Source organism: Peribacillus huizhouensis (assembly GCF_014138605.1).
Taxonomy (GTDB): Bacteria; Bacillota; Bacilli; order Bacillales; family DSM-1321; genus Peribacillus; species Peribacillus huizhouensis.
Window position 1 is genome coordinate 230,686 of record NZ_JACJHX010000001.1, and the last position, 57,671, is coordinate 288,356.

Annotated in this window: 57 protein-coding genes and 1 other annotated feature (2 of these 58 only partly in view); of the genes, 5 read left to right on the forward strand and 52 right to left on the reverse strand. The window is 36.5% G+C overall.

The genetic code is table 11. The features are described from left to right. The 32 genes from HNP81_RS01050 to HNP81_RS01205 form a co-directional block, all read right to left on the reverse strand. Positions 1-359, reverse strand: the 5' end (the start) of a protein-coding gene (locus tag HNP81_RS01050) for an RluA family pseudouridine synthase (RefSeq protein WP_182501294.1). 556 nt of this gene lie to the left of the window's left edge; only the first 359 of its 915 coding nucleotides appear in the window; its start codon is at positions 357-359; the stop codon falls past the left edge of the window. Next, positions 352-825, reverse strand: a complete 474-nt coding sequence (gene lspA / locus HNP81_RS01055) for a signal peptidase II (RefSeq protein WP_182501295.1) — start codon at positions 823-825, stop codon at positions 352-354. The genes HNP81_RS01050 and lspA overlap by 8 nt, the downstream gene beginning before the upstream one ends. A gap of 163 nt (positions 826-988) precedes the next feature. Beyond that, positions 989-3,754 carry an isoleucine--tRNA ligase gene (gene ileS / locus HNP81_RS01060; RefSeq protein ID WP_182501296.1) on the reverse strand — a complete coding sequence of 922 codons (2,766 nt, stop codon included), beginning with the start codon at positions 3,752-3,754 and terminating at the stop codon, positions 989-991. A 182-nt stretch (positions 3,755-3,936) separates the two neighbouring features. Further along, positions 3,937-4,172, reverse strand: a binding site (T-box leader). A gap of 61 nt (positions 4,173-4,233) precedes the next feature. Beyond that, entirely contained in the window at positions 4,234-4,734 is a 501-nt protein-coding gene (locus HNP81_RS01065; protein ID WP_028392926.1) for a DivIVA domain-containing protein, read from the reverse strand. 55 nt (positions 4,735-4,789) lie between these two features. Further along, a complete protein-coding gene (locus HNP81_RS01070) occupies positions 4,790-5,563 on the reverse strand; it encodes a YlmH family RNA-binding protein (protein WP_028392927.1) in 774 nt (257 codons plus the stop codon). Positions 5,564-5,587: 24 nt separating this feature from the next. Then, the gene (locus HNP81_RS01075; protein ID WP_028392928.1) at positions 5,588-5,848 is read right to left on the reverse strand and encodes a YggT family protein; all 261 of its coding nucleotides are present in this window, start codon (positions 5,846-5,848) and stop codon (positions 5,588-5,590) included. A gap of 6 nt (positions 5,849-5,854) precedes the next feature. Continuing rightward, positions 5,855-6,310 (reverse strand): cell division protein SepF, encoded by a 456-nt coding sequence (locus HNP81_RS01080; RefSeq protein ID WP_028392929.1) that lies wholly within the window; start codon positions 6,308-6,310, stop codon positions 5,855-5,857. 15 nt (positions 6,311-6,325) lie between these two features. Next, positions 6,326-7,003 carry a YggS family pyridoxal phosphate-dependent enzyme gene (locus HNP81_RS01085; RefSeq protein WP_028392930.1) on the reverse strand — a complete coding sequence of 226 codons (678 nt, stop codon included), beginning with the start codon at positions 7,001-7,003 and terminating at the stop codon, positions 6,326-6,328. An 8-nt stretch (positions 7,004-7,011) separates the two neighbouring features. Then, on the reverse strand, positions 7,012-7,833 hold the full coding sequence (gene pgeF / locus HNP81_RS01090) for a peptidoglycan editing factor PgeF (protein ID WP_182501297.1): 822 nt from the start codon (positions 7,831-7,833) through the stop codon (positions 7,012-7,014). A gap of 74 nt (positions 7,834-7,907) precedes the next feature. Continuing rightward, complete coding sequence (locus tag HNP81_RS01095) at positions 7,908-8,168, reverse strand: YlmC/YmxH family sporulation protein (RefSeq protein ID WP_028392932.1); 261 nt, start codon at positions 8,166-8,168, stop codon at positions 7,908-7,910. Positions 8,169-8,728: 560 nt separating this feature from the next. Continuing rightward, positions 8,729-9,508, reverse strand: coding sequence for an RNA polymerase sporulation sigma factor SigG (gene sigG, locus HNP81_RS01100; RefSeq protein ID WP_028392933.1), 780 nt, complete (start codon positions 9,506-9,508; stop codon positions 8,729-8,731). 142 nt (positions 9,509-9,650) lie between these two features. Further along, complete coding sequence (sigE, locus tag HNP81_RS01105) at positions 9,651-10,370, reverse strand: RNA polymerase sporulation sigma factor SigE (RefSeq protein WP_028392934.1); 720 nt, start codon at positions 10,368-10,370, stop codon at positions 9,651-9,653. A 51-nt stretch (positions 10,371-10,421) separates the two neighbouring features. Then, the gene (gene spoIIGA, locus HNP81_RS01110) at positions 10,422-11,348 is read right to left on the reverse strand and encodes a sigma-E processing peptidase SpoIIGA (protein ID WP_028392935.1); all 927 of its coding nucleotides are present in this window, start codon (positions 11,346-11,348) and stop codon (positions 10,422-10,424) included. A gap of 774 nt (positions 11,349-12,122) precedes the next feature. Continuing rightward, entirely contained in the window at positions 12,123-13,286 is a 1,164-nt protein-coding gene (gene ftsZ, locus HNP81_RS01115) for a cell division protein FtsZ (RefSeq protein ID WP_182501298.1), read from the reverse strand. A 41-nt stretch (positions 13,287-13,327) separates the two neighbouring features. Further along, positions 13,328-14,620 carry a cell division protein FtsA gene (gene ftsA, locus HNP81_RS01120; protein WP_182501299.1) on the reverse strand — a complete coding sequence of 431 codons (1,293 nt, stop codon included), beginning with the start codon at positions 14,618-14,620 and terminating at the stop codon, positions 13,328-13,330. Positions 14,621-14,883: 263 nt separating this feature from the next. Next, positions 14,884-15,246, reverse strand: coding sequence for a small basic family protein (locus tag HNP81_RS01125; protein ID WP_028392938.1), 363 nt, complete (start codon positions 15,244-15,246; stop codon positions 14,884-14,886). A gap of 14 nt (positions 15,247-15,260) precedes the next feature. Further along, complete coding sequence (locus HNP81_RS01130; protein ID WP_182501300.1) at positions 15,261-15,974, reverse strand: DUF881 domain-containing protein; 714 nt, start codon at positions 15,972-15,974, stop codon at positions 15,261-15,263. Between the two features lie 33 nt (positions 15,975-16,007). Further along, positions 16,008-16,706, reverse strand: coding sequence for a DUF881 domain-containing protein (locus HNP81_RS01135; protein ID WP_028392940.1), 699 nt, complete (start codon positions 16,704-16,706; stop codon positions 16,008-16,010). Further along, complete coding sequence (locus HNP81_RS01140; RefSeq protein WP_028392941.1) at positions 16,703-17,494, reverse strand: cell division protein FtsQ/DivIB; 792 nt, start codon at positions 17,492-17,494, stop codon at positions 16,703-16,705. Before HNP81_RS01140 ends, HNP81_RS01135 begins: the two co-directional genes overlap by 4 nt. A 148-nt stretch (positions 17,495-17,642) precedes the next feature. Beyond that, positions 17,643-18,551: a UDP-N-acetylmuramate dehydrogenase gene (gene murB / locus HNP81_RS01145; RefSeq protein ID WP_028392942.1), complete on the reverse strand. Its 909-nt coding sequence runs from the start codon at positions 18,549-18,551 to the stop codon at positions 17,643-17,645. Positions 18,552-19,477: 926 nt separating this feature from the next. After that, positions 19,478-20,581: a stage V sporulation protein E gene (gene spoVE, locus HNP81_RS01150; protein ID WP_028392944.1), complete on the reverse strand. Its 1,104-nt coding sequence runs from the start codon at positions 20,579-20,581 to the stop codon at positions 19,478-19,480. A gap of 355 nt (positions 20,582-20,936) precedes the next feature. Continuing rightward, positions 20,937-22,289 carry a UDP-N-acetylmuramoyl-L-alanine--D-glutamate ligase gene (gene murD / locus HNP81_RS01155; protein ID WP_182501301.1) on the reverse strand — a complete coding sequence of 451 codons (1,353 nt, stop codon included), beginning with the start codon at positions 22,287-22,289 and terminating at the stop codon, positions 20,937-20,939. After that, positions 22,290-23,267 (reverse strand): phospho-N-acetylmuramoyl-pentapeptide-transferase, encoded by a 978-nt coding sequence (mraY, locus tag HNP81_RS01160; protein WP_182501302.1) that lies wholly within the window; start codon positions 23,265-23,267, stop codon positions 22,290-22,292. Positions 23,268-24,052: 785 nt separating this feature from the next. Continuing rightward, positions 24,053-25,519 carry a UDP-N-acetylmuramoyl-L-alanyl-D-glutamate--2,6-diaminopimelate ligase gene (locus HNP81_RS01165; RefSeq protein ID WP_182501303.1) on the reverse strand — a complete coding sequence of 489 codons (1,467 nt, stop codon included), beginning with the start codon at positions 25,517-25,519 and terminating at the stop codon, positions 24,053-24,055. A 171-nt stretch (positions 25,520-25,690) separates the two neighbouring features. Further along, entirely contained in the window at positions 25,691-27,616 is a 1,926-nt protein-coding gene (locus HNP81_RS01170; protein ID WP_028392949.1) for a stage V sporulation protein D, read from the reverse strand. A gap of 241 nt (positions 27,617-27,857) precedes the next feature. Further along, positions 27,858-30,056 carry a penicillin-binding protein gene (locus HNP81_RS01175; RefSeq protein WP_182501304.1) on the reverse strand — a complete coding sequence of 733 codons (2,199 nt, stop codon included), beginning with the start codon at positions 30,054-30,056 and terminating at the stop codon, positions 27,858-27,860. Then, positions 30,056-30,409, reverse strand: a complete 354-nt coding sequence (gene ftsL / locus HNP81_RS01180) for a cell division protein FtsL (protein WP_182501305.1) — start codon at positions 30,407-30,409, stop codon at positions 30,056-30,058. Before ftsL ends, HNP81_RS01175 begins: the two co-directional genes overlap by 1 nt. 14 nt (positions 30,410-30,423) lie before the next feature. Continuing rightward, the gene (gene rsmH / locus HNP81_RS01185) at positions 30,424-31,356 is read right to left on the reverse strand and encodes a 16S rRNA (cytosine(1402)-N(4))-methyltransferase RsmH (protein ID WP_028392952.1); all 933 of its coding nucleotides are present in this window, start codon (positions 31,354-31,356) and stop codon (positions 30,424-30,426) included. A 42-nt stretch (positions 31,357-31,398) separates the two neighbouring features. Then, complete coding sequence (mraZ, locus tag HNP81_RS01190) at positions 31,399-31,830, reverse strand: division/cell wall cluster transcriptional repressor MraZ (protein WP_182501306.1); 432 nt, start codon at positions 31,828-31,830, stop codon at positions 31,399-31,401. 464 nt (positions 31,831-32,294) lie between these two features. After that, on the reverse strand, positions 32,295-33,923 hold the full coding sequence (bshC, locus tag HNP81_RS01195) for a bacillithiol biosynthesis cysteine-adding enzyme BshC (protein ID WP_182501307.1): 1,629 nt from the start codon (positions 33,921-33,923) through the stop codon (positions 32,295-32,297). Between the two features lie 122 nt (positions 33,924-34,045). Beyond that, the gene (locus HNP81_RS01200) at positions 34,046-34,432 is read right to left on the reverse strand and encodes a DUF3397 domain-containing protein (protein ID WP_028392955.1); all 387 of its coding nucleotides are present in this window, start codon (positions 34,430-34,432) and stop codon (positions 34,046-34,048) included. 13 nt (positions 34,433-34,445) lie between these two features. Next, positions 34,446-35,318, reverse strand: a complete 873-nt coding sequence (locus HNP81_RS01205; protein WP_182501308.1) for a 2-dehydropantoate 2-reductase — start codon at positions 35,316-35,318, stop codon at positions 34,446-34,448. Positions 35,319-35,831: 513 nt separating this feature from the next. On the opposite strand from HNP81_RS01205, the gene HNP81_RS01210 reads away from it, so the two are divergent. Beyond that, complete coding sequence (locus tag HNP81_RS01210; protein ID WP_028392957.1) at positions 35,832-36,299, forward strand: N-acetyltransferase; 468 nt, start codon at positions 35,832-35,834, stop codon at positions 36,297-36,299. Positions 36,300-36,746: 447 nt separating this feature from the next. On the opposite strand, the gene HNP81_RS01215 is transcribed toward HNP81_RS01210, so the two are convergent. The 3 genes from HNP81_RS01215 to HNP81_RS01225 all read right to left on the reverse strand — a co-directional run bounded on the left by HNP81_RS01215 (position 36,747) and on the right by HNP81_RS01225 (position 38,805). Then, positions 36,747-37,364, reverse strand: coding sequence for an RsfA family transcriptional regulator (locus HNP81_RS01215; protein WP_028392958.1), 618 nt, complete (start codon positions 37,362-37,364; stop codon positions 36,747-36,749). A 675-nt stretch (positions 37,365-38,039) separates the two neighbouring features. Beyond that, the gene (gene rpmF, locus HNP81_RS01220; RefSeq protein ID WP_028392959.1) at positions 38,040-38,213 is read right to left on the reverse strand and encodes a 50S ribosomal protein L32; all 174 of its coding nucleotides are present in this window, start codon (positions 38,211-38,213) and stop codon (positions 38,040-38,042) included. 70 nt (positions 38,214-38,283) lie between these two features. Next, positions 38,284-38,805, reverse strand: coding sequence for a YceD family protein (locus HNP81_RS01225; protein ID WP_028392960.1), 522 nt, complete (start codon positions 38,803-38,805; stop codon positions 38,284-38,286). A gap of 379 nt (positions 38,806-39,184) precedes the next feature. Here HNP81_RS01225 and HNP81_RS01230 point away from each other — a divergent pair, with 379 nt between their 5' ends. Continuing rightward, the gene (locus HNP81_RS01230; RefSeq protein WP_182501309.1) at positions 39,185-40,396 is read left to right on the forward strand and encodes a nucleotidyltransferase; all 1,212 of its coding nucleotides are present in this window, start codon (positions 39,185-39,187) and stop codon (positions 40,394-40,396) included. 241 nt (positions 40,397-40,637) lie between these two features. On the opposite strand, the gene HNP81_RS01235 is transcribed toward HNP81_RS01230, so the two are convergent. Together HNP81_RS01235 and HNP81_RS01240 are read right to left on the reverse strand one after the other, a co-directional pair. Beyond that, positions 40,638-41,660: a SepM family pheromone-processing serine protease gene (locus HNP81_RS01235; RefSeq protein ID WP_182501310.1), complete on the reverse strand. Its 1,023-nt coding sequence runs from the start codon at positions 41,658-41,660 to the stop codon at positions 40,638-40,640. Beyond that, a complete protein-coding gene (locus tag HNP81_RS01240; protein WP_028392963.1) occupies positions 41,650-42,447 on the reverse strand; it encodes a patatin-like phospholipase family protein in 798 nt (265 codons plus the stop codon). The genes HNP81_RS01235 and HNP81_RS01240 overlap by 11 nt, the downstream gene beginning before the upstream one ends. A gap of 203 nt (positions 42,448-42,650) precedes the next feature. Between HNP81_RS01240 and spoVV the strand changes: the two genes are divergently transcribed. Continuing rightward, positions 42,651-43,868 (forward strand): dipicolinic acid transporter SpoVV, encoded by a 1,218-nt coding sequence (gene spoVV / locus HNP81_RS01245; protein ID WP_028392964.1) that lies wholly within the window; start codon positions 42,651-42,653, stop codon positions 43,866-43,868. 159 nt (positions 43,869-44,027) lie between these two features. On the opposite strand, the gene coaD is transcribed toward spoVV, so the two are convergent. Together coaD and rsmD are read right to left on the reverse strand one after the other, a co-directional pair. Then, positions 44,028-44,513, reverse strand: coding sequence for a pantetheine-phosphate adenylyltransferase (coaD, locus tag HNP81_RS01250; RefSeq protein ID WP_182501311.1), 486 nt, complete (start codon positions 44,511-44,513; stop codon positions 44,028-44,030). Beyond that, on the reverse strand, positions 44,514-45,092 hold the full coding sequence (gene rsmD / locus HNP81_RS01255; protein ID WP_028392966.1) for a 16S rRNA (guanine(966)-N(2))-methyltransferase RsmD: 579 nt from the start codon (positions 45,090-45,092) through the stop codon (positions 44,514-44,516). A 529-nt stretch (positions 45,093-45,621) separates the two neighbouring features. Here rsmD and HNP81_RS01260 point away from each other — a divergent pair. Next, complete coding sequence (locus HNP81_RS01260) at positions 45,622-46,011, forward strand: DUF7147 family protein (RefSeq protein WP_182501312.1); 390 nt, start codon at positions 45,622-45,624, stop codon at positions 46,009-46,011. Positions 46,012-46,105: 94 nt separating this feature from the next. On the opposite strand, the gene HNP81_RS01265 is transcribed toward HNP81_RS01260, so the two are convergent. The 6 genes from HNP81_RS01265 to HNP81_RS01290 all read right to left on the reverse strand — a co-directional run bounded on the left by HNP81_RS01265 (position 46,106) and on the right by HNP81_RS01290 (position 49,787). After that, positions 46,106-46,381, reverse strand: coding sequence for a YlbG family protein (locus tag HNP81_RS01265; RefSeq protein WP_028392968.1), 276 nt, complete (start codon positions 46,379-46,381; stop codon positions 46,106-46,108). 475 nt (positions 46,382-46,856) lie between these two features. After that, positions 46,857-47,303: a YlbF/YmcA family competence regulator gene (locus HNP81_RS01270; protein ID WP_028392969.1), complete on the reverse strand. Its 447-nt coding sequence runs from the start codon at positions 47,301-47,303 to the stop codon at positions 46,857-46,859. Between the two features lie 104 nt (positions 47,304-47,407). Then, positions 47,408-47,791, reverse strand: a complete 384-nt coding sequence (locus HNP81_RS01275) for a hypothetical protein (RefSeq protein WP_051405051.1) — start codon at positions 47,789-47,791, stop codon at positions 47,408-47,410. Positions 47,792-47,861: 70 nt separating this feature from the next. Further along, positions 47,862-48,104, reverse strand: a complete 243-nt coding sequence (locus tag HNP81_RS01280; RefSeq protein ID WP_028392970.1) for a YlbE-like family protein — start codon at positions 48,102-48,104, stop codon at positions 47,862-47,864. A gap of 19 nt (positions 48,105-48,123) precedes the next feature. Beyond that, the gene (ylbD, locus tag HNP81_RS01285; RefSeq protein WP_028392971.1) at positions 48,124-48,531 is read right to left on the reverse strand and encodes a spore coat protein YlbD; all 408 of its coding nucleotides are present in this window, start codon (positions 48,529-48,531) and stop codon (positions 48,124-48,126) included. A gap of 386 nt (positions 48,532-48,917) precedes the next feature. Beyond that, on the reverse strand, positions 48,918-49,787 hold the full coding sequence (locus tag HNP81_RS01290; protein WP_246399200.1) for a CAP domain-containing protein: 870 nt from the start codon (positions 49,785-49,787) through the stop codon (positions 48,918-48,920). 627 nt (positions 49,788-50,414) lie between these two features. On the opposite strand from HNP81_RS01290, the gene HNP81_RS01295 reads away from it, so the two are divergent. After that, positions 50,415-50,777: a YugN family protein gene (locus tag HNP81_RS01295; protein ID WP_028392973.1), complete on the forward strand. Its 363-nt coding sequence runs from the start codon at positions 50,415-50,417 to the stop codon at positions 50,775-50,777. A 144-nt stretch (positions 50,778-50,921) separates the two neighbouring features. Here HNP81_RS01295 and HNP81_RS01300 read toward each other — a convergent pair whose 3' ends face one another. From HNP81_RS01300 to cyoE, 7 genes are all read right to left on the reverse strand, one after another. After that, on the reverse strand, positions 50,922-51,383 hold the full coding sequence (locus HNP81_RS01300; protein ID WP_028392974.1) for a DUF420 domain-containing protein: 462 nt from the start codon (positions 51,381-51,383) through the stop codon (positions 50,922-50,924). Between the two features lie 328 nt (positions 51,384-51,711). Beyond that, the gene (ctaG, locus tag HNP81_RS01305) at positions 51,712-52,614 is read right to left on the reverse strand and encodes a cytochrome c oxidase assembly factor CtaG (RefSeq protein WP_182501313.1); all 903 of its coding nucleotides are present in this window, start codon (positions 52,612-52,614) and stop codon (positions 51,712-51,714) included. A 352-nt stretch (positions 52,615-52,966) separates the two neighbouring features. Then, the gene (gene ctaF, locus HNP81_RS01310) at positions 52,967-53,302 is read right to left on the reverse strand and encodes a cytochrome c oxidase subunit IVB (RefSeq protein ID WP_182501314.1); all 336 of its coding nucleotides are present in this window, start codon (positions 53,300-53,302) and stop codon (positions 52,967-52,969) included. A gap of 3 nt (positions 53,303-53,305) precedes the next feature. Beyond that, the gene (locus HNP81_RS01315; protein WP_028392977.1) at positions 53,306-53,932 is read right to left on the reverse strand and encodes a cytochrome (ubi)quinol oxidase subunit III; all 627 of its coding nucleotides are present in this window, start codon (positions 53,930-53,932) and stop codon (positions 53,306-53,308) included. Next, positions 53,932-55,803, reverse strand: coding sequence for a cytochrome c oxidase subunit I (gene ctaD, locus HNP81_RS01320; protein WP_182501315.1), 1,872 nt, complete (start codon positions 55,801-55,803; stop codon positions 53,932-53,934). The genes HNP81_RS01315 and ctaD overlap by 1 nt, the downstream gene beginning before the upstream one ends. Before the next feature lie 25 nt (positions 55,804-55,828). Then, positions 55,829-56,908, reverse strand: coding sequence for a cytochrome c oxidase subunit II (coxB, locus tag HNP81_RS01325; protein ID WP_182501316.1), 1,080 nt, complete (start codon positions 56,906-56,908; stop codon positions 55,829-55,831). Positions 56,909-57,139: 231 nt separating this feature from the next. After that, positions 57,140-57,671, reverse strand: the 3' portion of a protein-coding gene (cyoE, locus tag HNP81_RS01330; protein WP_028392980.1) for a heme o synthase. It continues 413 nt past the right edge of the window; 532 of the gene's 945 nt are visible here — the last part of the coding sequence; the start codon falls outside the window, past its right edge; the stop codon is at positions 57,140-57,142.

Genomic DNA, 57,671 nt, shown 5'->3' on the forward strand with positions numbered 1-57,671 from the left:
GTACAGTGGGCCATTAAGCCATTAACAAGTGTGCCAGAAGTATGACCAGGAGCCGGGTGAACGACCATACCACGAGGTTTGTTCACTACAAGAACATCACTATCTTCATAAAAGACCTCTAAGTTCATTTCTTCTGCAACTACATCCAATTCTTCAAGTTCAGGGATCTTAACGATGACTTCATCGCCTTCTTGGCATTTGTAATTCGTTTTTACAGCAACACCATTCACAAGAACATGGCCCTCTTTAATCCATTGCTGAACTTGATTTCGAGACCATTCCTCGTTCAAAGTTGCTAACGCCTTGTCAATTCGTGCTTTACTTTCTGATGATTCAATGATGTATGAAAAATTAGTCATTCTGTCTCTCCTTCTTTTCTTGTCGCTCTGCTAAAAACATATAAATTACGAGTAAAGCAACACCAATACAAAGTGCTGAATCGGCAACATTAAATACAGGGAAGCTATAATTAAAAATATACGTATGAACGAAGTCCACTACTTCTTTTCTGATAACTCGGTCAATAAAATTACCAATCGCTCCACCTAGCATTAAGCCAAGCGCTACGCCTAAAAGTTTACTTTCTTTGCTTAATTTCTGGATGTAGTACATGATTCCGATAATAACAACTACAGTAATCAAGTAAAAGAACCACATTTGACCTTGAAGAATCCCCCAGGCAGCACCACGATTTCGATGTGAAGTGATATATAGATAATTTTCAATAATTTCGATGCTTTCCCCGTACTCCATTTTTTTCACAACAAACCACTTCGTTAGCTGGTCAGCCGCAATAACCAACAGGGCAATTATATAATAGAACATATTCAATCCCCCAACCTAATCGCAATCTTTTCTAATGAATTGTAGCACAATCTTTATTCATTGCATAATTAAGATTGTTAAATAATCCGAATTTTAAAAGGTCTGTCCCCACATTATAATGTAGGAAACAGACCTGATGACACATCCTTATTAGATGGCTATTTTAGTTTGTATAATGTTCCGACATAACTGTAGCACAGCGAGGGCAAAGAGTTGGATGTGTTTCAACTGTCCCTACTTCTTCTGAAACATTCCAGCAGCGTTCACAAGTTTCACCTTCGGCTTTATCAACTACAATTACAGCTTTGTCTAATTTGATTGCTTCTTTTGGAGCATCTTCCACTGTTCCACCTACTGCAAACTTAGAAACAATGAATAGTTGTTCAAGATTTTCTTCGATGCTATTTAACAAAGTCTGTTCTTTTTCATCTACAAAAACAGTTACTTTTGCATTCAAAGATTTGCCAATCACTTTTTGATTTCTAGCTTCTTCTAACGCTTTAAGTACATCGTCACGAAGATTTAAGAAGGCATTCCATTTTTCTTCGATTGTGTTCGTGTCAGTCACAGAATATTCTTCAGGCATCACTGTTAACTGTACACTCTCTTCAGAAACACCAGGAATGAATGCCCAAACTTCATCCGCTGTATGAGAGAGGATTGGTGATACAAGCTTAGTCAAACTTAATAATGCTTCGTATAAGAATGTTTGGATAGCTCTACGATCATGACTGTCAGGCGCCTCACAATATAAAATATCCTTCGCATAATCCAAATAGAAAGCACTTAAATCAAGTGTACAGAAATTATTAACAAGGTGATAAATAGATGCAAATTCATAATTTTCATAGGCTGATTTTGTTTGTTTGATTAATTTATTCAATTTAATCATCATAAACTGATCGACTTCACGAAGATTTTCATAGGCAACTTTATCCGTCTCTGGATTAAATCCTTCCAAATTCCCTAAAAGGAAACGGAATGTATTTCGAATCTTACGATATACATCTGCTACTTGTTTCAAAATTGGGTCAGATACACGGACATCCGATTGATAGTCTACAGAAGCAACCCATAAACGAAGGATATCTGCTCCAAGTTGATTCATTACTTTCGCTGGGATTACGACGTTTCCAATTGACTTACTCATTTTGCGACCTTCACCATCAAGGGCAAAACCATGACTTAACACGCCTTTATACGGTGCTTTCCCAGTTACTGCTACTGCAGTTGAAAGCGATGAGTTAAACCAACCGCGATATTGGTCTGATCCTTCTAAATATAAGTCAGCAGGGCGTTGTAGATCTTCACGCTCTTCCAAAACGGCCTGATGTGATGATCCTGAATCGAACCAAACATCCATAATATCTGTTTCTTTTGTAAAGAGACCATTTGGACTACCAACATGTGAAAATCCTTCCGGAAGCAAGTCTTTCGCTTCACGTTCAAACCAAACATTTGATCCATGCTCACGGAATAAATCAGATACATGATTGATCGTCTCATCTGTGATAATTTCCTGGCCATCTTCTGCATAAAACACAGGAATTGGAACTCCCCAAGCCCGTTGACGAGAAATACACCAGTCTCCACGGTCACGGACCATATTATACAGACGAGTTTCTCCCCAAGCTGGAACCCATTTTGTTTCTTCAATTGCTGTCAATAGTTCACTTCGGAAATCTTTAATTGATGCAAACCACTGAGCTGTTGCACGGAAGATTGTCGGTTTTTTCGTCCGCCAGTCATGTGGATATGAGTGGGTAATGAAGTTCAACTTTAATAACGCGCCGACTTCTTGTAGCTTATCAGTAATCGGTTTATTGGCCTCATCATAAAAAAGACCCGCAAACTCACCTGCTTCATTTGTCATAACCCCTTTTTCATCAACAGGGCACAAAACATCAAGGCCGTATTTTTGACCAACAATAAAGTCATCTTCTCCGTGTCCAGGCGCAGTATGGACACAACCAGTACCTGCATCTGTCGTTACATGTTCACCGAGCATAACTAGAGATTGACGGTCATATAAAGGATGCTTCGCTAAAACATGTTCCAGCTCATTTCCTTTTACTGTTTTTACAACAGTTGGATTTTCCCAAGCAATAGTCGCAGAAACTGTCTCAAGAAGCGCTTGTGCAACTACATAGCGTGTTCCATCCACTTCTACAACAACATATGTCAAATCAGGGTGAACGGAAATACCAAGGTTTGCTGGAATAGTCCAAGGTGTTGTTGTCCAGATTACAATTTTCGTACCATTTTCAAGAACGTTTTTACCATCCACTACATCAAATGCAACATAAATCGATGCAGAACGTTTATCTTGGTATTCAATTTCAGCTTCAGCAAGTGCAGATTCACTTGATGGAGACCAATAAACTGGTTTTTTCCCTTTATAGATATATCCTTTTTTCGCCATATCACCGAATACTTTAATTTGCTGTGCTTCATATTCAGGCTTAAGAGTAATATATGGATTTTCCCAATCACCGCGAACACCTAAACGTTTAAATTGTTCACGTTGGCCATCAATTTGTTGATAAGCGTATTCTTCACAAAGCTTACGGAATTCTGCGACACTCATTTCTTTCCGTTTCACACCTTTTTTTGTTAGTGCCGTTTCGATTGGGAGACCATGTGTATCCCAACCAGGTACGTAAGGTGCATGAAAACCATTCATTGATTTAAATCGAACAATGAAGTCCTTCAAGATTTTATTCAAAGCATGCCCCATATGAATATCTCCATTTGCGTATGGAGGGCCATCATGAAGGATGAATAGCGGTCGGCCTTTCGTTTTTTCTTGCACCTTTTGATAAATATTCATTTCTTCCCATGCTGATTGAATTTCTGGTTCTCTTTTCGGTAAATTTCCTCTCATCGGGAATTCTGTCTTGGGCATCAATAAAGTATCTTTGTATTCCATAATTCTTCCTCCATCCAATTAGAAAAGCTTAAAGCAACTTGACTAGTTCTACTTCTTTGTTCCTCCCCATTACCTCAATATTTAATTTACTATCACAATTGTGGTGGGGTTTTCAGCCTTTTATAGAGGTAGTAAAACTTCATATCGTTTTTAAGCAACAAAAAAAGTCTTCTCATCCCTAAAATAGGGACGAGAAGACTTTTTCCCGCGGTACCACCCTGGCTAGATAAAGCATTAGATATCTTTATCCTCTCAAGCATTCGTAACGCGAATGAACGCCTCGTTTACTGCCTTTTACGGGTTCGACTCGGAACTCCAGGGTGATATTCAATACGTTCACTTATACCAGACTTTCACCATCTCCGGTTCGCTTAAATAAGTGTATGAATGCATTTACTATCCCTATCATCGTTTCATATCAATATTAGGTTGATTGTAAGAAATTATATGCGAAACAAGTGTGAAAAGTCAAGGCGATATTATGAATCTTTGTCTGCAAATTCGGTTGCATCGACTTCATATTCCATTAGATTATCCCAGTCATCTGCACTCAACAAATCTAGCTGTGCTTCCACGAGCATCTTGAATCTTGTCCTAAATACTTTGGATTGTTTCTTCAATTCTTCAATTTCCAAAGCAAGTTTTCTTGCTTTACTTAGAGAATCATTAACAATCCGATCAGCGTTCTTCTCAGCTTCTTTAATAATCAATTTTGCTTCTTTTTGGGCATTACGCTTTACTTCTTCCGCAGCCTCTTGAGCAATGATGATTGATTTATTCAATGTTTCCTCAATATTATTAAAGTGGCCAAGACGATCATCTACTTCATTCAGTTTCTGTTCAAGTTCTTTCTTTTCCCGGAGTATCAGCTCATAATCCTTAATAATCTGATCAAGAAATTCATTTACTTCATCCTCATCATATCCACGGAAGCCTTTACTGAACTCCTTATTATGTATATCAATCGGGGTTAATGGCATGATGCACCTCCATGTATTCTCTATGTCTTAAATGATGTTCTTGCTAATTTATTCATTATTTATGCCTGCCGATACTTATTCGCCATTTTTCTTTTTTCGTTTTACCATCTATCGACAAAATTTTGGCTCTACCAAACCCTCTTACAGATAAAGTGTCACCTTCTCGACATTCCATTGAACCATGCTCAGTACTTTTAAAATTGACTTTTACTTTACCAGCAGCTAGTAGAGTTTGGGCTTTTTGTCTTGAAAGATTAGTAACAGCAGCTAGTAGAACATCCAGTCTAAGTGATGAAACGGTATGGCTCTGCTCTTCCCAATGCTCTTTTATTATAATAATCTCTGTTAAAGAAAGCTTTTTAATTGAAACAGAAACATTGCCCATTTTTTCTAAGTTTGCAGTAAGATAATCCTCAATTTCTGCTGCCGCTATAAATTGAACATTCTGTCCATCTATTAAAATGTCACCAAATTTCTCACGCTTCAAACCAAGCGACATGAGCGTACCAAGGACATGCCTATGTTCCAACGAAATAAATTTCTTTGGGTATGAAATTTCGAATAAAATCAATTGGTAGTCCGCTTTCTCTGGTACATAATAATCGGGATAAATGAGGGCACGTTTACGTTCTACCGCTTCACTTCCTCCAAAAAATTGCAGTAAAGCGGCATCATCATTTCCAACCAAAGCAAGTAAAATTTGTTGTTCACGCGGATTAAGGAAATCAGTTAATCTGGGACAATAATTCTGCTTTACCGCCTCGACCCAACCACGTGCATGATCAATAAACTCTTTTTCTTCCGGCCTGAAATGCTGGTAAATATTCATGAAATGCTACTCCCTTAAATACCTTTAAATCCACAAGAAAATCTGACTGATCCCATAACCTGCAAACTGCAAAGCAAGAATTGCAACAATTGGTGAAAAGTCAATCATTCCAAGAGGTGGAACAAATCTTCTAAACGGTTCTAAATATGGCTCACTGATCCTAGCTAAAAACTGCCCAATCGATGTTTCTCTAGCATTGGGAAACCATGACATTAAAATATAGGCAACTAGTGCATATGAATAAAATTTAATCACCGTTAATATAATCCCAACTAACATTGTCATTTCGCTCTACCACCTCGCTTCTTCGTACTCCTCGTCCAAAGCGAACCCAGTAATATTTCCGGAAACGTCCACATTATCCGGAGTACATAAGAATATATCTGTACCAATTTTTTGTATGTCCCCACTGATTGCATAAACCGTCCCACTTAAGAAATCGACAATTCGTTTAGCTTGGTCATGCTGTATTCGTTGCAAGTTTACTACAACTGCACGGCGATTTTTTAAATGGTCTGCTACTTCTTGGGCTTCTGAGTATGCACGCGGTTCTAATAATACTACTTTAGAAGATTTTTGAACACTTTGCAAACTTACTACATTCTTATTTTCATTCTGTGAGGTTTGGAAGCTTTTCGATGATTTCATTGGTTTCGTTTCCTTCACCTCTTCCTCGACCAATTCTTCTCTGTATTCATATTCATCATCCAATGCAAAATATGATTTAAATTTTGATACAAATGACATGAATCGTGTACCTCCTTAGGATTCCCCACCGACTAATGCAGTTCCTATGCGAATCATCGTTGCACCTTCTTCAATTGCAATTGTGAAATCATTCGACATTCCCATTGATAACTCCATACATGGTGCATGTGTCATGTTGGCAGATTGAACTTCTTTTTGTAACTCCTTCAATTTTTTAAAGCAAGTCCGAAGTTCATTTTCATCTTCCGTAAGAGGAGCCATTGTCATTAATCCAGCAATTTGAATATTTGAAAAAGATTCTAAACTACGAATAAATGATAACGTCTCTAAAGGAGTAATACCATGCTTTGATTCTTCCCCAGAAACATTTACTTGCACTAGACATTTTATAGGCTTAGCCGCCCGCTTCTGAATTTCTTCGGCCAACGAAATCCGATCAAGGGAATGAATATATTCCACTTTATCTATGATATTTTTGACCTTCCTAGTTTGCAGGCTGCCAATATAATGCCAGATTGGCTTGTCCCCTAATACAGCATATTTATTTATAAGCCCTTCATCTCGATTTTCACCGAGATGATGAAGCCCAGCTTCTATCGCTTCATTGGCACGCTCTACTGAAACGTACTTTGTCACAGCTACTACCGTAATTTCTTCACGGCTTCTGCCACTTTTCTGACATGCAGCATTTATTTTTTCATCAATAATCGTTTTGTTATCTGCTACTCTCAATGTTCCTTTTATTCCTCCTTCCAGCCGATAAAACTCATAAGACGTCCTGTTTTTCCTTGATCACGCCTATGAGAGAAAAATGTATCATTTTCACAGCTGGTACATAGTGTAGAAATTTCAATTTGTTCTCGAGGAACACCGGCCTTTACTAAAATTTCAGTATTGACCTGTTTCAGATTTAGCTTATATTGTCCATCGCTAATTAAATTATATGGCTTTTCGTCATAATCTTCCACCAATTTTTGCACAAACTTGACAATTTTATTATCGACAACATAACATTCGCCACAAATAGCTGGACCAATTGCTACATGAATGTCTGTAGACTTAATACCAGCTTGATTCCATGACTCAATCATAGAAGCTGCGATCCCAGAAACTGTTCCTCTCCAACCTGCATGAGCGATCCCGACCATGCCATACTTTGGTGCGATGTAATAAAGGGGTACACAGTCCGCATAACAAAGGGTGAGGAGAATTTGTTTCTCTGTAGTAAAAAGTCCGTCCGTTGCTTTAAGGCTGGTAAGATAATCTTTCGAGCCCTTTCCACAGTCTGACGGGAAAACCTTCTCAACCTTTGTCTCATGCGTCTGTTCAGCGCAAACCCAATCTGTTAAAGGAAATGAAAGCTTTTTTGCTAAGTTTTGACGATTCGCGATAACATCCTCGGTGTTATCACCCACATGAAAGCCGATATTCAGTGAAGCATAGTCCCCCTTGCTAACTCCACCATTTTTTGTTGTGAACCCTGCAATTAGCCCTGGAAACTTATTCATCCAGCCTTCGAGACAATAAAATTCTTCTTCACGCAATAAAAATGGTTCTGTCATAATCCCTACCTCTTGTTTTTTATTAAGTGTATCATATTCCCTTTTATTTTCACTATGAAAAGCACAATTACTTGCTAATCATCAAGACTTTCTTTAAATGCAAATGAATGTTCAACGAGAATCACATCTTCGCCAACTTTTTTTATTTTTTTCCAAGGGATAATAATCTCTTCATCTTTTCCAAAAATCCCAAGCATCCGGCTCCCATTCGATACAATAATCGCTTCAATGGAACCTGCTTGAGGATTAATAATAAGATCCACCATATTCCCCAATCTTTTTCCATCTCCAATATTGACAATATCCTTTATTTGAAATTCAGATATTCTGACCAAACTGATCAGCTCCTCTACATTATTCAAATTTATTATCCGTTTTACATAACGAGTGCCTCTGTCTAATCATGAAAGGGTATGTGCAGATTTCCTCTTATTTAAACTCAGAAATTAATAAAATAACAAGTTTAACGAATTTTTTTATTAATTGGCTCTATTAAACCCTGTTGATTAAAACGAAAGTCGTTTCGTTCGCTTTCCAAGGGCAGTCCAATAGCCTCCTCGGTGCTGTGCGTCTGTGGGGGCTCCCTTTGACTCTGTTTTCTGCAGGTCTCACGCCTTCCGCTCCAATCAACATCATGCCAAAATCAATAATGAGCTTTAACATAGCCGAATAAAGGATTCTTCCTATAGTAGTATTACATGATATACTGCGATAAAGTATAACTTCAATCAGGGAGTTTTATCAAAATGTTGTTTCTTAATTCTATGTATATGTTTAAAATGAAACCACATATGCTTGATTTTAATTCTTTCTTGGTTTATATATTAACGCAAAAAAACTCCATATTCCTGACCTTGCCAAGAAATGGAGTCTGTTACCATCCATACAATATCCTTTATTGTTGGATATTCTTATTCATTTGCCGGATTGCTGCTTTCTCAAGTCTAGAAACTTGCGCTTGTGAAATGCCAATTTCCTCAGCCACTTCCATTTGGGTTTTCCCTTGAAAAAATCGCTTTCGGAGAATCATCTTCTCCCGTTCATTTAAACGACGCATTCCTTCATTCAGCGCAATTTCATCAATCCATTGACTGTCTTTATTTTTTTCATCACTTAATTGATCTAAGACGTAAATCGGATCTCCACCATCATTATAAATAGGCTCGAATAATGAAACAGGATCCTGAATTGCGTCAAGTGCAAAGACAATTTCTTCATGAGAAACATCTAATTCTTTTGCAATTTCTTCAGCTGTTGGTTCACGTAATGTTCTACTCATTAGCTTTTCTTTTACCTGTAATGCTTTATAGGCGATATCTCGTAGCGAACGAGAAACCCTGATTGGATTATTATCACGTAAATATCTTCTAATTTCTCCGATAATCATCGGAACAGCATATGTCGAAAATTTAACATTTTGACCCAAATCGAAATTATCAATCGATTTCATTAAACCAATGCAGCCTACCTGAAATAGATCATCCACAAATTCACCCCGGTTATTGAAGCGCTGAATTACGCTCAACACGAGCCGAAGATTGCCGTTTACTAGTTTTTCTCTCGCTGATGAATCGCCACCTTGCATTTCTTTAAAAAGAATCCGCATTTCTTCATTTTTTAATACCGGTAGTTTTGATGTATCAACACCGCAAATCTCAACCTTGTTACGAGACAAAATTTTTCCCTCCTCACAGGAGCTGCCTTTCAAAATTAAGTATCTCCCGGAGTTTGAAAAATATGCACAGTGAAGAAACGTAAAAAACACCGATTAAAGATCAAACCATTGTAAATAGCTACCTACCTTTAGAAAAAAATTTTTACACCATTTTATTAAATTCCTTTCTAAGTCTTTTAATAATTCTTTTTTCTAATCTGGAAATATAAGATTGCGAAATCCCTAACATATCCGCTACATCTTTTTGCGTTTTTTCTTCCTGTCCAGCTAATCCAAACCGGAGCTCCATGATTTGCTTTTCTCGATCAGAAAGCTGAGTGAGGGCTTTTGTTAACAATTTTCTGTCCACATTAGCTTCTAGGTCTTTCGTTATAATATCTTCCTCTGTTCCAAGTACATCGGAAAGCAATAATTCATTACCATCCCAATCAATATTAAGAGGCTCATCAAAACTCACTTCAGAACGAATCTTATTATTTCTTCGCAGATACATGAGAATTTCATTTTCGATACATCTAGATGCGTATGTAGCCAATTTAATTTTTTTCTCTGGATTAAATGTATTAACTGCTTTGATTAATCCTATTGTACCGATACTGATTAAATCCTCAATATTAATACCTGTATTCTCAAATTTTCTCGCAATATAAACAACAAGTCGTAAGTTTCTCTCAATTAGCATAGCACGAGCTGTTTCGTCACCTTTTGGTAACTTATTTATTAAAACTTCCTCTTCTTCTTTAGAAAGTGGTGGCGGTAGTGCCTCACTTCCTCCAATGTAAAAGATTTCATCAGTTTTCAACCCAAGCTTAAATAGTAATTTATACCAGTAATAAGTGAGACGTAGAATAGTTTTTTTCAACTGAATTCTCCCTTCTATTTTCTAGAAATGTGAGTATATTTTATCTATCGCTTATGAAACAGCTTGAACTGGAATTCCCGTTACCATTTTCGGATGGACAATGCATTCGAATTTACCATCCGCTGATAACGTTTGATAAGTAAAAGATACTAGTCCAGTTTTCACCCGAAAAATATCTTTATTTTGAATAATTTCAATCCAATCTGATTTAATGGCAGTCAACAATTGGTGATCATTTCCAACTACTTTACTTGGAATAATTCGCAACCGATCTTCCCACGTATATTGTGTGTCCCCCATTTCATTAAGTAGAATATCTGGATTTTTAAACAGAGCTGCCATATCTTGCGGAATCATATTTTCTCGGCCATTTAGCGATAAAATCATGACTGGAGAACGTGAAATTGGATCGTACAGATTATTTCCACTATCAATAAAACCTTCTACTGAACAAATAAAATTATCAATTTTCACCGTAACTTTAACCTGTTGTTGATGGTTAATCTTTGTCATTTCTATCGTATCTAAAGTTCTTCTAGAAAATTGCCATGCGAGCGGGAATCCAACAATAACAAATATCCAACTGACTGGATCCCCGAACTGATTAATCCCTTTGTACATTGTGTGTTGTCCAGATAGAATGTTCGTTTCAAACAAGTAATGGAGTCCGAGTAAAATACCACCAGACAAGAACGTAACGAAATATAACGTAGCCAAACTTTTTATAAAAACATAGAACCTTCCAAAACCATAAACTGTTAAAATCATTAAGACGGAGAATAATAGTTTAACCAACACTTTATCAGCGAACATATGATAAGAAGTAAATGATAAGACAATGATAAGAGAACCAAGGAATCCCCCTACAAGAACTCTCCAAAAAGGTACTTTTCTCTTTAACAAAATCGCAGTCCAGTAAAGTAAAAGACAATCAAAAATCCAATTCAATAGCCAAATAACATCCAAATAGAGCGTCAAATATACACCACCCTTTTAGAAATGCGAATTCACAGATATCATTACTTTCTGTAAAAGCAATGAAGAGTAAAATAATAGTAATCATTCTACAGAATAGCTTGCACATCTTCTGTTAGCAAAAAGTATATCGTACCTCGCATCAGAAAGTGTGTCACATTATGACTGGATATTTTGGGACTTTTTGTAGAAAAAATAATGTGGATTTTCTTCATCCTCCATCTACTTTTCCCTTAACATATTATAGATGGGGCTATTATCCTGTTAAGTTAGAATAAAGGGAAGTGCTCATACTGCTGATCTAAAATAGATGCAGTAGCAAAACAAGTAAAATGTTAGTTACTATCGAGTGGAGAGTAGATACAAATGAATAGCAGACGAAGTGTACAACTTCCCTTAGTCTCCTTTTATCAAAAAATTTAGTTGAAATGGGGAAATGAGTAACGAAGTTCCTAGATTCCTAATACTTTAGTCATATTTGAATATATATTATCAGTTTTTTCGATATTCATGATAGTGAATTAAGACTAACTAGGTGTAAGTTAAGTGAAATGAAAAGCAGACAAAAAAGAGGATGTCCCATCGCAACAAGGTTAAACCTCACACTATTTATGTACAGTTTATTTGACGTGGATATATCACATAAACTGTGTTAATTGTGTGAGGTAGAGCCTTTAATGAGAAATCCTCTCTTTAATACTGGAGAAAAAAGTCTTATTGACAAAGAAATTTGTCAAAATAAAACTTTTATTCTATGAAATTTTATAATTAAACAAATTAACGACGTTTGTTACGGTTACGTAAAAAGGTCGGTATATCCAATGTATCTTCTGCCTGATTAGAGTTACGAACAGGCTGCTGTTGCTGCTGTTCGACATGTTCTTCCCTTTTCACTTCTCGTTTTACCCCAGTAGCTGGAGTTTGCGATGCTGGACGTGCTTGCCCAAAAGAAGGTCTTGACGCTGACGATGCAGGTTTAATCTCTTCTGAATCACTAAAGCCAGTAGCAATAACCGTTACAACAATTTCATCTTTAAAGTTCTCGTTAATAACTGAACCAAAAATCATATTTACCTCTTGATCAGAGGCACTTGCAACGATATCGGCTGCTTCCTGAACTTCGAACAAACTTAAATTCGTTCCACCAGTAATATTCATAAGTACACCTTGTGCACCATCAATAGAAGTTTCAAGAAGTGGACTTGAGATCGCTTTTTTCGCCGCTTCGGTCGCACGATTCTCTCCTGAAGAAATACCAATTCCCATGAGCGCAGAACCCTTATTAGACATGATCGTCTTGACATCTGCAAAGTCCAAGTTAATAAGTCCAGGTACCGCGATCAAATCAGAGATCCCTTGAACACCTTGCCTAAGGACATTATCAGCTTCACGGAATGCTTCAAGCATTGGCGTACTCTTATCAACGATTTCAAGTAATCGATCATTTGGGATGACGATTAACGTATCAACTGATTCCTTCATGGCACCGATACCGCCTTGAGCTTGTGTTGAACGTTTACGTCCTTCAAATGTGAACGGTCGAGTCACAACTCCTACAGTCAACGCCCCTAAATCCTTTGCAATTTGAGCGATAACTGGAGCTGCACCTGTTCCAGTACCGCCGCCCATTCCAGCCGTTACAAATACCATGTCGGCGCCTTTTAACGCTTCTTCAATTTGTTCCTTGCTTTCTTCAGCTGCTTTTTTACCTACTTCTGGATTCGCCCCTGCACCTAATCCACGAGTAAGTTTACCACCAATTTGCATTTTGATTTCTGCTTTTGATAGATTGAGAGCTTGAGCATCTGTATTAACAGAAATAAACTCTACCCCCTGGACCCCGTGCTCAATCATACGGTTTACGGCATTGTTACCGCCCCCGCCTACACCGATGACTTTTATAGTAGCTAATGTTTCTAGATTAGAATCAAACTCCAACATGATAATCCTCCTAATTTGACGATATTCCAATAATTTCCTGTCTATTCAAAAAAGTAACCAAGGATCTTTTTGAATTTAGATTCACCTTTTTCGGCCCGAGGCTTCTCCACTCGTTCTTTCGGTTGAGGTTGCTGCATTTTTTGACTCTGTTCTCGGTTTTCGTAAGCTGAACCTGCAGCTACAGGAGCTTCATTATTTTTTTGTATTCTTGTCTTTTTACAAGCATGTTTAATTAATCCAACAGCTGTTGTATATTGAGGTTCCCGAACACCTATATAATTCGGTTCCGCTGTTCTCACTCGGTTTTGGAAAATATATTGAGCAAGTTCTAATACTCCCGGCATCTTCACAACGCCGCCAGTCAATACAAAACCTCCTGCAAGATCGCTCTCGCCAATTCTATTTAATTCGTTTTGAACAAGTTCGAATATCTCTGTCATCCTTGCTTCAATTATGTCAGCTAACATTAACTGATTGCAAGGTTGTTGCTGATCACTCCCGATTATTGGTATGTTGAACACATCTTCTTCTGATGCATCATCATAAAAGGCATGTCCATGTTTAATCTTGATCTTCTCCGCATCATCTGTTGTTGTCCGTAATACGATAGAAAGATCCTTAGTAATCGTTTCTCCACCAATTGGTATCACACACGTATGTTTCAAGTACCCTTGTTCGAAAACAGCAAGTGTTGTTGAACCACCACCAATATCTAGAAGCGCTACTCCAAGTTCTTTTTCATCTTTTGAAAGCACAAGAGAGCCCGCAGCGAGTGGCTGAAGGGCAATGTCTGTAATTTCCAAACCTGCTCTTTCTACACATCGTAATGAATTATGTAAAATCGTACGCAAACCTGTGATTAATATCCCTCTCATTTCCAATCGAACACCAATCATGCCTCTTGGATCGCTTATCTCATCAAGCTCGTCCACTTTATAATGAACTGGAATAATATCAACAATCTCCCTGTCAGAAGGAATCGTAATCAATTCGGCTGCCTCTCTAACCCTTACAACATCTTGTATGGTTATCTCCTTATTATCACTTGAAACTGCGACAACGCCATGGCACGGTTGTAGCATTACATGATTGCCGCTTATGCCGACTATTACCTTATTGATCTCCATTCCAATCATTCGTTCTGCCTGTTCAACGGCCCGCTGAATCGATTGAACTGTTTCATCTATATCTACGATTGACCCTTTTTTTAATCCTTCTGATTTCACATTTCCTACACCGATTATGTTTAATGTATCATTAACCATTTCCCCAATGATTACTTTAACACTGGATGTACCGATGTCGAGACTTACGTATATTTCATTGTTGTTCATTCCATGGCACCTCCTTCAAGTTTTAACATCTTTCTAAAATCCAAATTAAGTAATACAAATGTTCTTTTTATCCTTCATAACCATATTGTTGTGATATAGCTACCAAAGAATCCAATTTACTTTGGATAAGCATTGTCTAATTTTCAAAGCAGAATCATACATGTATTAAAAACTAATATTCCACATGTCAGGTCATCTGTTTCATAAACGATACACTTCTTAACAATATTCGTCATGTATACCATATTTCCTTTAAAAACACACTAATTTTTTTCTGCTTTTTCTTTGAAAAGGGACCATTTTGTTAAAATTATGCGTCGGATAACTGCTATATTTTGAAACAATCTAACACCAAATGCAAAAACTGCAGCTAAATATAAGTCTACACCAAGATGTACGCCTAGAAAAGCTAAACTTGCAGCTAAGATGATATTAAAGAAAAATCCAGTTACAAAGACCTTTTCATCGTAGATATTTTGTAAATGGGCTCTTATTCCACCCACTAAAGTATCTAATGCTGCAAGAATTGCTATCGATAAATAGTTCGCATATTCAGAAGAAATTTTGATATCCGTTAAAAGGCCTAAAGCGATGCCTATTAAAAGGCCAAAAATAGGAAGCCACATAGTCATTAGTCCTCCTATTCATCAATGGGTTCCATATATTGAATTTTTAATGAGTTTTGATAAGGCGGTAGCGTTACTATGTCTAATGGATTAGTAATCGTAACCTCATAATTATCCACATAAAAATTATCAATTGTCTCAGAAACCTGAATTCTTTCTTTGAGTTTTTGAGCATTTTCAGCAAGTACCCTAATTTCAATAGAATCCCTTGATATACTCTTGCCATCGATCTTTGTTTGTCCATTAATATCTCGAATAACAGATGTAGTAATTATCCTCTGCCCATTTACTGCAATCTCTTTTGCGTCATATTGGTATAATTCATTTAGCAGCCGCTTTAAAAGATCAGGAGAAACATTCTGAACGTTCTCACCTAATAGGATATTCTCCTCAATCGGTTTAATGGTTATAATAATTCCTTTTCCACTCACCGAAGTCATACCTGCATTACTTCTAAGCTCTTCCAATGTTTCACTAAGTACTTGCTCCTTACTTTGGCTTATAGTTGTTTCATATTGGGCAAGTTTCTCTTCTAAATTTCTAATTTCTTTAACCAATTCAGTTTGGACTTTCTGCTCCTTTAGTATACCGCTTCTAAGTTCATAGGAATCACGAGTATCCTTTACTTGTTTGATGGATGGCTCTTTAATCGTATTAAACTGAATGGCTACCATGAATCCAACGATCACCGCAATTAAAGTAAAGGCAATTTTGTTCCTTTTTTTCAAAAAACGTCACCTAGCTTTCATACGGTGATTTTTTTAACTACTAAATATTGGTTCCATTTCCACTTCATTTTGCTTCAATATTGTAAATATAATATTTTCATTCACTAATTGATCTTTGACTCCACCAGCTAAGTTAAGTGAAGCCTCCAAAACATTAGTGTTGCCAATGGCTGTAATCACAAAAGGTGCGGGATACTGCTGTCCGTCCACAGTAATTACAGGACCATTGCAAACTATATACGAATCATGATTCAATCTTTGTCCATTAACAGCCACTGCCTCTGCACCAGAGATATACAATTCATTAATGACCTTAAATACATGTTGTTCATGCACTAGGTAATCATTTATGTTATCGTCCACTTTTGCTGCTGTACCATCTGAAAGTGTCACAGAAAGACCTGGTCCTCTCACTTTAATCTTTCCTAGAAACATCCGATATTTCTCGGCTTCTTCAGCAAGCTTAAACAAGGATTCTTTTTCTTGTGATAGATCTTTTTCAATATTTGTTACTTGTGCTTGCTTTTTCCGTAATTCCTCACTAAGTTTCCTGTTTACTTTCTCTTGTTCAATCAGTTGTTTTCTAAGCTCATATTCTCGATCCCATGTTTGATTTACAATGGCTGCTTCTCTCTGTTTTTGCTTTGTTAAGTTATAGGAAAAGGCAACCATAAATCCTAAAATAAGACTTACGATGGAGAGGATGACTTTTCTACCTTTAATGATTTTCATTGTGCTAACCCCTCATCATTCTCTTCCTTTAGATTTGGTGTATCATATGCTCTAAAGTAAGAGCCTACCTCAAGATTAATGACCCCTTTTACTTTTGGGTCTAATTGAGCAACAATTGAAGGGTAGTGTATCATTTTCTTGGATAAAGTTCTGCTAGTAGCACTCACTTCAAAACCATCATTCATAAACATCGTTATATGATAGAGGTCCGTTTTGGTAGGTTCCTTACGAATTTCAGAAATCGAGTTACGGATTTCTTCAGGTAATGCTTTCAATTCATCCAATAATAGGTTTAGAGCATCCCCTTCAGTAAAATCAATCAGTACTGGAGCGAAAACTGGGATTTCGCCCCGTTTTAGCTCGGTCAGGATCTTACCGTTTTCCATAATAGGATAGAATCGATTATTTTTTGAAAGGTATGCGATTCGTTCAAATTCGGTTATCGTAATCAACACTGAATTTGGAAATTGTGTTGTAACTGTAACAGATTCAATTTCCTCTTGACTTTCTTTCATTTTATTTATCAATTCTCTTTTGTTTACTTTCCAAATGTTCGTGTCATTTGTTAATCCACTTAAAGAAACAATTTGATCTGATGATAAATATTGGTTCCCTCTTACTTTGATTTCTTTAATATGGCTTAATGGGGAAAGAAAATATAGTACACAAGCAATTAGGATAAAAAAGAAAGATAGCAATAGAATCAATCTTCTATTCGCTTTTCTTTTTCTAAGATTTTTTAATTTTGGGATGCGATCTTCAATGGAAACTACTTTTCCTTTTTCCATCCCCCTCACCTCTTCCTGAAAACAAATGGACTATGCTTGTAATCCGCCTGTTGCCAATCGGCAGGAACAAGATCTCATAATAATGCTAATGAGACTATTTCAGGATATCTTTATAGCACATGATTAAGCATGTTTTTTATTTCAGAAGTTATCTTCGACCAACTATTTCGACTTCTGTTTCAAGCTTAATCGCAAATTTTTCATATACAGTTTCTTTTACATGCTGAATTAGAGCTAACACATTTTCTGCTGTACCTTCTCCTGTATTAACAATAAAATTCCCATGCATTTCAGAAATTTTTGCTCCACCAATTGCATAACCTTTTAATCCAGCGTCCTGAACAAGTTGACCAGCGTATTGTGGCAGGGGATTACGGAATATACTTCCAGCACATGGCTTATCATATGGTTGAGTTTCTTTTCTATAATTTTTATTGTTCTGCATTGCTGCAACAATTTCCTCCCGATTACCTGGATTTAATTGAAAAACAGCTGCTAAAACAATACCTGGTCGTTTTTTTTGTAGGATCGACGTTCGATAGGAGAATTCCATTTCTTCTGCTGATAACCATTCTAGTGTTCCATCAGCAAATAGAATATATGCCTTTTTTAATATTTTTGAAATATCTGATCCATGGGCACCGGCGTTCATATACACAGCACCACCAACTGAACCTGGTATTCCACTCGCGAACTCCAATCCTGAAAGTCCTTTTCTACTAAATTGTACAGATAGACTTACAAGTGAAAATCCTGCCCCTGCTGTGATTTCAGTACCTTCTATTTCTAACCCATCTAAACCTCTACCTAATTTAATAACAGCACCTTTTATGCCTTGATCTGAAACAAGCAAATTTGATCCACGCCCAATTGCTCGCCATTCGATATCAAACTCTTTAATGATTTTCATCGTTTTTTCTAAATTTTCAAGAGATGATGGCTCAATGAAAATATCTGCAGGACCGCCAACTTTCATTGTTGTATGGTTTGCAAGCGGCTCATTTTCACGAACCTTCCCTATTTCCATTTGTTGTAATTTCTCTATAACTTCTTTCATCATAATCCTCCCTCACATGCAGTTTTTTCATTGTATGCTATATCGTTTGAACGGTTCGTTTTTGAATAATCCGATCGCCCCTCTATAAAGTGAAACTTGAAACAGTTAGGGTTTATTCGCCCCACTGATTAGTCCCGTTTTAGAGTCTTACATCTGTGTGACCCACATCCTGTGGTTGCAAACTTACCTTTGAAAACCACAAAGGTAAGTATCACTTTATCTCACCAATCGGGCATTTACGGACAGTTACTTCCACTCGCTTCTTTAAATCCTTTAAGCCTTGTAGTTGGAAGTTCAGTCCCGTTAATGCAGGATAACTTCTAATAAGACATCGTATATTATATGTAAAGAGACGGTAGACATCAATTATCTTTAACACCAAATTTTTTCTAAGATATAGAAAACAAAGCACCATCAGCTTTTACCCTCTTATACTATAGTCTAAACACCCTTTCATTACCACAATAAACACTAGATTTTATATAAGAAACAAACTAGTAATATTTTAAATATTTAATTATTTTACAAATGCTTCTCTCGTTGCATCTCCAAAGACCTATAAATAATTTTTATTACTTATATAATCGGTTCTTATTACATAAATTAAAATATATTCAATAGTGATTGATAGGTAATTAGAATCATTTTATTGGATAATAATTTGCTATTTATCTTATTTAGCTTCAAACAAGAATGATTCACAACTTTTTCTCGATAACATGATTCAAAATAGGAATTGCCCATAGAAAGAGTTTCCTCATTCTTGAGCAATTCCTATTTACTTTGACATATTTCTAAATTTGAAAGTGCTATTGTTATTATCCAGCATTAACTGTCAGTAAAAGCCCGATTTGTTCAACTAACAATCCGTGGGGGGATGAAGTTTACGTTATTGGTATTATTTACTTTAGGCCATGCTATGATTTTTAATACCTTGAATATCGACTTATATTCAATAGTACTCCGATCGCTATGAGCATCAGAGTTAAAGAAGATCCGCCATAACTTAAAAACGGAAGAGTTATTCCTGTTACGGGCATTAGCCCTGTTACAACTCCGATATTAATCATTACCTGAATTGCTACCATGGCAATAATTCCAACTGCAACAAGACTCCCATATAAGTCAGGAGCTCCTAATGCAATCCGAACCCCTCTCCACAATAGCAATGAAAATAATAAAATCACCAAAGTTCCACCAATAAACCCAAGTTCTTCTGAAATAATAGCAAAAATAAAATCCGTTTGCGGTTCAGGCAAATAGAAAAATTTTTGCCGACTTTGACCAAGTCCAAGCCCAAACAACCCACCTGGACCGATTGCATAAAAAGACTGAATCATTTGAAAGCCACTATTTTGCGGGTCTGCCCACGGATCTAGAAAGGAGGTAATTCGCTTTATCCGATATGGTGCTGAAGCAATAAGAGCCACAAAGCCAGCTACACCGAGTAATCCAAGCCAAATAAAATGCATCACTCTTGCCCCTGAAATAAAAATCATCACTACACAAGTCCCTACCATAACAGTTCCTGTCCCAAGATCTGGCTGTAACATAATTAAACCAAAAGCTAAAAACACAATACCCAATGAAGGAGTTAGTCCTTTCTTAAAGGAGGTAATGAACTTCTGCCGTTCTGATAAAAATTTCGCTAAAAAAGCAATCATAGCTAACTTCATAAACTCTGATGGCTGAATGGAAAATGCGCCAACACCAATCCAGCTTTGTGAACCATTTCGCTCTACACCTATTCCAGGAATTAATACAGCAAGTAACAAGACAAAACAAAAGATAATTATCACCTTTGCCCACGTTCGCCATGTCCAATAATCTACATTCATGATGAAGAACATTGCGAATACTCCCACTCCAGCGAATAGAAGCTGGCGCTTAGCAAAGTAGAACGAGTCTCCCTCAAATTTGTAAGCAGCCCATATTGCACTAGCACTATATACCATGATTAAACCAATCGCCAATAGACATAAAGTAACAATAATTAATATAAAATCCGGATTTGATTTTTTCAACGGCACTGTCATACACCTCTAGTACGTATTAGAGCCTGTACGAGCCTTCTATTCTTATCATGCTAATGAAATTAACATAATAAGCAAAAAAAGTGATAAGTAGGTTTACCCATTAGTAACGGCAAGTTTCCCCCTTAGAAAACTGCTTGTAAAAGCCGAGCCGGTTCGGTAAAAATTAGCAATCATATAAAAGCGCGTCAATCATATCTAGCTTCGATTACTGAACTACCATCCATAGGGGATAATCTTAACTGTTAATAATAGAGTACTACTTTATCACTTTTTTTAAAGATGTCATTCGAACAAGAGAAGTAGAATTTATCCTCCATTATGCAAGCTCAGTGTTTCAAGAAAGAAGCTCTTATTTCAGTTTATGCACTGCCTCCATAAACATGTCTCCTCTTACTTCGAAACTTTTGTACTGATCCCAACTTGCACATGCAGGTGAAAGTAGGATGCAATCTCCTTCTTCAGAAACTTCATACGCTGCAGGTACGGCTTTCTCTACATTATCGACATGTTTTACAATAGATATTCCTGCTTCTCTGGCAACACGCTCAATTTTCGATGCAGTTTCACCAAATGTAATGACAGCTTTAACATGTTTCAAATATGGTTTTAGTTCATCGAATTCATTACCTCGATCAAGTCCTCCCGCAAGCAGGATAACTGGAACTTCGAAAGATGATAATGCCATTGATGCAGCTAAAATATTCGTAGCCTTAGAATCATTATAAAACATTCTTCCTTCAATGGTTGCTACATATTGAGTTCTATGGGTAACCCCCTGGAAGGTGGCAAGAACACGCTGAATTGCTTCATTCTTGACCTTTTTAAGTTTTGCAGTTGCTACGGCCGCGAGTACATTTTCTAAATTATGCTTTCCGGGCAAGCGAATATCCAAAATATTAACTACTCGCTCACCACGGAAATATACAGCATTGTCTTCGATATACGCTCCATTTTCATACTTGCTTGTAATCGAAAATGGAACAAGCTCTGCCAACGAATTCTTTGCCATATTCACCGTTTCTTCTTGGTTCGCATTATAGATAAAATAATCACTGTCGATTTGGTTTTTCATTATCGCCGCTTTCGCGTCAATATATTCCTGTTTTGAAGCATGGTAATCAAGGTGAGCATCATAAATATTTGTTACAACCGCGATCTCTGGCTTAAACATATCAATCCCCATCAATTGGAAAGATGATAATTCAATAACAATCGTTTCATCAGCTGTTGCAGTTTCCGCCACTCCAGAAGCAACCGTTCCAATATTTCCTGCGATCAACGGCAACTTTCCACCTTCTTTGAGTATTTCATAGATAAGCGTTGTAGTCGTTGTTTTGCCATTTGTTCCAGTTATCGCAACAAACGGTGCTTCGCTAATCTGATAGGCTAATTCAACTTCTGTGATGACTGGAATGCCTCTTTCAATCGCCCCTTTAACCAGTGGATTTCGATAAGGAATTCCTGGATTTTTCACTATAAGTTCAAAGCCTTCATCAAGTAATTCTATCGGATGACTTCCACACACAACTTTGATTCCTTGTTCCAGTAAGCCTTGCGCTTCTGGATTCTCTGATAATGGTTTCATATCATTGACTGTTACAAAAGCACCTAGTTTATGTAAAAGGGATGCTGCTGTTACTCCACTTTTTGCTAATCCCAACACTAATATCTTTTTCCTTAAATAACTAGTAGTCTCTTTCACTTATAACCACACCTCTAAATAGATTCCTAAAATCGCCAATAATAAGCCCACCGACCAAAATGTGACGACGACTCGCCATTCAGACCAACCGACCAACTCATAATGGTGATGCAAAGGACTCATTTTAAAAATTCGTTTTCCTGTCGTTTTAAAAGATGCGACCTGTAACATTACCGATAATGTTTCAATGACGAATACCCCGCCGATAATAACTAATAAGAGCTCCAAATTTGTTAATAGCGCGATGGTCGCAATAGCACCACCTAATGCCAAAGATCCGGTATCTCCCATAAATACCTTTGCAGGATAGGCATTGAATACGAGGAATCCAAGGACCGCCCCTACTACGGCAACAGAAAAAATCGCAACATCATATTGTGATTGATTCCAGGCTAGTACAGCAAATGCACCAAAAGCAATCGCAGACGTTCCTGAAACAAGTCCATCCAATCCATCAGTTAAATTGACTGCATTCGAAAAACCAACCAACCAGAAAATCACAATGATGATATAAAACCAGCCTACATGTAACGCCAAGTCGGTTCCTGGAATCGTAATTTCAGGTACGAAAGCATCTGTCTTGCGATAGATTAGATAAAAAATGACGGATATGATAATTTGTCCAATTAACTTCTGACGTGATGTCAAGCCAAGGTTTCGTTTCATTACCACTTTTATGAAATCATCAAGAAAACCTAAAACACCAAAACCAATCATAACAAACAACAATAAATAAATTTCTACAGTTGGTTCAGAAAATTTAAATACCATTGTTAGAGTTGTAATGGCGATAGCAAGCAAAAAGACCAAACCGCCCATCGTCGGTGTTCCAGATTTCTTCTGATGAGATTTCGGACCTTCTTCCCGAATGCTTTGTCCAAATTTAAGCCTGCGTAAGAAAGGGATAAAAATCGGGGATAGAAGAACCGTAATTAAAAACCCAGTCAATATTGTATAAAAAATTACTTGTTCTAACATAAATCTATTCCCTCATTCCTAATGCAGCATAACAATTTATTAATTCTACTGCTGTTTTTTCATCCACTTCATGATATGTTCCAGATGTTTTGTTCAGAATACTTATATTTCTTTTCATAATAAACATTTTTTGAAATTCCATCACTTTCTGTTTTTTTATTGTTCGTATAAGAAAAACCGCCGCCGATTTTTTATAAAAACAAGTTTTTACATACAGCTTTACCAAAGAGACACAAGGTAGTTTATGAGTTGGCACATGTACATTCAGACATAAACCTGTTACTTCATATTTTTATATAAGGCTCTGTTAAACTTGCCCGTTGATTGCAACAGAGTGGTTCGCTTTCCGCGGGCGGTCCGGAAGCCTCCTCGGCGCTGTGCGCCTGCGGGGTCTCCCTTTGACTCGCTTTTCTAAGTAGAAGTCTCACGCCTTCCGCTCCATCAACATAGAGCCAAAATCAACAATGAGCTTTAACATAGCCTTTTATAAAAAAGCAGGCACCTTGATCAATCTAAAGACTAGCATAAGCATAAGCTAAGCAACTGCATGAAGATTTCTTCCCCATCAGATTACCTCGCTCAAAGTGAGGTTGGGTTGCTTTTGCTAGTCAGCAAAACTAGTTGAAAGAAGAGATCCTGATACTTTTTAATAAGCAAAAAAAGAGAATTAGTCATTCAAAGGAGACATCGTCCCATTAAGAAAGTGTAAAACCTCATTGTGTCTATCTCTTAATAATGATAGATATTAACGTTCTCTTTTTTAAGTATACACAATCTCCCTTTATTTACTTCCTATTTCGTAAAATTGCTTCTTTTGCAACCAATCTATCATCAAAGTCAAGCACTTGTTTACCGATGATTTGATAGGTTTCATGGCCTTTTCCGGCGATTAAAACAACATCCCCACTTGTTGCCGCAGAGATTGCATATTCAATCGCTTCTTTCCGGTCTTCAAGGACCTGATAATTCTTTTCGGTAACTCCCTTTTCCATATCTCGTAAAATTTGTGATGGATTCTCACTTCTAGGATTATCAGAAGTGAAAATAGGGTCTGTCGCCCACTCTGATGCAATTTTCGCCATGATTGGTCGTTTTGTTTTATCACGATCCCCACCACAACCCACTACAACAAATATTTTCTTATTTGCAAATTCACGCACTGTTTTCAAGACATTTTCAAGACTGTCAGGTGTATGGGCATAATCGACAATCACCGCAAAATCCTGACCGCCTTGGACAAGCTCAAAACGTCCTGCCACACCTTCGACAGATTCAAGTGACCGGATGATTGAATCAAGTTGTACTCCCGCACATAAAGAAGCCCCTATGGCAGCAAGAACATTATAGACGCTGAATTTACCGATTAGTTTTAGGTTCACAAGTTGCTCTCTTCCAGCAGTTACTAATGTAAATTGAGTTCCACTTGAATGAATGGATATATTCTTAGCCATAATATCTGCTTCTTGATCAATACCATATGTAAGAATATGTGCAGCTGTTGCCTTGATGAAATCTTCTGTCGCTCCATCATCCGCATTCAATACTGCGTATTTTGGTCGATTATCTACATAGGCATTTCCAAGCTGTGAGAAAAACAAGGATTTTGCAAACTTGTATTGTTCCATCGTTCCATGAAAATCAAGATGGTCTTGAGTAAGATTCGTAAATACGGCAATATCATAATCACAACCGTGAACCCTTCCAAGCTCCAATGCATGTGAAGATACTTCCATAATTGCTGTATCCACTTGAGCTTGCGTCATCTGATGAAAAATTTGTTGTAAGGTAATGCTGTCTGGTGTCGTATTTTTTGTTTCAGCTATTTTTTCGCCAATTTTCGTATACATCGTTCCAATTAAACCTGTTGCCACATGCTCATCCTGAAAGATTTTTTCCAACAAATGACTCGTTGTTGTTTTGCCGTTTGTTCCTGTTATTCCGATTAACTTAAGCTTTTGGGTAGGATGATTGTAAAAAGCATCGGCAACGACTGCCATAGCTCGTTTCGTATCACGAACAACAAACACTGGGACTCCTACACTCATTGGTTTTTCAGCTAAAATAGCTACTGCTCCTAGTTCGACTGCTTTTTCTGCAAAGTCATGGCCATCCACCGTGTAACCTTTCACACAAACAAATAAACTTCCTTCTTTTACTCGTCTTGTATCATGTTCAATGGAGGTTATTTCAGGATTTTCCCCTTCAAACTTTGTCAAAGATTGTAAGGTTGAAAGTATCGCTTGAAGTCTCATTTTTCCATTCCTCTCTGCCTATTTAAAGGCATTATTATAAAGTAATGCATTCAATCTGTCGAGGTTAGGATTCGTCCTTAGGTTAAACACATGAACAATCCTGTCACTGCGTAAAAAAACCGCGGCTGAAATTATCCCAGCCGCTTGATTTGTTTCTTTATTATTCTATACTTATTCTGAACTTTCGCCAAGATAAATTCTTATTGTTGAACCTTCTTTTACCTTTACTCCTGCTTCAGGGGACTGTTTTACTACCATAGACCCATCCCCACTTATATCTAAGTTTACTTTGCCGATAAGCTGTGTTTGCAATTCCTTTGCAGTTAACCCTACTACATCTGGTAATTCAACCATGACTGGATCATCCCATTTCGTTTTCTTTTCAATTTGCGTATCACGTGGTTTCACACCCATTGTTCGTAATGCATCCTCCATTATATTGCCTACAATAGGGGCCGCTACTACTCCACCAAATTGAATTGTTCCTTTCGGATTATCGACCGCTACATAAACGACTATTTCGGGATGATCCGCTGGTGCAAACCCAATGAATGAAACGATATAGTTGTTTTCTAAATAGCGCCCATTTTCCGCTTTTTGCGCAGTACCGGTCTTTCCACCTACGCGATATGAATCTACATATGCCCCAGTACCACTTCCTTTTGCTACAACAGTCTCAAGTGCTCCACGGATTTTTGCGGAAGTTTCTTCAGAAATGACTTTCCTTTTTGCTTGAGGTGATTTCCGCATGATTGTCTCACCTGTTTGAGAGTCAACCAGTTCTTTAGCGATATAAGGCGTATACAATGTGCCGCCATTCACTGCTGCCGCAACAGCTGCTACTTGTTGAATCGGAGTGACTGATACGCCTTGTCCAAACGCAGTAGTAGCTTGTTCAAGGGGTCCAACCTTATCAATGTCAAATAAAATTCCAGTTCCTTCACCTTGAAGATCGATCCCGGTCTTTTTCCCAAAACCAAAATCACTAATATATTGAAAAAGTTTATCTTTTCCAAGCCGCATTCCTAGCTCCACAAAACCAGGGTTACATGAATTTTGTACCACTTCCATGTATGTTTGCGATCCATGACCACCTCTTTTCCAACAATGAAGCTTCGTCCCTGCTACTTCGATATACCCAGGATCATAGAACGAATCCCTCTCCAGATCTACTTTTCCCTCTTCCAACGCTGCAGCGAGAGTAATGATCTTGAACGTTGAACCAGGCTCATAGGAACTCCATACAGGAAGATTACGGTTATAGACTTCACTTTTCACATTTTGAAAATTAGCAGGATCGAATGTCGGTCTGCTTGACATTGCCAGAATCTCACCGTTATTGGGATTCAGTGCAATGGCAATTATTCCATCTGGATTATAAGTCGCTTCTGCAAGATCTAGCTCTCTTTCAACAATGGTTTGAATTTTGCTATCTATGGTCAATTTTAGATCATCACCATTAATAGGTGCACTATAGTCATCCGCCATATTCTCCATCTTTTTGCCTTTTGCATCGGTATATAATTTTACATAGCCTTTTTCACCGCTTAAATCCTTATCATAGGATAGCTCAATTCCCATTAATCCTTGATTATCAGCGCCTGTAAACCCGAGCACATGGGATAAGAATTCACCAAATGGATAATAACGCTTTGAATCTTCTGCAATGTATACCCCTTTGAGACCAAGAGCCTTCACTTCTTTTGCTTTTTCGTGAGAGATTTTTCTTCCTTCAGGTATTCTTTCGCTCGAAGAATGTTTTGTAATTAGTTTATATGCTTTTTCTTTATCCATATCCAATACAGAAGCGAGCTGTTCTGCAGTCTCAGCTGGATTGACAACTTGTCTCGGAATTACATATACCGTCGGAGCTGAGATATTTGTTGCCAACGGGACACCATTCCGATCTAGAATTTGACCACGCATTGGTTCAAAAGTAATATTTCGGCTCCAAGAATCCTCTGCGAGTCCCGTTAATTTCTCACCGAGATAAAATTGAACAATTCCTAATCGAAAAACAATAATAGTAAAGACCGTAAGCCCAAAAAGTAAGAAGATTGCCAGCCGTTTTCTTACCGTTACATTTGACACACGCACAAAAAGGCACCTCCATTTTCATCCTGCTTGTACCAGTTATATGATGTATTAAATTTAACTAGAACAAAAAATGAAGGCGTTATTTCTTCTGAATAATAATTAGCATAAAAAAAAGATGAGAGTGTAAAAAAGGAGCTAGCCCCAGGACTCTCCATACAGTTATAAGTGTTTTCTAACACTTCATGTAAACTGTACGTAGTTGTCACGGAGCCAGCTCTTAGATTATCCTTATTCATTCCATTTAATTAACCACTTCGTCTTCTTGATCTTTATCTTCTATTTCTTCCTGAACTTTATCTTCTATTTCTTCCTGAACCTTATCCCCTGGCTTTTTCAAGTTTACAATGAAATAATCTGCTTCTTTTATCACGGCACCTACTTTAAAATTCTGACTTTCGACATATCCGTTTCCTGCAACATTTAATTTCAGCTTCGCAATATTCGCCACCTTCATAACATCTCTTAGAGACCAGCCTGTTAAGTCTGGAGCAAACATATCTCCATCCGTCCGGATAATAACCTTTTCACCTTCTAATAAAATCGTTCCAGCTTTAGGAGCTTGATCGATAACCGTAGCACCTTTTCCAATCGTAACAACTTCGTATCCCGACTTTTGGAGATTTTCAACCGTAGACTTTACAGGTTGATCTGTATAATCACTTATTTTTTCTGAAGTTTGATTTGGAATATTTGCTGGTTCAATGTTTAAATATTGCAAGCTACTTTTCATGACTGGATTAAAGATCTCCGATACTGGATCGGACCCAGCTTCCCCTACTTCTAATTTTGGTTTTTTTACCGCAACATAGACAACAAGTTCTGGGTCATCAAGTGGCGCCATTCCTAAAAAAGAAAAAATATAGTTTCCACCACCTCTTGATAAGCCATCACTTGTACTAAATTGAGCAGTCCCTGTTTTACCAGCTACTTCATAACCTTCAATTTGATATTTTTTCCCTGTCCCATGCTCTGCAGTAAGCACGGTTCCTAAATACTCACGGACCTTTTTGGCAGTTTCTGCTGATATCGGCTGCCCTGCCATAGTTGGATTAGTTTTTTGAATCGTTTCGCCCTTATTTGGATCAGTCACTTCTTTAATTACATAAGGTTTCATCATTTTTCCATTATTAGCTATTGCAGAAGCTGCTTGAATTTGTTGAATAGCAGTCATTGACGACGCTTGTCCTACAGAAGTCATTGCTTTATCACGTTTATATTTGTACTGAATTGTACCAGTTTTTTCGAAAGGTAAATCAATCCCTGTAATACGATCTAAACCAAATTTTGTAATATAATCACGGAGTTTTTCTTCTCCAAGACGGTCCATTGCAAACGTTACAACACCGACATTTGAAGATCGTTGAATTCCTTCTAGAAATGTCATATTTTCTCCGAACGGCATTCCACTATGATCATTTATAGGTTTTGTTCCTTTTATTTTGTAATTTCCTGAAACAAAGGTTTCATTCGGATTAAAAACACCTTCTTCAACTGCTGCCGCTAATGTAAATATTTTCATCGTTGAACCAGGTTCATACGACTCCTCAATCGCTAAGTTTCTCCATGTATCTGTCAATCCTTTTTTCGTTTTTGGATGGAAAGTAGGCCTTTGCCCCATCGCTAATATTTCTCCGGTTTTCGGATTAGATACAATGGCAATGATTTGTTCTGGGTCATATTTTTCCTGAACTTTAGACATTGAATCTTCTAAAAAGGTCTGAATCTTTTTATCAATAGTCAAAGTAACATCTGCACCATCTTTTGGTGCCTTTACATTTTCTTTGCTATTAGGCAGTGAGAATCCCCATCTATCACCATCAAACGTCAGTTTTCCATCTGTTTCCTTTAATTCTTTGTTTAAAAACTTTTCAATCCCCATCTTACCTATCATTTCATTTGATTTTTCATCTTTTTCAATATAGCCAATTAAATGAGAGGCAAACACGCCATTTGGATAAAAGCGTTTATTTTCGCGAGTAAATCCTATTCCAGGAAGCTTCATTTTCTCAATCTTTGATTTAACATCGTATGAGATATCCTTGCCTGCATTTCCGAATTCCACTTGTTTCTTATCTTTTGTAAGAAGTGCATAAATATCCGATTCATCCATATCAATAGCTTTTGCTAATTCTTTAGCTGTTCGTTTCGGATCAACCACATAATTGGGTTTCATCTTTTCGTCCAATACCGCAAATAGCGTATAGGAGGCTGTATCTTCTGCTATTACTTCACCGTTCGTATCTAGAATGCTGCCTCTTTTCGCCTCAAGCACCCGTTGCTTTTCGTATTTTTTTTCAATTTTTGCTGCAAGTACTTCCCCACCAGCCTGTCCGGTAACTTCAATGTAGAAAAAACGGGCAACTAACGCAAAAAAGAGCAGCCCGAATACTACGAATAAAAACGCTGCTCCAAGCTTCATATTTTTTTGCTTCGTTTGCATTATTCCTGCACAACCTTTACGTTATTTTCATTCAGTTTTAAACCAAGGTCGGCTGCTTTTTTCCAAATCCTTTCATACGTACTTAATTCACTAACTTGTTCTTTTAAGTCTACATTCACCCTAGTCTGTTCTTCTATAGAATGATTTGTCAATTGTATCTCTTTATTCGTTTTATAAATTGCTGCCTGATTAGAAATTACCTTGGTCCCTATAAAAGCAATTCCAACAGCCAAAGCACAGATTAACATCATTTCACCAAAAGAAATTTTTGTTTTACGGACAATGACGGTTTGTACAGATTTTTGTTGTTCTTGAATCTGTTGTTCTTGAATTTTTTTCGCAACTGAGCTCATTTTAATTTCCTCCTTTATCTTTTTTCAGCAATCCTCAGCTTAGCTGAACGTGAACGATTGTTTTCTTCCAATTCTTCCTCCGATGGCAGTATCGGTTTTCTTGTAACTAATTTTAAAATTGGTTGAAATTCTTCCGGAATAACAGGGAGACCGTGTGGCATTTCTGGTAGATCACTGTATTGTTTAAATACTGATTTACAAATACGATCCTCCAATGAATGAAAAGTAATGACTGAAATTCTACCATTTGGCTTAAGTAATTTTATAGCTTGCTCCAGAGAGTCTTCAAAAACACCTAACTCATCATTCACAGCAATTCGTATCGCCTGGAAAATTCGTTTAGCAGGGTGACCACCTTTACGTCTCGCAGGAGCTGGTATACCTTCTTTAATTAATTCAACAAGCTCACCAGTTGTCTCAATCGGCTTAATTTCACGTGCCGCTTCGATTTTACGAGCAATCTGCTTTGAGAACTTCTCTTCTCCATATCGAAAGAAAATTTTCGTTAACTCCTGGAATGACCAATTATTTACCACATCATAAGCGGATAAACTTGCAGTTTGATCCATTCTCATATCTAGTTGTGCATCATGGTGGTAGCTGAATCCTCGTTCTGGGGTATCAAGCTGGGGAGATGAAACACCTAAATCGTACAAAATTCCATCTACTTCATGTACACCTCTTAATAAAAGTTCTTCTGCAATATGTTTAAAATTGTTCTGAATTAATACCACTCTGTCGCCATATTCTTTTAATTTCTCATGGGCATTCTTAATGGCCGTTTCATCTTGGTCAAAAGCGTAGAGCTTACCTTTATCCGATAACTGAGATGCTAAATAAGCGCTATGTCCTGCTCCTCCAAGTGTACAATCAACATATATGCCGTCTGGCTTAATGTGTAATCCATCAACAGTTTCTTTGAGTAGTACGGTTGTGTGTTGAAACATGTAATACATCCTTCCAATCGATTAGTGATGCAGATTCTTCGTTTAAATATCAAAGCCAATCATATTCTCGGCTATTTCAGCGAATGAATCTTCTGATGTTGAAAAATAGTCTTCCCAAATGGCCTTACTCCAAATCTCAATTCGATTGGAAACTCCGAGAATGACGCATTCTTTTTCTAATTTTCCATATGAAGTTAGCGGTGTGGGGATATTGATCCTTCCTTGTTTATCCAGTTCACATTCAGTTGCACCGGAAAAGAAAAATCGGGTAAAAGCTCGGGCATCTTTCTTGGTTAATGGCAAGCCTTTCAGCTTATCCTCCAGTTGACGCCATTCATCCATCGGGTAGCCAAACAAGCATTGATCAAGACCACGAGTCAATACAAACGAATCGCCAAGATGTTCTCTGAACTTAGCCGGAACGATAATACGCCCTTTTGAATCAATGCTGTGATGATATTCCCCCATGAACATGCCTACTACCCCCACTTTCTTTTAACACTGTACCACATTCCCCCACTTTTCACCACTTATTATATAAATTCTGTACTTAGTAAGTTATTCCTCCTTAAATATCCAGTTTATTTAATAATGTGAATCATCTACGAGGTGAGTCCTTTTAATTATCTGACTAGCTTGATGCTAGCCCTAATAAAAGCAAAGGCTATGTTAAACCCAGATGTTGATTGTAGCGAAAGGCGTGAGACTCCTGCGGGAATAGCGAGTTAAAGGGAGACCCACGAGCGCGCAGTGGACCCGCCCGTGGACAGCGAATGCCTCTCTTTGCCTTCAATAGGCAAGTTTCAAAGCAAAAAAAAGAAGACAGACGCAAACCGCCTGTCTTCTTTACCTTATTTAATGATAAATTGCAAAGCATAGTGTATCCAAACTTAAAACGAAATCCATATAAGAATAGTGAATATTGGAATAAAAAACTCTTACAGATAAATAACTTTATGCTCGTTATTAAATGTGTACGGTTGCTGAACCAATTCATTTATGAAATCTGTACCATATTTATTAACATAATAGAATATATTCCACATTCTTTCCTGAGGAGCATTAAGCGGAAATAATGAATTTTGAATCCGCTCATACTTATTCAAGACTACTTCATGTTTTTTACGTGAACTATCAGTCACTTTCCCATAAATAAAATCAAGCTGTTGTTCAATAAATTGCCGATTTTTCTGTAACAATGGATCTAACCCTTTATCGAGTGTTAAGGCTCTCTCGGTAAACATAGCGTGATTCTCATTTAGCTTCGCTTTCATTTCATAGAATAATCCCTCGATTGTATCATCCTTGACAGAATTAAGGAATTGACTCTGAGCTGGTTTCGTTCCTTTTGTTAACACAGTTTCCAAATTCATTCCTACCTCGTTCAGGTCTGTAGCTATTCCTCGCTCAAGTATCGTAATATTTAGCCTTGGTACAATTGGAGGCATTTTCATTGAAAACAGCTCAAAAGCTTGCTTTAGTTCTGCCCAATAGGCAATTTCACCAGGTCCAGATATAAATGCAAGCACTGGAAATAGCATTTCTTGCATGATTGGCCGAGTCACTACATTATTACTTAATCGTTCAGGTGTAACTCTTGAACATTTATGCAACTCTTGCTGTGTAAAAGAAACATCCTTATTTTTCCCTGAAAAAATCCCATTTTCCACTTCAAGTAAAATTCGATCTTTTTTCTTCGGATCATAATAAAATAAATTTGCTGCTTTTTCTTGCATGTCTATCATCCGTTTATATCCTTTTTGCTGAATATGTATCTGCTGAGATTGTACGGCCGCTGTAATCTCTTCTGCCTTATCAATGAACATCGCAAAAAACTCTGATTCAAGCTTTCTTAATTCAGGATCAGCCGCATCGATCAAAAGAAGGCCATAGTCATGGAACCAGGTATGAATTAAACAGGCAAAAAATTCAACAAATGTTGTAGATCGTTTAATGAATTCATTTGTATCAGCAAGTAATTTATTAGTAAATTCCGTCTCTCCATATGACTCGATAATTTCACGTACCCAAGATTGAGCGGTTTCTGTATCAAGCTCAATGTCCGAAATCATTGATTTAAATGGATGATAAAATGGGTATGTGTTTTTCTCTGTAATTCCATTCTTTAATGTATAAACATGATTCACTTCAGCTAAATCATGATCCTCTCCAGCTATCCAAAAAACAGGAATAACCTTCTTACCTAACGCCTTTTCTTGTTCTTCAGCTAGTTTAATAATGGAGATCACTTTGTGAATCGTATAGAGTGGGCCCGTTAGTAGCCCTGCCTGCTGTCCTCCAATAACAACAACAGAATCTTCTTTTCGGAATGCCTCTATATTTTTTTTAATGGGAATCGACAAAGTATACTTTTCCATATAATTCTCTATGTAATCAGCCACTTCAGCACGAAAGAAATTTCGTGACATTAATTCCTGATATCGTTTATTATACTTTCCTTCATCAGTTAAGCTGTAATGAAAAAAATCATCTATGTCTAATTGATTAGTAAGATAATCTGAAGCAAATGCATTTAGTGATGGTAACGCGAGATCTTTCAACTCCATTTATGTACTCCCTTTCTCTGCTTCTACAATTCTAAATTGAGTATATCATCACATTTGCTGAATACAAAAAAACTTGCCCACGACTTCTGCTACTGTGTCTCTAATATCTTTATATTGGCAATTTAAAAGGTCAACAGAACCCTTGTGGTAATTCCATAAAGTAAAAGAACAAAATAAACACAAAAGAAAAAAGCAAAATTAAGCCGCCAAAAACCTCTTAATACTTTTTGAAAAATTATTTCTCCTTTGACCCGATAGTGAACAACAACTACAATGCATCCAATCGTAATCATTGCCAAAAGTAAAACCCAAATAATGTGACGATCCCAGATAGCGATAATAAGATAATGTACAGAAAGAATAAATAAAAGAGTGCTAATATCCATCGCTACTTGTACAGAACGCCGATGATTTCCGGTTACTTGCTTCATAACAATGAAAAAAATGATATACGCAAGGATAGGCATTGTTATGAAAGTTGCAGCTACACTCGAGAACATTGATACCATGTTACACACTCACCTAACTTTCCATCCCTTTAACTAAGGAATATATAATTGCTGTCATTTCATACGGTTTTTTCCTTTCTATCGCAGACTCCATGATATAACCCGTAATCGCATCAATTTCAGTTTTCCTTCCTAATTCAATATCTTTTAACATAGATGAACGATTTTTCGAAGTTGCGAGACAAATTTGTTCAATATGATCTATAACCTGTTCTCTATTTTCAATTTCAAATATATTCGAAATTTCTTCAAAATACTTTTTAAATAATAAATAGAAATGAGGATTATTAATAAGTTCACCGTTTTCAACCTTTAATATTGCAGTTAAAGGATTAATCATTGCATTTACTAATAATTTATTTAGAAGCATCTCCTGAAAATCCTTCTCAGCTTTAAAGGGGAACATACTAATTTCTCTTTGAAATAACGGAAAATCTTTAAGTTTCCCCGAATAGGCTGCAATTCTGGTCACTCCTAAACCTGTATGTTCAACCGTTGTATTATCATGTTTTAATGCACCATGCTCGACTACCCCGATATAAATTTCTTGTAAAGCTGACTGTTTTATCATTTTAATATGTGAGTATCCATTTTGTAAAAACACAAGCGGAATTTCGGGATCTTGAATAAGTGGGATCACCTCATGTAGGTGATACTGTTTAACAGCTATAAACAATAAGTCATGTTTAGCAATCCCCTCAAAAATCGGAACCACTTTTACCTTTTTGATCTTAGATAGTCCATCGCTTTTTAGTGTTAACCCTAGCTGCATAAGTTCATCAGCCTGTTTTTTCGTTCTTGTATATAGTGTAATCTCATATACCCCTTGTAAATAAGCGGCAAAAAGTAGTCCTATCGATCCACCGCCGATTATTCCTATATCCATAGCTCCCTACCTTCCATTTTTATAGGAAAATGGGACGAAGCATGATTAATTTAAACTGCATTTCTGCTTAAACCGAAAGTGGGGGTTTTCACGCCCGTTAATGCGGGATAAATTAGATTTTTTGCTATACTCCGCCTATTACTCCTTTTTAAAGTTGATTTCCTCATCGAGAGTGAGGTTATTTATTATTTATGTTACCAAACTTAATCACTACTTGGAATGAAATCCTTTTGATCTGAATATTATTTTCGATGATGTTGTATAAAAGATAAGGTTAGTCAACTTATTATCGCTTTATCCTTTTTAAAAGCAAAGGAAATTGGGCATTATTTTAATAATTTTTTATATTATGTTAATTAAGCATCTTTCTAGGGAATTGTTTCACTAAATATTATATAATACATGTAAAGCGGTTTCTTTTTCAGAATTCTTTTGATAGCCCAACTGATACCATGCTATTAATGGATTCCTAGATACTTATATAAACTGCGGTAAAAAGGGGGAGCTTTTTTTATGAACTATAAAGTGGAACGTTTATTAGTGAATTATAAAACACTGGAAGAATTCAAAAAATTTAAAGAGTACGGTATTCAAGAGCTATCAATGATAGATGATTTAGAAGCAAACATTATCGAAAACGATAGTATCTCGCCATTTTATGGGATTTACTTTGGCGACAAGCTTGTTGCAAGGATGAGCCTATACGAAAGAAAAGCAAAATTTGATCAATATTTTGAACCGAAACAAGATTTTTTAGAATTATGGAAGCTTGAAGTTTTACCGGATTATAGACAAAAACATTACGGATCCACACTTGTTGACTTCGCGAAAAGCTTCAAAAAGCCAATCAAAACAAATCCAAGAGTGAAATCAGAAAAGTTTTGGGACAAAATGGGATTTCATTCAGTTTCATATGATATGGATCGAGATTTGGGGGAAAATCCAATATTATGGACACCTGAAACTACTAATAACCAATAAAGTAAATCTTCCATCAGAAGGGTGTACCTCACACTCTTCTGATGGTTAAACCTGTTCTAGTATCGCTAATACACCCACCCCTACCTTACATAGATAAGTTTGCTCTATGAAATATTGTTCTACAATATACAAAGACGAAAGTACACTACGTACTTTCGTCTTTGTGACCTACAACTTGTTGGTGTAAACTTTACCGGTAAGTTTCACTGTATCTTACCAATCGGACCTATACAAGCAGTCGTTCCCCAAACCTTATGCTAAGAATCTTACCATGAGAGTCTTACTTAGCGTTTAGTGTAGGATAAAATGTTTAATCACACAAGCAAATATTCAATACCAACTTGTGCGATTAATGATGTTTAGAAAGCCATTCTTTCCATCACATTTATTCATAGAGCCTATCGTTACAGCAAAGCACTCCTACAAGAGTTAACTAACCTTCTTTTGTTACTTTTCCACTCTTTCTAGATTCCCATTCTTATCCATTTGGAATTTCACCTTTTTTTCTTTTTTATCTTCTTCGAATACGATTAATTTTCTTGCTCGTTCCATAATTTGAAGCAACGCATTGTAGTCATCTTCAACTGACTTCAGTTTTTCAAACAGCTTTGTGTTATCATTTTTCAGATTTTCGTTCTCTATCAGAAGTTTATCGTACTCTTGTGTTATCAACTGTCTGTCACGGCTATCATTTAGCGTTTGTTCCTCCACTAGTGTAAGATACTGGACAACATCTTTCATAGTAAGCGTTGAGTTAGTTGGATGTAAATGCGGGATGTCAACAGAGGTTTCTGTCACAGTAGATACAACTTCTTCTTTTATTCTTAATGGAAGTTTCTTATTTTCTTTTCTTTGCATTTTTGCCAGTTCAATACCAGATTTATACTGTTTTCGTACATGTGAGTTCCAGCGAAAACCACAAGCAGCAGCAGTTCTTGATAAACTCTTGCCCACCTCTTCAAAGGAGTTGAGCTGGGTACTTCCTTCACGAATATGACGTAAAACCACCTCAGCTAGTAAAACATCTTCATCTTGAGTCCATGCATCCTGCCTTGCCATTGACATTGAAATCCCCCCAACTTATTTTTTATCCACTATGCACAACTGTATAACTCATACTTTATGAGAAAGAAGTCTGCTTTTTTATTGAAAAGTATGCACATGGCTTTTTTGTATGAAGGACATGGGGACGGGGCTTCGCGACTTACTCATATAACCTACTTAGCAGGCATACTTATATGATCGAGTAAACATCCAATAATCCGGCTCCGCACCGCCACCATTGTGACTAGGTGAGTGTAGCGTGCTACTTGATTGATCCTTCATAGTAACTGGTGGCGTTTTAACGCCATAAAGGTTTCCTGTACAAATTCATAGCTCAAAGATGATGGAGTGCAACTACAAAGGAGCGTTTCCTATTGGTCTAGAGTCAACCTCACTGTACTACAATCATATGCACTTGATAGAAAAGATAGAAGAAGGGAAAAGATAATATACCTGATTTTTTAGAATTTATTAAAAATACACTTCTACTTTCAGATGGATAAAACATAGCTATTCATGCTAATATCAATTTCTTTCATTCAATATGATAGTATTCTTGAATATAATCATCATTTCCTGCTTTTCATATGGTTCGTACCTTATACTTGTAATTAGCTAATCGACGTAAACTATTTTTCACAAATAAAAAAAGCACAAAGATTAATATAATCTTTGTGCTTTTTTTATTTTAAGAAATTATTTGCTCACAACTTCTTTTCCGTTGTAAGTCCCACATTCTTTACAGATACGGTGTGAAAGTTTCATTTCACCGCAGCTTGGGCATTCTGTCATACCAGGTACTACTAATTTGAAGTGTGTACGACGTTTTCTTTTTACAGTTTTAGACGTTCTTCTAGCAGGTACAGCCATTATTCCCACCTCCTTATAAAAAGTCAAGAAGCAATCAAGAATGAATCTTTACATTCCTTCTGTTTCCCCATTACGATTCTTTATTGTTGTCAAAAAAGTTTGCAAGCTTTGCTAATCTAGGGTCTACTTTCTGCTTCTGTTCTTCCTCAGTCAAAACAGACCAATGTTCCCCAGATTGAGGAGCAGCGCCTTCAACATTAACATCCTCACAAAAAACCTGCATTGGAATTTCAAGCAATAAATTTTCTTTAATTACTGGTATAAGATCCACAACATCGCCAATAACAGCAGTTGCTTCATCTATTGCATATTCAGCAAGTTCCGCTTTAAGTATAAAGGTTTCAGTTGTTTCAATATCAATCGGATATTTTACATCTACCAGTGTTCGAGAACAAGGAAGAATTATTGTTCCAGATAAGTGCAGATGGAAGGTAATATCTGAAGAGTGAATATCAGCTCTGCCAGTTACCTTTATTGGCGATACACCACGAATTTGTGAATCTCTTTCCTTAAGATCAGAAACATCCACAAATTCATCGATCTGTAATTCTTTATCTCGAAATTTTTGAAGTTGGCCAATCGTCCATTTCAAATCAATCACCTCTAAGGCAACAAAGGTAATTATAGCTGTCTATCTACCGTTTGTCAATATTTTTTCTTTACACCCATAAACCGAAAAGTGCCCGTTTATCAGCGCCAAACATAAGACGAGCAAGCTAAGGGGCGGTTCTCCCCATAAGATTAATAAGCAGACGACTTAGTTGATGGCTACTACAGCATGTAACTACTCTTTAGCTCACCATTCTAGTATTCACATCTTGCACAAATCCCACTCCTACTATAATATCCAATTTTCACAGCAATGCAAACATTACTTTGCTAAACTGTTAATTTTCGTGATTTGGAGCCGTTACATTTTCATGTTAAAGTATGAACAGAACTAAACACATTATCTTAGAGGAGGGAGTTTTATGAAAGCAGTTGGACTCGTAGTTGAATATAATCCATTTCATAATGGACATGTATATCATGCAATTGAGAGCAAGAAAGCAGCAAAAGCCGATGTAGTCATCGCTGTCATGAGCGGTTCATTTCTTCAACGCGGTGAACCTGCCTTAGTAAATAAATGGGCACGGGCAAAAATGGCTCTTAAAGGCGGTATAGATCTTGTTTTTGAATTACCCTATCCATTTGCAACACAGCAAGCAGGAATTTTCGCTCAAGGAGCTATCAGTATTCTTGAAACACTTGCTTGTGATACATTTTGCTTCGGGAGCGAAAATGGTCGACTTGAACCTTTTATGTCTACCTACCAATTTTTATTAAAGAACAAAGATGAATTTGATGAAAAAATCCGCTACCATCTAAAGGCTGGATACAGTTATCCTAAAGCCACATCGCTAGCGTTTAATGAAATACAAGGTCATGAAAATGTACTCGATTTAACTCAGCCAAATAATATTCTCGGTCTAGAATACGTAAAAACAGCGTTATCGAAACAATTTAAAATTAAACCTATGACCATTCATCGTATTGCAGCGGGCTATCATGATACTGAACTTTCTACCGGCTCAATAGCCAGTGCAACAGGTATTCGTAAGGCGATAGCGGATAAAAAAAATTTGAAAGACATCTTTACATACATACCTGAATCGACAAAGGATGTACTAGAGCAATATTTAGCAGTTTATCATTCTTTTCACGATTGGGAAAAATACTGGCCTCTGTTAAAATATCAAATCCTTTCAGCTACAGTGGAAGAACTTGCCAGTATTTATGAGATTGAAGAAGGGATCGAGTTTAGAATGAAGGAAATGGCAGCGATCGCTTCATCCTTCCACGAATTTATTACATTATTAAAAACAAAACGCTATACATGGACAAGGATCCAAAGGATGTGTGTTCACTTATTAACTAGAATGAAGAAAGAAGATATGCATGCGTTCATAGAAGCACCAGCCTTTTTAAGGCTACTCGGGATGAATTCAAACGGACGGGAATATTTAAACAAAATCAAAAAAGATCTCCCCATACCGCTCATATCCAGGCTGTCTGCATTTAACGACCCATCCATCCAACCAGATTTAAGAGCCTCACAAGTTTACGCTCTCGGTCTAAGTCAACCTTATCAAAAATTATTAATGCAACGTGAATATAAATCACCTGTTATTGTCAATGAGTAGACATATTTATAAAGTGACACTTCAATCAGCGGGGATTTTCTTCATTCCCCACTGATTGTTAGCTGAACTAATTAGACTCCTCATAAGTTTAATGTAGTGTCTTACATCAGTATGCATGGGATCCATCATGTGAAATGCTGGTTTCACACTCTTTCTTAGTTATAACTAAAAAAGATGACTCCGTTCAACTTCCAAAAAAATCATTTCTAAAAAAGAGTCAGACCAATTAAATGAGGCATCATTAGTTTTTAAAAGGAAGCTTTTCTAAATAAGTTCGCGCATCATCAAATGTATCTACAGGTACAATCTTCATTTTTGTTTTAATATCCTTTGCAGCAATTAAGGCTTCACGGTAATTTGAATCTTTTTTGCCTCGTTCATTTGGTGCAAAGAAAATCTCCGCCCCACTTTTATGTGCTGCCACAATCTTTTGTTGAATCCCACCTATCGGGCCTACTATTCCATCTTCAGACATAGTACCAGTTCCTGCAATTCGATACCCTTTCGTAAGGTCACCTTTTGTTAACTGATTATATATTTCAAGTGTAAACATCAAACCTGCAGAAGGTCCACCTATTTCCTCACTATCAATTTTAATAGGAGGATTTGTTACCGGACTTTTATCATCTTCAAGTGATATCCCGATTCCTACCTTCTCCGAATGTTCATCAAATGCTTTTAATTTCATCTTAGCAGTATATTCTTTATTATTGCGAATATAAACGATGTTAATTTCGTCGTCTACTTTTTTTTCAGCAACATAATCAATGAATTCTTGAGAAGATTGAAATTTCAGATGATCTACTTTAATAATCTGATCACCAGTTTTTAATGTTTTTTCTGCAGGCATTCCTTCAATCACACCAAGCACGTAAACTCCATGATAATCAAAAGTTATCGATTTTCCTGCTTTTTCGAACGCAACTTGAATTGCATGATTTTTTGATCCATCCATCATATGTAGTTGTCTAAGGTTATACTCTTCATCACTTTCATTTTCCCTACGAATGTCCTTTTCAGCAAATAACTCCTGATAATCACTGAACTTTGCGATTGCATATGAATATATATTTGCTTTCCCCATTCTTATTGTCGTTAGCATAAAACTTCCTTCAGCCTTGTCTCCACCCTCTACAGAAACAATTGGTTCAAGTTCTTTTGCCATTCCCGGTTTTGTTACATAGTAAGGTAAATAATAAAAAGTTGAACCAACAATCAGAACGAACACTATAAGTAAAGAGCGAATATAAATTTTACGTCTCATTGGTGTAAGATTCCCTCCAAGTATCTATGCATTGTTTAATTTTTTCGAGATTTAATCGTGCTTCTTCTTCACCAATAGTAATTATTTCATGAATATTTGTAAATGATTTTGAATTATAATTTTCCACATGTGGACGGATCATCACATCTGAAGATAGTTTTCTGCTTTCGGTTAGCTCCATTTGTAAAATATCGAGACTTTGCATAATCACATCATAAATAGATGTAATCTCTATTTCCTTTTTCACATTCGAAACATCAACAGCAATCACAAGATCTGCCCCCATACTTCTAACGACCGATACTGGCACTCGATCAATGACACCGCCATCCACTAATAACCGATCGCCTATTTTTTCTGGGACAAAAATACCTGGAATAGAAATACTCGCTCTAACTGCATCTGCAATTGAACCACTTTGGAAAACAACTTTTTCTCCCTTTTTGATATCTGTTGCTACAATAGCGAGTGGAATATCTAACTCCTCAATCCTTTTGTTATAGGTAAATACTCGGATAAGTTCTTTCACTTTTTTCCCTGCAACAAACCCCATCTTTGGAACGGTAAAGTCTAAATAATATTTTCTTTTAAATACCTTAGATAATCGATATAGACGTTCTACATCTGAACCTGCTGCATAAAAAGAACCGACTAGTGCCCCCATACTGCTACCAGCAATCATATCAATTGATATGCCAGCCTCCTTTAAAACCTTAATAACTCCTAAATGAGCAAATCCTCGGGCTCCACCTGAACCAAGGGCCAACCCGATTTTCGGTTCTCTCAAAGCTGACTTCCCCCCTTCTTTGCACTCAATAGTTATTTCAAACTTCTTATCAAAGTTATGGTGTTAATTGCTGGCTTATGTGCATATTGTGTATTTAGGTGGACAAGATTACTAGCTTAAAATGCATTTTTACATATTATACCTATTTTATCATTTCTCTAAATGAGTGCATAGCATATTCGCTTTTTAAGGAGGCTCGTATTTTGTTTAAAACAAAAATCAAAACAATCGTATTAGCTGCCTCAGCAATCATTATGGCAATAGGTTTAATTACCTTTCCCGAAGAGTCTTTTGAAGCATCAATTAGAGGATTGAATATGTGGTGGGAAATTGTTTTTCCATCATTGCTGCCATTTTTCATCATCTCAGAATTACTTATTGGTTTTGGCGTTGTTAAGTTTATTGGTGTCATTCTTGAACCAATAATGAGGCCACTATTTAAGGTTCCGGGGGTTGGCGGATTTGTTTGGGCAATGGGTATGGCATCTGGATTTCCGTCTGGCGCAAAGTATACAGCAAGAATGCGTCAAGAAAAGCTGTTAACGAAGATTGAAGCTGAGCGGCTTGTGTCTTTTACTAATTACTCAAGTCCGTTATTTATGTTTGGGGCGGTATCCGTTGGTTTTTTTCATAATTCTAGTTTGGGCATCATGCTTGCTAGTTCACATTATTTAGGTAATATTTGTGTTGGCCTATTGATGAGATTTCACGGGAAAGATGATGATAAGACGAGCTCCTATTATAAAAAGGCACCTTCCATTAAGACCGCTCTCCAGCAAATGCATCGGACTCGGCTGAACGAAAAACGACCACTTGGTAAATTACTCGGCGACGCTGTACTCTCCTCCATTCATACTTTATTAATGATTGGTGGATTTATTATCTTATTCTCTGTAATAAATAAATTGCTTTTTCACATGAATGTCACTTCAATTCTTGCACAAGGAGTTATCGCCGGACTACATATGATTCATTTCCCAGAAGAATTGAGTATGGCCTTCATTTCAGGTCTATCCGAGATCACGATCGGTTCTCAAATGACAAGTGGTGTTGAACAGGCAACCCTCATGCAGAAAGCAATTATTACAAGTTTCATTCTTGGATTTAGCGGGTTTAGCATCCAAGCTCAAGTAGCGAGTATTCTAGCTGAAACTGATATTCGCTTTTCACCCTTTTTCTTCGCACGAATTGTTCATGGTATATTGGCTGCTACTTTTACCTTTATACTTTGGAAACCTATCTACGAAAAAATGGGCTTAAATGGTCAACCATCGAACTCTAATCCCGTTTTTATGATGAATGACAATGGGATTGGTTTTCACTTTTACGAAAAAATAATGGATTATGGTCCCTTAATTACAATTGCATTTTTAACACTCTATTTCATTATCGGAATTAAGAGAAACTTTATACACCATTAAGTGATCAACTTTTTCACCATTATAAAACTAACTTTGTTTCGTAATTTTTCTGAATAAAAAAAGGATGTACCAGAGCAGTCTAACTCATCCTCATGTAATAGAGATATAAAAAAAACTATTACATGAAGAATGTATGACGCTTTTTGGTCATCCAACTTTTTATTTCTGAGCAAATTTTTCCTGAAGTGACTCTGCAACTACGGCTGGGACTAATTCTGAAATATTTCCACCGTATTTGGCTACCTCTTTCACAATACTAGAACTTAAAAAAGAATACTGATTCTTCGTCATAATAAAGAAAGTTTCAATTGACTCATCTAAAACACGGTTCATGGAAGTAATTTGCATTTCATACTCAAAATCAGATACTGCCCTTAACCCTCTAATGATTGCACTTGCGTTAACACTTTTGGCATAATCTACAGTTAAACCTTGGAAATAATCAACTTTAACATTCGGGATATGCTTCGTAACTTCACGAATTAACGCGATACGTTCATCGACAGTAAACAGCGATTTTTTTGAACTATTATTTAAAATCACCACATGTACCTCATCAAATACTCTTGCAGCTCTTTGTATTATATCAAGATGTCCGAGTGTAATTGGATCGAAGCTACCTGGACAAATAGAAATTTTTCCCAACTATAACTCCTCCTTTTCACCTCGTTCATTTCTCCATCGATAGATTGAAACAGTGATGATACCATAGTTTTCATGTTTCCATTTAACTAAATCATTCACGTTTTCAGGTAGCACAACATCATTGCCATGCTCGCAAACAATAATTCCCGATTCTTCAAGAATCTTAGCATCATGTATCATTTCAAGCAATTTCACTAATTTTTGCTGCTTATAAGGAGGATCAAGCAATATTAGCGAAAAGGATAAGCTTCGTTTCATAATAGCCTTTAAGGCACGTTCAGCATCATTTTTATAGACCTCTGAACAATCAGTAAATCCACATATTTCAAGATTTGTTTTTACTGTTTGAAACGCTTGGTAATCACGATCGACCAATACAGCTTTATCCATGCCCCTGCTCAATGCTTCAATCGCAAGTCCACCGCTTCCCGCGAACAAATCAAGTACTTGACCGCCATCAAAATAGGGGCCAATCATATTAAAAATAGATTCCTTTACTTTATCTGTTGTAGGACGTGTCCCTGTCCCTGATACAGCTTTTAACGGTCTTCCCTTACATATTCCAGAAACAACCCTCATAATATTCCACCACAATTTCAACTAAATTCATTTCTCATTTATCCTATCATATTCAAAAATGTAAGCCAATACTTTACATGATCAGCTCCATGTCTATTTCATCATCCCCCAAATAGTAATAATAATTAACACGGATTATTATCGATTTGAACGAAGAAACAAGTCAGTTGAAAAAAATACTATTAGTTTGAATAAGAAGAAGATATTTGGTGATAATAAGAATAACAACATCATTTTCGAAGGTGTTGTTGCCAACCGCGGAGAAGTCTTACATTTCCCCATAAGACCTTCCTCCGGTTTCTCCTCTCCCTTTACCTTCTTCCTTATGTGAAGGAAATAGAAGGACCCTGCAGAGCATTCTGCAGGTTTTTTTATTTTGAACATTCACCCAAAAACTATCATTTGCTATAATCGACTGAAAAAACATCCTATTTCGTACTCAATCTTCCGTTCACGATTGATTTAGTTACTTTTACATACGCTTTTAACATGATAAAGTAAAGTTGATGAAAAAAAAGGAGCGATTGAATTGATACAACGATTTATTGAACTTGGAAGTGGTTATTCAGATCTATATGAATTACTAGAAATCGGAAAATCAAACAAACATAGAATTGTCCATCTGCTTGCTCTACATACCCAAATAGACGATACGCCCATTACCTCTCTAGTAATCGTATTAAAACCGACACAACCAGGTGATTTCCAACCCCTATATGTCTGCAGGGAAGGTATCCCTAATCCAAATTATAAAAAAAATAAACGGTACGAGCTTTTTGAAAATCTTGCTACTGAATTAAATAAAACTATCATCGAATTACAAGTAAAGAACTCCAATCAATTCGCCGAAAGCGGACTATACTATCAGCATCTTATTGGGATTCTTCGAATGAACAGATACTTACCAGCATTACAATAATCAATAATGAAAAGTAATGCACAAAACTCAAAGGAAAACGAATCCTTAATTCAATAAAAAAGAGCTGCTCAAAATTTTATGAGCTAGCTCTTTTTTAAATTCCCATTTTATAATCGTATTCTTTCGCTTTATCAGGCTTAGAGTTCTCAAATTCCATTTTCAAAAATGGTTTATAAGACACTTCAACTTTTTTTACAAATGAGTAGCTATTCAATTTCTGAGACAGTGTCTCAATTTCCTCCATATTAGTATATATGACCACGTATTTCATTTTTTTAGAGACAAAATGAATATTGCCAAACTTCCGAAGCATTTTAGCTTGTTTTAATGTATGTAAATATACAATAAGAGCTTGTCTTGTTCCAAACATATTTATATCGCTCCTTCTTATTGACAAAATTCATCAATAATAGTTTTTCTAAAATTAATCCCATATTAACGGGCAGCTAAACATAAAGCAAGCGTCACCAAATATGATGAAAATGGCTATTTTCACGGGAGTAAGAATCTCACCTCAAAACTTAGAGGAATCGAAGAATCGTAAGTGCACTGATTGAAATTCTGCCTTTATCGATTAGTAAGTTTGGAATAAATCATCCAATTAGCCTCGAAATGATTCTCTCAAATACGAAACATTCAAACAAGGTTTAGTTAAGTGTAGCATAGCGGTTACTTTTATTTCAACCATCTTTATACAGAGCCTTAGAACTTGATACGAGGTGATTGGGAAAGACAAACGCAACGTATTCCGTAGTTTTCTTTTCACTAAAAAAAGGTCTGACATTCAGACCTTTTCTTTACCCCGCATTTACGAGCAGCAAGACCCCACTGATTGAAGTTTTACTTTATGCCGAGCATCCACAGCCGCCACCTGTACCACAGCTACCACCACAGCTTGACCCTGATTCGAAAAACGGGCTTCCTGCAGGTACTTTAATAAAAGGAGAAACAGCATGTCCTATTCTATGACTAATTTCATCTAATACAGCCTGTAAATCTGTTTCTGCTCTTTTGAACGCAGCGATAGAAGGATGCATATCCATCTCTCGCTTGACATGGCGAATCTCTAAATTCACCCGTTTATAGTCGGGATGATATTTTCCAAAGCGTTGCACTTCTTCAAACAGGTCCTTTAAAGATGTAAACTTTCTTATCTTATCCTGGGCCTCTTGATCGTGACGCAAATTATATAAAAGCTCAAAATACTCTTGACCAACTTCCGAATCAAGAACCATTTTAGCCAAGGCATCTGCTTTTTGTAAAATAGTGACTCTTTCCATAGTAGCAAGCATTAGATTCGCTCACCTCCACAACCATTTTATCATGGATACGATTTAGAAGCGACTATCTTTTCTTATTATTTTCAATATAATTCCATCATTCAATTTTATTTCCCTCAAATTGTTGAACTTATATGTACCTTAAATTGTTTAATAAGATCAACTTTTTTTTCTTTATTATGGATAACAAGCCTCATTTTATGAGGACCAACTGGTACATCTTTTATTATAAAGGCAGCTGTATTTACTGATTTTACTTTCTTGTCGTCCATATATACATAAACAGTCGTCTGTTGCTTTTGATTATGATTAGCAAATGAATAATCCTTTACATAGCATTCCACAAATATCGAATTTCCCTTAACGAAATAATGTACACTGAAAGGATCGCTGATTTCGTTATCGGTCGAAGCCATTGCTACATTTTCCGGCTCCGGAATTTTATTACCACAACCAGTCAACAAACTTCCAATGAGAAAAACAACTATAAAATAGCGCATGAAATAGCCCTCCCTTTGTTTTTTTAGTTTCTACAAGAGAGAGAGAATTATCCGCTTTTATATACTTAAGTTAAGATGAAGGTGTTTTCATTGCTTGAAACATATTCATCATCATCGAAGCAAATTGAACCCCATCAGAAAATTTAGAGACTCGGTCTGGAATTGATTTCTTAAAGAAAAACGCTGCATCTGTATCTAATTTCTCAAGCAATTGGGGATTTCTCATTAATTTACGATACCAATACGGCTGCATCCTTACTAATTTCAGCAAATCCTCATTTTCTTTAATCACCTCATAAATATCTTGTCGCATTAAAATTCCCCCTTAATTGTCAATCTTTTTTAAACACAAATGGATTATTACGAGTTTCTATTTTTTTTGGTTCTTCTTTTACAGAATTATCACCTTGAAAGGAAGTGAGAATGCCTTGGATAGCCCCCAATGCTTGATTGGCATTTGAAATATATTGTTGAATTTGCGTAATATCCATGTTTTTAAAGGTATTTACAAGTGTACTAACCATATCTCCAGTATCTGTCGATTTTTTTTCTTCTACTTTTTGTTCTTTTTTCTCTTCTGTATATATATTCCATTTATCGTGATCGCCACCCAATAAATACCATTCTTCAAACAACTGCTGCCAAGAATATTTTCCTGCTTTTACTTGATCAGTTAACCCTGGATGAGTTCGTACGAATTCCTTAAATTTATCAACTGATGGGCGTTTTCTCTTAACCATTCTTCCTCACCTCCAAATAAAGTGAAACTTCAATCAGTGGGGGTTTTCTTCATCCCCACTGATTGTCAATTGAACCAATCGGTCATTTACGAGCAGTTATCCCCCGCCTATTCTACTTCGATTCCTCTAAGCTTTGAGGTGGGGTTTTACTGCCCGTTAATGCGGGATAAAGCATTAGCCTATTTTCAGAATATGCTGTACGAAATTATATGTGCCTAATAACCTAAAGAACTTTTACAATTCGATCAGTAAACAACAAAAAAGCAGATGCTTCATCAGAAAGGCAAACTTCACATTTACTACTTACAGTGTAATTAACGTGTAATCACAAAAATCCTGTATAGTAAATGCTCGGTTATGACTTTTTAAGAACATCTGCAATAACATTATTTGCTGATAAAATTTTGAGTGTAATACTTTTGATAAACTCCAACACCTAAATGTGTAAATTCTTTATTTAACATTGTATCTCGGTGCCCTTTACTATTCAACCAGCCTTCCATTGCTTCAATAGCATCTACGTATTTTGCTGCTATATTTTCTCCAGCGATTGTATACTTGACCTCACCTGTCTTCAATCTCTCTGCAAGCTCCCCGGCTGTAGGTGACGTATGCGAAAAATAATCAGCATTATACATATCAGAACTATGTAGAAAAGCTACCTCTGAAGTGGGTTCATCCCAGCTTAACTGATTCAAACTAAACCGACTTCGGATAATATTAGTGAAATCAAATATTTGTTGCTTACTTCCATCCTCAACCTGTAACCATTCTTCCTCGGAAAATTCAGGTTCTCCCATTAATTCACCTCTGTATGTTACTTCATATGGCCTTTGCTTGATCAATGTTTCAGCATTTAAAAATCGAACACTAGACACGGTCCCTGTAAATTTATCTAAATAAAGCTGTATATAAATATCACCTATCTTAATTAATGGTCTTATATTCATATCTTCTTCTGATAATTCAAAACGATAGGAGCCGGTATCTGTATCTATATCAAGTGAAGTTTCAAAAAACAAACTTGAATATATTTCGTCTATTGGTTGTCCAATATAAAAAGGTGAAACATCGGTTAAATCACCTATTCCATATGCTGATACTACTTTTCCTTTTTCCATTGCCAGCTGTAAATACGTATCTGGATTTTTATTATAGATCCACCAATCATACCCATAAGCTGATAAATCAATTCTATCTGGTTCACCAAAAGATTTTAATACTTCTTCTTGATTCTTCCCTATAGTCAGCGCCAATCCACTCTTAGGTGTGATTAATCCATTTTCAAGTGTAGGCGCTTTACTCTTAAGATTCTCCTGACCACCCGGATTAGCTTGCTTTGATCCATCAAGAACAGCATCTCTGCCATCATTCTGATCAATATTAAAATAAATTCCTAAAATGAAAAATACAATTACAAAAAAAATAATTCTAGCGAACGTCTTCAGAAGACACTCCCCTCTCTGACTCTTATTAAGATAAGCAAAGATGTTAAGAACTTTAAATTTTAAAACAATTCCTTTAGAACGCTATAAAAAAAGGTACCCGTTTAAAACTTGCAAAAATCCGAGTAGAGATAATAGGATACTAATTTACTTTTTAATATCTTAATCTAATTATATCATGATTATTACACTTATTATAGAATTTGGATTGGCTATATCATTAGAACAAATGTAAAAAAACTGTTAACTTTTATGGTATTTCTGTGAACGGTACCAATATACGGAAAGATAGCGATTGCAACTTGTATTAATTCATACTATTATTAAACTTGAGAGAATTTGGTCTATACAAACCTTAGGGAGTAAAACATGTACTTTTATCAAATTTCTCCTGATTTTTTTACTACATATTTAATTGTATGAATAGGAGGTTTTTTTGTGAGATTCGAACAATTTGGATTAGAAAACATGACTGGAGATTTGAACCGCCTTGATAGTCTAATGGCTGACTATGGCTTAATTAGAGCTGAGCAATGGGATTATGAACGTGTCAGTTACGATCGTAAATTCGAATTGAAAGATGGTGTTTTTTATCTTCGTGTACAAGGGTATGCGGTTGAAGGTGATGTAGGCGCTCATAAAGCAGTTATAAAATTACTAGTTCCACTTTTGGGCAAGCATTACTATCCTCACGGTTTAGAATACGGTGAAGATGAACTATTCCCATCCACCCTAGTCAAACAATGTGAAAGCATATTAGCAGATATAAAAAAAGAACTGGATGAATTCAACGGATTGTAAGATATAACAAAAAAGAGGAAGTCCCAAGGTATAATCTCTCATTATACACACAGAATATCGGTTTCAAACTGTGTATAGTCTAAGTCGAGTCTAAACCTTACCTTTGGGACATCCTCTTTTCTATATTTTATTAAATTTTTCAGATTACGTGCCAAGTATAGCTTTTATCAGCGATGTTGTGTCTCCACCAGGGTAAAGAACATATAACAGTAGATACACTGCAAGACCCGTTATGCCAGTAAAGAACCAAACAATACTTGTAAATGGCCCAATCTTACGGTGAGTGGCGAATTTCTTTTTAAATGCCAGAGTAAACATCGTTATACCGAGTATTGCTCCTAATGTAGCAAGGGTAATATGAATGATCAGAAAAACAGTATAATAGATTTTAATACTATCAGGTCCACCAAAGGATGTATTCCCGAGAAAAACAGTTCTTGATGCGTAAATGGTAAAGAAAATGATAGCAAATACTCCTGCAGCTAACATTGTATACTCATGAGCTTTAAAATTACGTTTCTTAATTAAATACCAGCCAATTGCCACTGTAATTGAACTCAAAACAATAAAAAACGTACTAATCGTTGGAAGAATTGGTAAAGACATAATCTGCTTTAACGCCCTCTCTATTTATATTCATCGTATTCATTTTATAAAACATCATTCTAAAATTCAACAAGTTCGTATATTCTTAACAGAATGCTCACTTTTAAAGATTAAATAAATGCAAGTTTCTTTATTTTTTCCTTAAAGTATGATTTCTAACGTAGGGGCCAAAAAGGATTAGACCTCACACTATATAGATCGTTTAGTGTGAGGTCTTGACCCATCCGCTAAGAAGTAACAGCCTTATTAAGTAAGACCTTCATTCTTGTATGGTTTGATTTTCCGTTAATGCCGGATAAATAGTTTTCTAATTTATTTTTTCAAATTTCTATTTAATTGGTTGTAAATGAGATGGAATGGGATCATTTTCCTCGTTTGAACTGTTTTCTTTGCGATACCACGCGAAAAAAGTATAACCAAGCGCTACACCAAGCACAATTTCTTGAATGATCTTCATTAGAATGCCACCGAGCTGTTGATCTTCTACGATTGGAAGTCCGTTAAACATTTCAGGACCACTTAATGTTAATCCGGACAGTGCAGAAGCGGGAACACATAATTCCATCGCTACTAACCAGGCAGATGCGTCTGAATAAGTTGCAAATAATGGAGCGTCTGCGAAAATAATCAATGCACAAGCAGGAGTCATTAAAATGCCACTTCCAAATATATATGCAACTTTCTTAACACCAGATAGACTAGTTCTTTCAGGTAATTGATTGACTAGGGGAAACCACATAAATATTGCTAACATAAACAGTAGAATTGTATAACCAGCATGTAACAACATATTGGTTTTTACAAAATCGAATACTAAAGGTATGTGATAAAACGAAAAGAATGCATTAAAAGAAATTAATGCAAATAGTGGTTTCGTAAAGAAATTAAACATCCGTTTAATAATTGGTAAGCGAAGGAAAGAGCGCCACAGCCAATCAGGGATTCCAAGTATTAATAAAGGTGGGACAACTAAATACAAAAAAGCCATTTGAGTCATATGTGCACTGAACATAATATGTCCCAATAAATCCAAAGGTGATCCTTTGATAATGTACAAAAGCACAATTGCCGTAACAAAAAGTATCTGTTGCTTTATTCCTACAGATTCATTTCTAATAAACTTATGGCGAAATTTTGAAACGAGTAACATATAACCTACAATGACCAGAACCATAAAAACTAAGAAGTATGGACTCCATAAAGCACGAAAACCAAAAATATCGATAGACATATTAACACCTCTATTTGCACTTATTATCCCTATTATACCTCTATTTCAATAACAGGAGACTAGTATTTCATTTAAAGTGAAGCTTCCACCAGTGTTTTTCTTCATCCCCCACCTATTTATTACTTGATTCTCTCACAAAAATTGAGGTGGGGGTATCACAGCCTGTTATACCAGGGATAAATTTGATTCTTAGATCGATTCATTCAGTTAAATACCACCAGCTTAACTTATTAACCACCGCATCGTGATCATGATAGGAAAAGAAAGAGCCGGCTCTTAAGCACCGACTCAACTTCAACACTATAAGCTAGATCGAAACAAGTTGTCTAAAATGCCAACTCTTTCTTCAAATTCAAAGCCAAACAATCGTTAAAAATACAAGAACCGTAATCAACCCTACTGTCAAACCAGAATAAATAAATAAAGCAATCGTCTCATGTCCTTTATGCTTCATATGCATAAAATAATAAAGCTGGAATATTACCTGAATTGCAGCAAGTAGAAGGATAACTGGAATTGTAAACCAACTTGAAATTGAATCCATTGCTACCATTACAAAGGCTATTACCGTAAAGAAAATCATCATTGCAAAAGTAATGACTTGATGCTTCATTTCTTCTGCGTTTTGTTTCCGTCGAAATGCTAAATTTAAATTCGGGTTCGCTGAATTAGATTGTTGATTTGTCATCAGTTATCCCACCATTCCCATTAAATAAACGACAGTAAAGATAAATACCCAAACAACGTCAATAAAGTGCCAGTATAAACTTGCAACAAAGAATTTAGGCGCATTATACAAACTTAAACCACGTTTGGCATTTCGTATCATTAGAGCTAAAAACCACATAAGACCAAACGTAACGTGTGCCCCATGAAATCCAACTAGTGAATAAAAAGCAGAACCAAATGCGCTACTTGTAAATGAATGCCCTAAATGAACATAATGATTAAACTCGTAAATTTCTAATGCTAAGAAACTGAAGCCGAGCAATACAGTAATAACAAGCCAAGTCTGCATTTTCTGAAAACTGTTATTTTTCATGTGATACATTGCGTAAACACTCGTTAATGAACTTGTTAATAGTATCATTGTCATCGCAAATGTAAGTGGAATTTCAAATAAGTCCTTAGCTAGAGGCATGCTTGAATCAGGTACCTTATCTTTTAAAGCAAGATAGGTTGCAAACAGTGACGCGAAAAGTACAGTCTCTCCACCAAGGAATAACCAAAATCCTAAATACTTATTTTTCGCTTCTAATGTTGCAGTTTCAGGAGACGCCGGCCATGTAGCATCTGTAAATTTTTCTTCTACGTGCATTATGCCTTTACCTCCTTATCTTTATCATCCATCAATTCTTCTTTATGAATATGGAAGCCATGATCATCTTTTAGTGAACGAACAAGCATGGAACCAAATGTAATTAATAAACCAATTATTATGACCGGAACTGACCACGTCTTATTGTCCATATTGTACAATGCGCCAAATGCAGCAATGAACAAACCGATTGTAATACAAATAGGTATGATAGATCCGTTTGGCATATGAATGTCATCTAATGGTTCAGCAGGCGTCATTTCCTTTTTCCCTTCCATTTTTTCAATCCAATAAGCATCTAAACCACGCACTAGTGGTAATTGCTTAAAATTGTAGAATGGTGGTGGCGAAGGAATAGCCCACTCCAATGTACGACCATCTCCCCATGGATCATTACCCACTCTTACGTTCTTCACAGAAGTAATAACAATATTAATTAACAAAATTATTATGCCCACCGACATAAATATAGCCCCAATTGAACTAATCAAGTTGGATGTTTCCCAACCTTGCCCTGGTAAATACGTAAATACACGTCGCGGCATCCCCATCAAACCAAGGAAATGTTGAACGAAAAACGTTAAATGGAAGCCAATTAAGAATAGCCAGAAAGTAAACTTCCCTAATGTTTCATTTAACATCGTTCCAAACATTTTTGGCCAATAATACGTAACACCAGCAAGTATACCAAGTACGACTCCACCTACGATTACATAGTGGAAGTGAGCTACAACAAAGTAACTGTCATGATATTGATAATCTGCAGGTGCAGCACCAAGCATTATCCCAGTTACTCCTCCCATCGTAAATGACGGAATAAACGAAACAGCATACAACATCGGAACAGTAAAAGTAACACTACCGCCCCACATCGTAAAGATCCAGTTAAAAATTTTAATACCTGTTGGTACGGCTATTGCCATTGTAGCAATTGCAAATATCGCATTTGCTATCGGACCTAAACCAACTGTAAACATATGGTGAGCCCAAACCATGAATCCTAAAAATCCAATTAATACGGTTGCGAATACCATCGAAGAGTATCCAAATAGCCTTTTCCTAGAAAATGTTGAAAAGATTTCAGAAAAGATTCCAAAGGCAGGTAATATTAGGATATACACCTCAGGATGTCCAAAAATCCAGAATAAATGCTCCCAGATAATTGTATTTCCACCTGCAGCAACATCAAAGAAGTTTGCTCCAAACATTCTATCGAAAAGCAGTAAAAATAATCCAACCGTTAACGGAGGAAAAGCAAAAAGTATTAGTGCAGAAACAACAAAAGTTGTCCATGTAAACATAGGCATTCTCATATAGGTCATACCTGGAGTTCGCATATTAATAATCGTAACAAGAAAGTTAATTCCTGCGATAAGAGTTCCAAATCCTGATATTTGAAGGCCTAATACATAGAAGTCTACTCCATGTCCTTCAGAATGGATGGCTAATGATGCATATGATGTCCATCCAGCATCTGGTGCCCCGCCCAAAAACCAAGAAAGGTTTAGAACAACTCCTCCGAAGAAAAATAGCCAAAAGCCTAAAGAGTTTAGAAATGGAAACGCAACATCACGCGCGCCAATTTGAAGCGGCATAACAGCATTCATTATTCCCAACAATATAGGCATCGCTGCTAGAAATATCATGGTAGTACCATGCATCGTTATCATTTCATTGAATATTCCGGCACTCATAAAGTTATTATCAGGAATTGCAAGCTGGATTCTAATGAACACGGCTTCCAAGCCACCGAGAATAAAGAATAGTCCGCCGGATATTAAATAAAGAATGGCGATCTTTTTATGGTCGACCGTAGTCATGAAATCCCATAAAGTTGCACCAAATCCTTGTTTTTTAGCGTACGTACTCACGATTTAACCTCCAATTCAGTCAATTTTACTTATCTTCAACTTTAAGATTAAGTAAATATTCGGCAAGTGCATCGATCTGCTCATCTGTCAAATCGCCATATTTTCCAGACATTGTGTTACCTGGTTTATAATCGTCAGGATTTTTAATCCAATTTTTTAAATTTTCTTCATCATGAGGTAGAAAACCAGCAATTCTTTCTCGTTCTCCAAAGTTTGCAAGGTTTGGCCCCATACCAGCTCCATTATTACTTGTTGAAACAGCATGGCATCCAATACAGCTTTGGTTAAAGATTTCTTGCCCTTGTTTAGCTAACTCACCTTCAGCTACTGCTGGTTCTTTGGCAACAGTCTGCATACTCTTTACCCAAGAGTTAAAATCATCCTTAGATTTCGTTACTACTTTAAAATCCATTAACGCATGAGATGGTCCACAAAGTTCTGCACATTTTCCGTAAAATAAATTTTCCGCTTCATTAGCTTTGTTACTATCGAACACAAGATACATTTGGTTGACTCCATCTACATTCGTATCCATTTTTCCGCCCGCTGCTGGGACCCAGAACGAATGTTTAACATCTGAAGCTTTAAGATTAAAGTAAACCTTTTCATCTGTAGGTACAACTAAATCCTGGCTTGTGAAGATCCCATAATCAGGATATTCAAATTCCCACCAGTATAGGTTTGCTCGGACGTTAATAACTACAGCGTCTTTTGTTTTTCCGTCCTTATCCTTCACTTCCATTGCAGACGTATCCGCAAACTCGAAAGTGTAAGTTACGACTGGAATTGCCAGAATGATTAAAAGCAGGATTGGGATAGTCGTCCAGATCACTTCAAGTTTGTGGCTTCCTTCAACTTGTTTCGGAATGCTTTCGTCACCAGCTTTTCGGCGGAAACGCACGATAGCGATTACAAAAAGAACAACAACCACGATGATAACTAGTACCATGATTAGCGTACTTAATACCATTAGGTTAAATTGTTTTTGTGCTACTTCTCCAGCTGGTCTAAGCGCGGATAGATTAGCTTCCCCACAGCCCGCTAGAATTAGCGTCATTATCGCGAATAGAGAAATCAGACGCCATTTTCGAAGCCTTGTTTTCATGCTTAAGAAACCCCCTCTTTCGTAAAAATTTCTCACCATAATTAAATGTGCAAGTTTTGAATTACTTTCTATCTTAAATTTCTAATTAAAGAAAGAATTCCCTTTTGAAGGAATTAAAAAAAATAAAGGTGATGCGTTCAGTTAATAATTCTAATTGTTCAAACACTTTTCTATGTATTATAGAATGTCTCAAAAAAGCACTGATTTTCTGAGACATTCTTAGAAATACCTTTAGTTGACTTCTTTAATAAGTGTAAGGATGACCATTGCTACAAACAAGATAGTCATATAATTTAATGAATAGACAAACATTAGTTTTGCCCATTTTAAGTCATCTTTCATTTTATATCCATAAATCCCAAGTATAAACCATCCAACACTTAAAATTGTTGCTAATACTACATAAGTTGTCCCAAGAGCCGTCATGAAAAACGGAACAGGAATCAACCATGCTACCCACAGAACCATCGATCTTTTTGTAGCTTTGAATCCTTTAACGACTGGAAGCATTGGGACACCAGCAGCTCGGTATTCTTCCACTCTTTTCATTGCAAGTGCATAAAAATGTGGTGGCTGCCATAAAAACATAATTAAAAATAACATCCAGGGAATAATTCCTAACCCTGGGTCTACTGCTGCCCATCCAATTAATGGTGGCATAGCACCAGAAATACTACCGACGATTGTATTGGATACAAACCTTCTTTTCGTAATCATTGTATATAGAACGACATAAGCAAATACGCCGAAACTACCCAAAATT

What these genes read in the sequence shown, in the direction of transcription:
- HNP81_RS01215 (WP_028392958.1), bottom strand. Translation starts at nt 37,364, where the DNA reads ATGTCAATGGCAAGGCAGGATGCATGGACTCAAGATGAAGATGTTTTA.
- mraY (WP_182501302.1), bottom strand. Translation starts at nt 23,267, where the DNA reads ATGTTAGAACAAGTAATTTTTTATACAATATTGACTGGGTTTTTAATT.
- HNP81_RS01230 (WP_182501309.1), top strand. Translation starts at nt 39,185, where the DNA reads ATGAAAGCAGTTGGACTCGTAGTTGAATATAATCCATTTCATAATGGA.
- ileS (WP_182501296.1), bottom strand. Translation starts at nt 3,754, where the DNA reads ATGGAATACAAAGATACTTTATTGATGCCCAAGACAGAATTCCCGATG.
- HNP81_RS01165 (WP_182501303.1), bottom strand. Translation starts at nt 25,519, where the DNA reads ATGAGACTTCAAGCGATACTTTCAACCTTACAATCTTTGACAAAGTTT.
- ftsL (WP_182501305.1), bottom strand. Translation starts at nt 30,409, where the DNA reads ATGAGCTCAGTTGCGAAAAAAATTCAAGAACAACAGATTCAAGAACAA.
- ctaG (WP_182501313.1), bottom strand. Translation starts at nt 52,614, where the DNA reads ATGTCTATCGATATTTTTGGTTTTCGTGCTTTATGGAGTCCATACTTC.
- coxB (WP_182501316.1), bottom strand. Translation starts at nt 56,908, where the DNA reads ATGAAAACAAGGCTTCGAAAATGGCGTCTGATTTCTCTATTCGCGATA.
- HNP81_RS01065 (WP_028392926.1), bottom strand. Translation starts at nt 4,734, where the DNA reads ATGCCATTAACCCCGATTGATATACATAATAAGGAGTTCAGTAAAGGC.
- ylbD (WP_028392971.1), bottom strand. Translation starts at nt 48,531, where the DNA reads ATGGTTAAGAGAAAACGCCCATCAGTTGATAAATTTAAGGAATTCGTA.
- HNP81_RS01135 (WP_028392940.1), bottom strand. Translation starts at nt 16,706, where the DNA reads ATGAAAATCATTAAAGGTAGAAAAGTCATCCTCTCCATCGTAAGTCTT.
- bshC (WP_182501307.1), bottom strand. Translation starts at nt 33,923, where the DNA reads ATGGAGTTGAAAGATCTCGCGTTACCATCACTAAATGCATTTGCTTCA.
- lspA (WP_182501295.1), bottom strand. Translation starts at nt 825, where the DNA reads ATGTTCTATTATATAATTGCCCTGTTGGTTATTGCGGCTGACCAGCTA.
- HNP81_RS01175 (WP_182501304.1), bottom strand. Translation starts at nt 30,056, where the DNA reads ATGCAAACGAAGCAAAAAAATATGAAGCTTGGAGCAGCGTTTTTATTC.
- HNP81_RS01125 (WP_028392938.1), bottom strand. Translation starts at nt 15,246, where the DNA reads ATGTGGCTTCCTATTTTTGGCCTTTTAATAGGCATCGCTTTAGGCCTT.
- rpmF (WP_028392959.1), bottom strand. Translation starts at nt 38,213, where the DNA reads ATGGCTGTACCTGCTAGAAGAACGTCTAAAACTGTAAAAAGAAAACGT.
- HNP81_RS01200 (WP_028392955.1), bottom strand. Translation starts at nt 34,432, where the DNA reads ATGGTATCAATGTTCTCGAGTGTAGCTGCAACTTTCATAACAATGCCT.
- HNP81_RS01070 (WP_028392927.1), bottom strand. Translation starts at nt 5,563, where the DNA reads ATGAATATTTACCAGCATTTCAGGCCGGAAGAAAAAGAGTTTATTGAT.
- HNP81_RS01265 (WP_028392968.1), bottom strand. Translation starts at nt 46,381, where the DNA reads ATGTTTGGAACAAGACAAGCTCTTATTGTATATTTACATACATTAAAA.
- HNP81_RS01235 (WP_182501310.1), bottom strand. Translation starts at nt 41,660, where the DNA reads ATGAGACGTAAAATTTATATTCGCTCTTTACTTATAGTGTTCGTTCTG.
- murB (WP_028392942.1), bottom strand. Translation starts at nt 18,551, where the DNA reads ATGAAAGAAGTTATAGAGAAATTACAACAAATGGAAATAGGGAAGGTT.
- HNP81_RS01275 (WP_051405051.1), bottom strand. Translation starts at nt 47,791, where the DNA reads ATGCGCTATTTTATAGTTGTTTTTCTCATTGGAAGTTTGTTGACTGGT.
- HNP81_RS01080 (WP_028392929.1), bottom strand. Translation starts at nt 6,310, where the DNA reads ATGTCATTTGTATCAAAATTTAAATCATATTTTGCATTGGATGATGAA.
- rsmD (WP_028392966.1), bottom strand. Translation starts at nt 45,092, where the DNA reads ATGAGGGTTGTTTCTGGAATATGTAAGGGAAGACCGTTAAAAGCTGTA.
- HNP81_RS01205 (WP_182501308.1), bottom strand. Translation starts at nt 35,318, where the DNA reads ATGGATATAGGAATAATCGGCGGTGGATCGATAGGACTACTTTTTGCC.
- ftsA (WP_182501299.1), bottom strand. Translation starts at nt 14,620, where the DNA reads ATGAACAACAATGAAATATACGTAAGTCTCGACATCGGTACATCCAGT.
- HNP81_RS01140 (WP_028392941.1), bottom strand. Translation starts at nt 17,494, where the DNA reads ATGGAAAAAGGAAAAGTAGTTTCCATTGAAGATCGCATCCCAAAATTA.
- HNP81_RS01300 (WP_028392974.1), bottom strand. Translation starts at nt 51,383, where the DNA reads ATGTCTTTACCAATTCTTCCAACGATTAGTACGTTTTTTATTGTTTTG.
- HNP81_RS01270 (WP_028392969.1), bottom strand. Translation starts at nt 47,303, where the DNA reads ATGCTTGCTACTATGGAAAGAGTCACTATTTTACAAAAAGCAGATGCC.
- HNP81_RS01280 (WP_028392970.1), bottom strand. Translation starts at nt 48,104, where the DNA reads ATGCGACAAGATATTTATGAGGTGATTAAAGAAAATGAGGATTTGCTG.
- ctaF (WP_182501314.1), bottom strand. Translation starts at nt 53,302, where the DNA reads ATGACAAATCAACAATCTAATTCAGCGAACCCGAATTTAAATTTAGCA.
- HNP81_RS01315 (WP_028392977.1), bottom strand. Translation starts at nt 53,932, where the DNA reads ATGCACGTAGAAGAAAAATTTACAGATGCTACATGGCCGGCGTCTCCT.
- rsmH (WP_028392952.1), bottom strand. Translation starts at nt 31,356, where the DNA reads ATGTTTCAACACACAACCGTACTACTCAAAGAAACTGTTGATGGATTA.
- mraZ (WP_182501306.1), bottom strand. Translation starts at nt 31,830, where the DNA reads ATGTTCATGGGGGAATATCATCACAGCATTGATTCAAAAGGGCGTATT.
- ftsZ (WP_182501298.1), bottom strand. Translation starts at nt 13,286, where the DNA reads ATGTTGGAGTTTGATTCTAATCTAGAAACATTAGCTACTATAAAAGTC.
- HNP81_RS01210 (WP_028392957.1), top strand. Translation starts at nt 35,832, where the DNA reads ATGAACTATAAAGTGGAACGTTTATTAGTGAATTATAAAACACTGGAA.
- HNP81_RS01075 (WP_028392928.1), bottom strand. Translation starts at nt 5,848, where the DNA reads ATGACAATGTTAGTTGGGATTATATTAACGGTGATTAAATTTTATTCA.
- pgeF (WP_182501297.1), bottom strand. Translation starts at nt 7,833, where the DNA reads ATGACAGAACCATTTTTATTGCGTGAAGAAGAATTTTATTGTCTCGAA.